Origin of the sequence: Thiorhodococcus fuscus, assembly GCF_042682685.1 — a bacterium.
GTDB lineage: Bacteria > Pseudomonadota > Gammaproteobacteria > Chromatiales > Chromatiaceae > Imhoffiella > Imhoffiella fuscus.
The window spans coordinates 1-57,671 of sequence record NZ_JBHUHX010000013.1 but is presented as its reverse complement, the minus strand read 5'-3'; the positions used below and the strand labels follow the sequence as shown (position 1 = coordinate 57,671).

Annotated in this window: 48 protein-coding genes, 1 pseudogene and 1 riboswitch (1 of these 50 running past the window's edge); of the genes and pseudogenes, 22 read left to right on the top strand and 27 right to left on the bottom strand. The window is 63.0% G+C overall.

Annotated elements, in window-relative coordinates; all coding sequences use genetic code 11:
- The 3 genes from fba to ACFSJC_RS06300 all read left to right on the top strand — a co-directional run.
- Positions 1-630, top strand: partial view of a class II fructose-bisphosphate aldolase gene (fba, locus tag ACFSJC_RS06310; protein ID WP_386024787.1) — the 3' portion only. The gene continues 435 nt to the left of window position 1, outside the view; the window shows 630 of its 1,065 coding nt (coding positions 436-1,065); the start codon falls outside the window, past its left edge; it ends in the stop codon at positions 628-630.
- A 746-nt stretch (positions 631-1,376) separates the two neighbouring features.
- Positions 1,377-4,694, top strand: coding sequence for an EAL domain-containing protein (locus tag ACFSJC_RS06305; RefSeq protein ID WP_386024784.1), 3,318 nt, complete (start codon positions 1,377-1,379; stop codon positions 4,692-4,694).
- 204 nt (positions 4,695-4,898) lie between these two features.
- Complete coding sequence (locus tag ACFSJC_RS06300) at positions 4,899-8,294, top strand: transglutaminase family protein (protein WP_386024781.1); 3,396 nt, start codon at positions 4,899-4,901, stop codon at positions 8,292-8,294.
- Between the two features lie 40 nt (positions 8,295-8,334).
- Here the strand turns inward: ACFSJC_RS06300 and ACFSJC_RS06295 are convergent, their stop codons facing one another.
- The 3 genes from ACFSJC_RS06295 to ACFSJC_RS06285 all read right to left on the bottom strand — a co-directional run bounded on the left by ACFSJC_RS06295 (position 8,335) and on the right by ACFSJC_RS06285 (position 13,667).
- The gene (locus tag ACFSJC_RS06295; protein ID WP_386024778.1) at positions 8,335-9,798 is read right to left on the bottom strand and encodes a protein adenylyltransferase SelO; all 1,464 of its coding nucleotides are present in this window, start codon (positions 9,796-9,798) and stop codon (positions 8,335-8,337) included.
- Between the two features lie 114 nt (positions 9,799-9,912).
- Entirely contained in the window at positions 9,913-12,417 is a 2,505-nt protein-coding gene (locus tag ACFSJC_RS06290; protein WP_386024775.1) for a sensor domain-containing protein, read from the bottom strand.
- Positions 12,414-13,667 (bottom strand): HD-GYP domain-containing protein, encoded by a 1,254-nt coding sequence (locus ACFSJC_RS06285; RefSeq protein ID WP_386024772.1) that lies wholly within the window; start codon positions 13,665-13,667, stop codon positions 12,414-12,416. Before ACFSJC_RS06285 ends, ACFSJC_RS06290 begins: the two co-directional genes overlap by 4 nt.
- A gap of 296 nt (positions 13,668-13,963) precedes the next feature.
- Here ACFSJC_RS06285 and ACFSJC_RS06280 point away from each other — a divergent pair, with 296 nt between their 5' ends.
- From ACFSJC_RS06280 to ACFSJC_RS06270, 3 genes are all read left to right on the top strand, one after another.
- Positions 13,964-14,170: a hypothetical protein gene (locus ACFSJC_RS06280; RefSeq protein WP_386024769.1), complete on the top strand. Its 207-nt coding sequence runs from the start codon at positions 13,964-13,966 to the stop codon at positions 14,168-14,170.
- A gap of 70 nt (positions 14,171-14,240) precedes the next feature.
- Complete coding sequence (locus ACFSJC_RS06275) at positions 14,241-14,471, top strand: hypothetical protein (RefSeq protein WP_386024766.1); 231 nt, start codon at positions 14,241-14,243, stop codon at positions 14,469-14,471.
- A 328-nt stretch (positions 14,472-14,799) separates the two neighbouring features.
- A complete protein-coding gene (locus ACFSJC_RS06270) occupies positions 14,800-14,982 on the top strand; it encodes a hypothetical protein (RefSeq protein WP_386024763.1) in 183 nt (60 codons plus the stop codon).
- A 101-nt stretch (positions 14,983-15,083) separates the two neighbouring features.
- On the opposite strand, the gene ACFSJC_RS06265 is transcribed toward ACFSJC_RS06270, so the two are convergent.
- Complete coding sequence (locus ACFSJC_RS06265; RefSeq protein WP_386024760.1) at positions 15,084-15,662, bottom strand: DUF3501 family protein; 579 nt, start codon at positions 15,660-15,662, stop codon at positions 15,084-15,086.
- Between the two features lie 105 nt (positions 15,663-15,767).
- Complete coding sequence (locus tag ACFSJC_RS06260; RefSeq protein ID WP_386024757.1) at positions 15,768-16,313, bottom strand: glutathione peroxidase; 546 nt, start codon at positions 16,311-16,313, stop codon at positions 15,768-15,770.
- A gap of 155 nt (positions 16,314-16,468) precedes the next feature.
- Here ACFSJC_RS06260 and ACFSJC_RS06255 point away from each other — a divergent pair, with 155 nt between their 5' ends.
- Complete coding sequence (locus ACFSJC_RS06255) at positions 16,469-17,212, top strand: ferredoxin--NADP reductase (protein ID WP_386024754.1); 744 nt, start codon at positions 16,469-16,471, stop codon at positions 17,210-17,212.
- Between the two features lie 93 nt (positions 17,213-17,305).
- Here the strand turns inward: ACFSJC_RS06255 and ACFSJC_RS06250 are convergent, their stop codons facing one another.
- Positions 17,306-18,646, bottom strand: coding sequence for a DEAD/DEAH box helicase (locus ACFSJC_RS06250; protein ID WP_386024751.1), 1,341 nt, complete (start codon positions 18,644-18,646; stop codon positions 17,306-17,308).
- A 328-nt stretch (positions 18,647-18,974) separates the two neighbouring features.
- Between ACFSJC_RS06250 and ACFSJC_RS06245 the strand changes: the two genes are divergently transcribed.
- Positions 18,975-20,480, top strand: a complete 1,506-nt coding sequence (locus ACFSJC_RS06245; protein ID WP_386024748.1) for a DUF2325 domain-containing protein — start codon at positions 18,975-18,977, stop codon at positions 20,478-20,480.
- Positions 20,481-20,499: 19 nt separating this feature from the next.
- Here the strand turns inward: ACFSJC_RS06245 and ACFSJC_RS06240 are convergent, their stop codons facing one another.
- The 13 genes from ACFSJC_RS06240 to recJ all read right to left on the bottom strand — a co-directional run bounded on the left by ACFSJC_RS06240 (position 20,500) and on the right by recJ (position 34,818).
- Entirely contained in the window at positions 20,500-21,624 is a 1,125-nt protein-coding gene (locus ACFSJC_RS06240; RefSeq protein WP_386024745.1) for a glycosyltransferase family 2 protein, read from the bottom strand.
- Between the two features lie 120 nt (positions 21,625-21,744).
- Positions 21,745-23,436 (bottom strand): PP2C family protein-serine/threonine phosphatase, encoded by a 1,692-nt coding sequence (locus tag ACFSJC_RS06235; RefSeq protein WP_386024742.1) that lies wholly within the window; start codon positions 23,434-23,436, stop codon positions 21,745-21,747.
- 12 nt (positions 23,437-23,448) lie between these two features.
- Entirely contained in the window at positions 23,449-24,147 is a 699-nt protein-coding gene (locus ACFSJC_RS06230; protein ID WP_386024739.1) for a substrate-binding periplasmic protein, read from the bottom strand.
- Positions 24,148-24,235: 88 nt separating this feature from the next.
- Positions 24,236-25,078 (bottom strand): GGDEF domain-containing protein, encoded by an 843-nt coding sequence (locus ACFSJC_RS06225; protein WP_386024736.1) that lies wholly within the window; start codon positions 25,076-25,078, stop codon positions 24,236-24,238.
- Positions 25,068-25,475 carry a DUF1987 domain-containing protein gene (locus ACFSJC_RS06220; protein ID WP_386024733.1) on the bottom strand — a complete coding sequence of 136 codons (408 nt, stop codon included), beginning with the start codon at positions 25,473-25,475 and terminating at the stop codon, positions 25,068-25,070. Before ACFSJC_RS06220 ends, ACFSJC_RS06225 begins: the two co-directional genes overlap by 11 nt.
- A gap of 50 nt (positions 25,476-25,525) precedes the next feature.
- A complete protein-coding gene (locus tag ACFSJC_RS06215; RefSeq protein WP_386024730.1) occupies positions 25,526-26,080 on the bottom strand; it encodes a SiaB family protein kinase in 555 nt (184 codons plus the stop codon).
- Positions 26,081-26,169: 89 nt separating this feature from the next.
- The gene (locus ACFSJC_RS06210) at positions 26,170-26,973 is read right to left on the bottom strand and encodes a phosphatase PAP2 family protein (protein ID WP_386024728.1); all 804 of its coding nucleotides are present in this window, start codon (positions 26,971-26,973) and stop codon (positions 26,170-26,172) included.
- 121 nt (positions 26,974-27,094) lie between these two features.
- Positions 27,095-28,753, bottom strand: coding sequence for an ArnT family glycosyltransferase (locus tag ACFSJC_RS06205; RefSeq protein WP_386024725.1), 1,659 nt, complete (start codon positions 28,751-28,753; stop codon positions 27,095-27,097).
- Positions 28,753-29,775 (bottom strand): glycosyltransferase family 2 protein, encoded by a 1,023-nt coding sequence (locus ACFSJC_RS06200; RefSeq protein ID WP_386024722.1) that lies wholly within the window; start codon positions 29,773-29,775, stop codon positions 28,753-28,755. Before ACFSJC_RS06200 ends, ACFSJC_RS06205 begins: the two co-directional genes overlap by 1 nt.
- A 147-nt stretch (positions 29,776-29,922) precedes the next feature.
- On the bottom strand, positions 29,923-30,831 hold the full coding sequence (locus ACFSJC_RS06195) for a coiled-coil domain-containing 22 family protein (protein ID WP_386024719.1): 909 nt from the start codon (positions 30,829-30,831) through the stop codon (positions 29,923-29,925).
- Positions 30,824-32,284 carry a vWA domain-containing protein gene (locus ACFSJC_RS06190; protein WP_386024718.1) on the bottom strand — a complete coding sequence of 487 codons (1,461 nt, stop codon included), beginning with the start codon at positions 32,282-32,284 and terminating at the stop codon, positions 30,824-30,826. The genes ACFSJC_RS06195 and ACFSJC_RS06190 overlap by 8 nt, the downstream gene beginning before the upstream one ends.
- Before the next feature lie 215 nt (positions 32,285-32,499).
- A complete protein-coding gene (gene yjgA / locus ACFSJC_RS06185) occupies positions 32,500-33,057 on the bottom strand; it encodes a ribosome biogenesis factor YjgA (RefSeq protein WP_386024715.1) in 558 nt (185 codons plus the stop codon).
- 36 nt (positions 33,058-33,093) lie between these two features.
- Entirely contained in the window at positions 33,094-34,818 is a 1,725-nt protein-coding gene (gene recJ / locus ACFSJC_RS06180) for a single-stranded-DNA-specific exonuclease RecJ (protein ID WP_386024712.1), read from the bottom strand.
- A gap of 259 nt (positions 34,819-35,077) precedes the next feature.
- On the opposite strand from recJ, the gene ACFSJC_RS06175 reads away from it, so the two are divergent.
- The 7 genes from ACFSJC_RS06175 (at position 35,078) to ACFSJC_RS06145 (ending at position 42,777) form a co-directional block, all read left to right on the top strand.
- A complete protein-coding gene (locus ACFSJC_RS06175; protein WP_007041732.1) occupies positions 35,078-35,365 on the top strand; it encodes a co-chaperone GroES in 288 nt (95 codons plus the stop codon).
- A gap of 73 nt (positions 35,366-35,438) precedes the next feature.
- The gene (gene groL / locus ACFSJC_RS06170; protein WP_386024708.1) at positions 35,439-37,067 is read left to right on the top strand and encodes a chaperonin GroEL; all 1,629 of its coding nucleotides are present in this window, start codon (positions 35,439-35,441) and stop codon (positions 37,065-37,067) included.
- Between the two features lie 153 nt (positions 37,068-37,220).
- Positions 37,221-37,446, top strand: a riboswitch (cobalamin riboswitch).
- A gap of 192 nt (positions 37,447-37,638) precedes the next feature.
- Positions 37,639-39,519: a TonB-dependent vitamin B12 receptor gene (gene btuB / locus ACFSJC_RS06165; protein ID WP_386024705.1), complete on the top strand. Its 1,881-nt coding sequence runs from the start codon at positions 37,639-37,641 to the stop codon at positions 39,517-39,519.
- A gap of 348 nt (positions 39,520-39,867) precedes the next feature.
- Positions 39,868-40,920: a nicotinate-nucleotide--dimethylbenzimidazole phosphoribosyltransferase gene (gene cobT, locus ACFSJC_RS06160; RefSeq protein ID WP_386024702.1), complete on the top strand. Its 1,053-nt coding sequence runs from the start codon at positions 39,868-39,870 to the stop codon at positions 40,918-40,920.
- A 4-nt stretch (positions 40,921-40,924) separates the two neighbouring features.
- Complete coding sequence (locus ACFSJC_RS06155) at positions 40,925-41,509, top strand: histidine phosphatase family protein (RefSeq protein WP_386024699.1); 585 nt, start codon at positions 40,925-40,927, stop codon at positions 41,507-41,509.
- The gene (locus ACFSJC_RS06150; RefSeq protein ID WP_386024696.1) at positions 41,506-42,258 is read left to right on the top strand and encodes an adenosylcobinamide-GDP ribazoletransferase; all 753 of its coding nucleotides are present in this window, start codon (positions 41,506-41,508) and stop codon (positions 42,256-42,258) included. Before ACFSJC_RS06155 ends, ACFSJC_RS06150 begins: the two co-directional genes overlap by 4 nt.
- Before the next feature lie 279 nt (positions 42,259-42,537).
- Positions 42,538-42,777, top strand: coding sequence for a WGR domain-containing protein (locus ACFSJC_RS06145; RefSeq protein WP_007041719.1), 240 nt, complete (start codon positions 42,538-42,540; stop codon positions 42,775-42,777).
- Here ACFSJC_RS06145 and ACFSJC_RS06140 read toward each other — a convergent pair.
- Complete coding sequence (locus ACFSJC_RS06140) at positions 42,750-45,107, bottom strand: DNA internalization-related competence protein ComEC/Rec2 (protein ID WP_386024693.1); 2,358 nt, start codon at positions 45,105-45,107, stop codon at positions 42,750-42,752. The genes ACFSJC_RS06145 and ACFSJC_RS06140 overlap by 28 nt on opposite strands.
- 153 nt (positions 45,108-45,260) lie before the next feature.
- Here ACFSJC_RS06140 and ACFSJC_RS06135 point away from each other — a divergent pair, with 153 nt between their 5' ends.
- On the top strand, positions 45,261-45,815 hold the full coding sequence (locus ACFSJC_RS06135; RefSeq protein ID WP_386024690.1) for a DUF2062 domain-containing protein: 555 nt from the start codon (positions 45,261-45,263) through the stop codon (positions 45,813-45,815).
- Here ACFSJC_RS06135 and lolD read toward each other — a convergent pair.
- From lolD to ACFSJC_RS06115, 4 genes are all read right to left on the bottom strand, one after another.
- Positions 45,758-46,459, bottom strand: a complete 702-nt coding sequence (gene lolD, locus ACFSJC_RS06130; RefSeq protein WP_386024687.1) for a lipoprotein-releasing ABC transporter ATP-binding protein LolD — start codon at positions 46,457-46,459, stop codon at positions 45,758-45,760. The genes ACFSJC_RS06135 and lolD overlap by 58 nt on opposite strands.
- Positions 46,452-47,699, bottom strand: coding sequence for a lipoprotein-releasing ABC transporter permease subunit (locus ACFSJC_RS06125; RefSeq protein WP_386024684.1), 1,248 nt, complete (start codon positions 47,697-47,699; stop codon positions 46,452-46,454). The genes lolD and ACFSJC_RS06125 overlap by 8 nt, the downstream gene beginning before the upstream one ends.
- A gap of 108 nt (positions 47,700-47,807) precedes the next feature.
- Entirely contained in the window at positions 47,808-48,203 is a 396-nt protein-coding gene (locus ACFSJC_RS06120; protein WP_465324900.1) for a GFA family protein, read from the bottom strand.
- Positions 48,204-48,269: 66 nt separating this feature from the next.
- Positions 48,270-49,571, bottom strand: coding sequence for a threonine/serine exporter family protein (locus ACFSJC_RS06115; RefSeq protein WP_386024681.1), 1,302 nt, complete (start codon positions 49,569-49,571; stop codon positions 48,270-48,272).
- A gap of 229 nt (positions 49,572-49,800) precedes the next feature.
- On the opposite strand from ACFSJC_RS06115, the gene budA reads away from it, so the two are divergent.
- From budA to ACFSJC_RS06100, 3 genes are all read left to right on the top strand, one after another.
- Positions 49,801-50,586 carry an acetolactate decarboxylase gene (gene budA, locus ACFSJC_RS06110; RefSeq protein WP_386024678.1) on the top strand — a complete coding sequence of 262 codons (786 nt, stop codon included), beginning with the start codon at positions 49,801-49,803 and terminating at the stop codon, positions 50,584-50,586.
- A gap of 230 nt (positions 50,587-50,816) precedes the next feature.
- On the top strand, positions 50,817-52,178 hold the full coding sequence (locus ACFSJC_RS06105; RefSeq protein ID WP_386024676.1) for a TrpB-like pyridoxal phosphate-dependent enzyme: 1,362 nt from the start codon (positions 50,817-50,819) through the stop codon (positions 52,176-52,178).
- 58 nt (positions 52,179-52,236) lie between these two features.
- Positions 52,237-53,130 carry a LysM peptidoglycan-binding domain-containing protein gene (locus ACFSJC_RS06100; protein ID WP_386024673.1) on the top strand — a complete coding sequence of 298 codons (894 nt, stop codon included), beginning with the start codon at positions 52,237-52,239 and terminating at the stop codon, positions 53,128-53,130.
- 133 nt (positions 53,131-53,263) lie between these two features.
- Here the strand turns inward: ACFSJC_RS06100 and ACFSJC_RS06095 are convergent, their stop codons facing one another.
- Complete coding sequence (locus ACFSJC_RS06095; RefSeq protein WP_386024671.1) at positions 53,264-53,722, bottom strand: hypothetical protein; 459 nt, start codon at positions 53,720-53,722, stop codon at positions 53,264-53,266.
- A gap of 230 nt (positions 53,723-53,952) precedes the next feature.
- On the opposite strand from ACFSJC_RS06095, the gene ACFSJC_RS06090 reads away from it, so the two are divergent.
- The 3 genes and pseudogenes from ACFSJC_RS06090 to ACFSJC_RS06080 all read left to right on the top strand — a co-directional run.
- Positions 53,953-55,644 carry a methyl-accepting chemotaxis protein gene (locus ACFSJC_RS06090; protein WP_386024670.1) on the top strand — a complete coding sequence of 564 codons (1,692 nt, stop codon included), beginning with the start codon at positions 53,953-53,955 and terminating at the stop codon, positions 55,642-55,644.
- A 269-nt stretch (positions 55,645-55,913) separates the two neighbouring features.
- Complete coding sequence (locus tag ACFSJC_RS06085) at positions 55,914-56,228, top strand: EthD family reductase (RefSeq protein WP_386024667.1); 315 nt, start codon at positions 55,914-55,916, stop codon at positions 56,226-56,228.
- An 80-nt stretch (positions 56,229-56,308) separates the two neighbouring features.
- Positions 56,309-56,542 (top strand): annotated as a pseudogene (locus tag ACFSJC_RS06080) (DDE-type integrase/transposase/recombinase); the annotation flags it as partial.
- On the opposite strand, the gene ACFSJC_RS06075 reads toward ACFSJC_RS06080, so the two are convergent.
- On the bottom strand, positions 56,542-56,955 hold the full coding sequence (locus ACFSJC_RS06075) for a hypothetical protein (protein ID WP_386024664.1): 414 nt from the start codon (positions 56,953-56,955) through the stop codon (positions 56,542-56,544). The pseudogene ACFSJC_RS06080 and the gene ACFSJC_RS06075 overlap by 1 nt on opposite strands.
- A 74-nt stretch (positions 56,956-57,029) precedes the next feature.
- Complete coding sequence (locus ACFSJC_RS06070; RefSeq protein WP_386024663.1) at positions 57,030-57,419, bottom strand: YybH family protein; 390 nt, start codon at positions 57,417-57,419, stop codon at positions 57,030-57,032.
- Between the last annotated feature and the right edge of the window lie 252 nt (positions 57,420-57,671).

Below are 57,671 nucleotides of genomic sequence, written 5' to 3'. Positions count from 1 at the left end.
CTGGGCTCGCTCGAAACCGGCCAGGCCGGTGAAGAGGATGGCATCGGCGCCGAGGGCACGCTGAACCACAGCCAGCTCCTGACCGACCCCGAAGAGGCCGCCGACTTCGTCAAGAAGACCGGCGTCGACGCCCTGGCCATCGCCATCGGCACCTCGCACGGCGCCTACAAGTTCACCCGTCCGCCGACAGGCGACATCCTGGCCATCGAGCGCATCAAGGAAATCCATACCCGCATCCCCAACACCCATCTGGTGATGCACGGCTCCTCCTCGGTCCCGCAGGAGTGGCTCAAGATCATCGACGAGTTCGGCGGCGACATGGGCGAGACCTATGGCGTGCCGGTCGAGGAGATCGCCGAGGGTATCAAGCATGGCGTGCGCAAGGTCAACATCGACACCGACCTGCGCATGGCCTCCACTGGCGCGATCCGCAAGCATCTGGCCGAGAACCGCAAGAACTTCGACCCGCGCAAATACTTCACTGCGGCCACCAAGGCCATGAAGGACATCTGCGTCGCCCGTTACGAGGCCTTCGGCACCGCCGGCAACGCGAGCAAGATCAATGCGCTTTCCCTGGAGACCATGACCCACCGCTACGCCAAGGGTGAACTGGATCCGCAGGTAAACTGATCCGACAGACGCCCTCCGGGGGCTAAATCGAACAAAGGGGCGCTGCGGCGCCCCTTTTTTATTGGCTTATCCGACACGCCGAACGCGCACCGGAGACCCATATTGAAAGATCCGAAGCGAGGCCGTTCGTCACACGACCCTTCGACGACAATGGCGTCGACTTTGATATGCCATTCCACGACCGCATCTTTGAGAGCTTTACAACGTCCGCACGCCTCGCCGAGAACGATGCGTGGGCAGAAATCGGTCTGATGATCGTGCGCAGGGCGATACAGCGAATCAGTAGACGTATTTGAGCCAAAGACATACCAGACACGGGTGCAACCGTCCCTTCCATCTGGAGTTGCCGCAATGAATCCTGGCGACCGACAGCGGACAGCCGCATCCCTATGCGCCCGCAGCATGATGCGCAATCCGGTCGAAAACGCGCACAACGGCCCGGCAACGCAGGAATGGATCCCGCAGTGGGAGCCCCAAAAGCCGCAACCACTTATGATGCTCTTGGACCTCAGGCGACTCTGCGTAGACGGACGCGAAGCCCTGCGTCGACGGCACGAGAACCCCACCATTCAATCGCATCCGGTCGCGACCCTGACCACCGCTGAGGAAGACCAAAACAAAGCGGAATACCGCATCTACATTCCTTTCTACACATCAAGCCGGTCAAGCATGAGACGTTCGTCGAGGTCACGCCCCAGATCGATCTCTACCGGTGCCTGCTGAACCATCCGCCGAGTTGAACCCCCATGCGCGTCCTGCACATCGAAGACAACCTGGCCGACCTCGACCTGACCCGTCGTTGGCTGGAGCAAACCGCCCCCGATATCCAGTTGGAGCAGGTCCCGACCCGAGCCGCAGCCGTCGAGCGACTCTCGAACGGATCGCATTGGGATCTGGCCCTGATCGATCTGCGTCTTCCGGACGGATCCGGCATGGATCTACTGGCCTGGATTCGGGAGCGGAAACAGGGAATCGCGGTGGTGATGATCACCGGATCGGGCGACCAGGATGCCGCGATCTCCGCCCTGCGAGCCGGCGCGGACGACTATCTCGTCAAGGGCGTAACCGCTTTGGAGCGACTACCGACGACGCTACGCGATGCCAGACAGCGTTTCGACGCCGCACATGCCTCGCGTTCAGGCCCCATTCGCGTGCTCTACGCCGAACATCCCGGCATCGACACCGATCTCACGCTCCGACATCTAGCCCGCTTCGCCCCCCATATTCATCTGACTCCAGTCGCAAACGCCGAAGAGGCATTGGCGCGACTGCCGCTCGATCCCGACAGCAAACCCGATTTCGACGCACTGATCCTCGACTACCATCCGCCCAGACTCGATGCGCTGGACACCCTCAAGATCCTGCGTTCCGAGCGCCGCCTGGACATCCCCGTGGTCCTGGTCACCGGACAGGGCAGCGAGGAGATCGCAGCCCGCGCCATCCATCTCGGCGCCAATGACTATGTATCCAAGCATCCCGGCTATCTCCACAAGCTTCCGGCAACCCTGGAGAAGGTGCTCAACGAGACGCAGCTGGTCCGTGAGCGCGCCAATTTGCGCTCCGCCGCGCGTCGGCTCGATATGGCATTGGCCGCCAGCCCGGTCGTGCTCTACGCCCGCCGCCTCGATCGTCCGGGCCTGCCGCTGACCTGGGTGAGCGATAACGTCCAACGGTTCGGATACGACACCGAACAGGCACTGGATCAGGACTGGTGGACCACCCATCTGCACCCGGACGACCGCGACTCGGCCCATGCCGCACTCGAAACACTCCTGGAAACGGGAAGCCTAGTGCAGGACTATCGCCTACTGGATAGCCAGGGCCGAATCCGCTGGATCCACGACGAACTGCGCCTCCCCGATCCGGGTGAACGTCAGAACGGCGAGGCGACCGGAGCCTGGAGCGATGTCACCGAATCCAAGCAGGCCGAGCTGCTGCGCAACGCGCGTCTCACGGTGCTGAACGCGCTCATCGAGGATCAGCCCCTCGTCGACATTCTGGACAGAATCGCAACCCAACTGGAGGACCTCTATCGGGACACACAGGTCTCGATACGGGTACTGGAAGACAGACTGCTTCCATGCAGCCAGGACGACGACCCGGAACAGGCCCGGTTCAAGGTCGAGCCCGACCACGACGATCCGGCGCTGATCGAGCTGGATACCAGCGACGGCGCGGCCGGGTATCCGAGCAGCGCACCCGTGCCCGGCTGGTCGATTCCCTTTCAAGACGCCAGCGGAGCCCCGATCGGCAACTTCAGCGTGAGATATGCCGAGCCGCGCATGCCAGCACCGGGCGAATGCAATCTGATCCTTGAGTTCGGCTGTCTCGCCCAGCTCGCGGTGACCCGAATCAAGGCCGAAACTCAGCTGCGACTGGCTGCGACCGTCTTCGAATGCGCCCGCGAAGGGGTCATCATCACCGATCTCGACAGCAATATCATCGCGGTCAATCCAGCCTACACGGACATCACCGGCTACAGCGCCGAAGAGGTGCGCGGCCAAACGCCGCGCATCCTGCGCTCCGGACGCCAGGATGACTCCTTCTATCAGACCCTATGGGCCAACATCACCAACAGCGGACATTGGCAGGGCGAAGTCTGGAACCGGCGCAAGAGCGGCGAGCTCTATCCGCAATTGCTCAGCATCAGCGCCGTCTACGACCCCCAGGGCACCCCCACGCACTATGTCGGCGTCATGACCGACATCAGTCAGATCAAACGCTCGGAGGAGCGACTCGAGCATCTGGTACATTTCGACCCGCTGACCAATCTACCCAATCGGCGCCTGGTGCTCTCGCGGCTGCATCACGCCATCGAGCAAACCGAACGCAGTCGCCGTCGCGTCGCCGTCCTCTTCCTCGATCTGGACCGATTCAAGAACGTCAACGACAGCCTGGGGCATCCGGTCGGCGATGAATTGCTGCAGGCACTGACACAGCGCCTGCGCAAACACCTGAGGGAAGAGGACACGCTTGGCCGGCTGGGTGGCGACGAGTTTCTGATATTGCTCGAAAGCCTCGAACGCCCGGAGGATGCAGGCAAGGTCGCGCGCGTTCTTCTGCAACTGCTGCAGGAGCCCTTCGAGCTGCCGAGCGGCCCGGTGCTCTACATCGGCGCCAGCATCGGGATCAGCATTTTCCCCGACGACGGCAAATCGGTCACCGAACTCGTCAAGCACGCCGACGTTGCCATGTATCAGGCCAAGGAACAGGGGCGCAACACCTACCGTTTCTATACCTCGACCCTGACCATCGCCGCCAACGAGCGTCTGGAGCTGGACGCGAGATTGAGGCGCGCCCTGACCAACGAGGAATTCGTCCTTCACTACCAGCCGCAGTTCGACAACCTGACCGGGATGCTGATCGGATGCGAGGCGCTGGTGCGCTGGCACTCGCCCGAGGATGGACTCATTGCCCCCGATCGCTTCATCCCTCTCGCCGAGGAGACGGGTCTCATCGTGCAACTCGGCGACTGGGTGCTGCAGACCGCCTGCGCGCAGCACAAACTCTGGCTCGACAATGGACTGCCGGACATCATGATCGCCGTAAACCTGTCGGCGAGACAGCTCCAGCAACAGGATTTCGCCAAGCGGGTCGCCGCCATACTCGACGCGACAGGCCTGCCGGCCGAGCGGCTCACGCTGGAACTGACCGAAAGCATGATCATGCTCCCAGGCGAGCAGGCCATCGAACTGCTACGCGAACTCAAGGCGCTGGGACTCAAGCTCTCGATCGACGATTTCGGCACCGGCTATTCGTCACTGGCCTATCTCAAGCGTCTACCGATCGACGAGCTCAAAATCGATCAAGGCTTCGTCCGCGATATCCCACAGGACCGCAACGACATGGAGATCGCGGCCACCATCATCGCCATGGCCCGCAACCTCAACCTCAAGGTCATCGCCGAGGGCGTCGAGACGAAACAGCAGATGGAATTCCTCACCCTACAGGGATGCCACGGCTGCCAGGGATACCTGCTTGGCCATCCGCTGACACCGGAGGCATTCATCGAGCGACTCCTGCATGCCCCAGACAGGTTGCGACCGGAGATCGCTCGTCTGTGAAGCGCGACCATTGCGCCGACCGCCCTCGATCCAGTCCCGACTCCATGCATGGAGGTCCGTCACGCATGGAGACAAGACAATGTCACCCATTTGTGGGATCTTAGACCCATCGGATCGAGACCCTTGCCAATCTGACATCGGCCTCGGCCTCTGGCGCACCCATCGCCGTCTTCCCCATCTCTCAGCCTTTGGAAGTCCTCCCCGATGTCCATTCTGGTTGCTCTAAACCATAAGACCGAATACCGCTTCGATCGCTCAGTCGGCCTCTCGCCACACGTGGTGCGACTGCGCCCGGCGCCGCACTGTCGCACCCCCATCCGGTCCTACACGCTCAAGATCGAACCCGAAACGTACTTCGTCAATTGGCAGCAGGATGCATTCGGCAACTACCTGGCACGCCTGACCTTTCCCGAGAAGACCCGCAAGCTCTCGATCGAGGTCGATGTGATCGCCGAGATGATCACCATCAACCCCTTCGATTTCTTCCTGGAAGACTACGCCCACGATTATCCATTCGAGTACGAGCCGCATCTGCGCAAAGAGCTGCTGCCTTACCTGGAGATCAGCGAAGACGGCCCGCTGCTGACCGAATGGCTGGCGAGCGTCGATCGCAAGCCCCGCCCGACGGTCGATTTCCTGGTCGAGATCAACCAGCGACTGCAGCAGAACATCGGCTACGTCATCCGCATGGAACCGGGCGTTCAGACCTGCGAACAGACGCTCGGCACCCGTCGCGGCTCCTGCCGCGACAGCGGCTGGCTGCTGGTGCAGATCCTGCGCCATCTGGGGCTGGCCGCGCGCTTCGTCTCCGGCTATCTGGTCCAACTCACGGCGGACGTCAAATCGCTCGACGGCCCATCCGGTCCCGAGCGCGATTTCACCGACCTGCATGCCTGGGCCGAGGTCTATGTACCGGGCGCCGGCTGGATCGGGCTCGACCCCACCTCCGGGCTCTTCGCAGGCGAGGGGCATATTCCGCTCGCCTGCACGCCCGCGCCGCGTAGCGCCGCCCCCATTGCCGGGGCGACAGACCGCTGCGAGGTCGAGTTCTATTTCCACAATCGCATCGAACGTATCCACGAAGACCCGCGGGTCACCAAGCCCTACACCGCCGAGCAGTGGGAGGCGATCGAGGCGCTCGGGCACCAGGTCGACGCCGAACTGGAGGCCAACGACGTGCGCCTGACCATGGGCGGCGAACCGACCTTCGTCTCCATCGACGACATGGACGGCGCCGAGTGGAACACGGCCGCGCTCGGCCCAACCAAGAAGATCCTCGCCGAGGACCTGCTGATCCGGCTCAAGAAGCGGTTCGCGCCCGGCGGGCTGCTGCACCTTGGCCAGGGCAAGTGGTATCCGGGCGAACAGCTGCCGCGCTGGGCGCTCACCTGTTACTGGCGCAAGGACGATCAGCCCGTGTGGCGCGATCCAAGCCTGCTCGGCCAGGAGAACACCAGCTACGGACACGGCCCCGCCGAAGCCGAGGCATTCATCCGCACGCTCGCCCGCCATCTGGGCGTCGATCCGGATCATGCCTCCAAGGCGCACGAGGACGTCTGGTATTACATGTGGAAGGAGGCGCGGTTGCCGGCCAACGTCGACCCGCTGGACAACAAGCTCAAGGACCCCAACGAACGCAAACGGCTCTCCCGCCTGTTCGACCAGGGACTCAACAAGGTCACGGGCTACGTGCTGCCCTTGCGTTGGTGGGGATTCGGAACCGAAGGGGGCTGGCGCAGCGGCCGCTGGACCTTCCGCGAGGGCAACCTCTTCCTCATCCCAGGCGACTCGCCGATGGGTTTCCGTTTGCCCTTGGACGCCCTGCCCTATGTCCCGGACAGCGAGCTCGATCCCGTCCCCGAACGCAATCCCTTCGAACCGACCGAGCCTCTACGCTCGCCCTTCGACGAGGTCACGCGCCGCTACAGCCGTCTGGTCGAACCGACCCAGACACCCCAGAACCTGCGCGAACAGGGCGCGAATCCGCGCGACCTGGCCGCGCGCTACGGCCGACTCACGTCGGCCGACACCTCGCACCAGCCCTTGCAGACCCAGGTCGCGTTGCGCGCCGACCTGCATCCGGATCTGATCCGCACCGCCCTCTGCGTCGAGCCGCGCGAGGGCCGACTCTACTGCTTCCTGCCCCCGCTGACCCATCTGGAGCACTGGCTGGATCTCGCCATGTGCATCGAGGACACGGCGGCAGAGCTCGGCATGCCCATCATCATCGAGGGCTACGAACCGCCGCGCGATCCACGTCTGCAAAAGCTTGCGGTCACACCGGATCCCGGCGTCATCGAGGTCAACATCCATCCGGCCGAGAGCTGGGACCAGACGGTGCGCGATACCCACATCATCTACGAAGAGGCACGACTCGCCCGGCTCGGCACCGAGAAGTTCATGCTCGACGGACGCCACACCGGCACCGGCGGCGGCAACCATGTCACCCTCGGCGGCCCGACCCCGGCAGACAGCCCGCTGTTGCGCAAGCCGGACCTGGTGCAGAGCCTGATCTCCTATTGGCAGCACCACCCGAGCCTGTCCTATCTCTTCTCGGGACTCTTCATCGGCCCGACCAGTCAGGCCCCAAGGGTCGACGAGGCGCGCGACGACCGACTCTACGAGCTCGACATCGCCTTCCAGCAGATGCCGCCCGGCGAGGTGCCGCAACCCTGGGTCGTCGACCGCATCCTGCGCAACCTGCTGACCGACGTCACCGGCAACACCCACCGCACCGAGTTCTGTATCGACAAGCTCTACTCGCCGGACAGCGCCTCCGGGCGTCAGGGACTGGTGGAGTTCCGTGGCTTCGAGATGCCGCCACATCCGCGCATGAGCCTGGCCCAGGTCCTGCTGCTGCGCACCCTGGTCGCCCGTTTCTGGAAGGAACCCTATCGACGCAAGCCCATCCGCTGGGGCACCGAGCTGCACGACCGTTTCCTGCTGCCGCACTTCGCACGCCAGGATTTCGAGGACGTCATCTGCGACATGCGCCGCGCCGGTTATCCGATCGAGACCGAGTGGTTCGATCCCTTCTTCGAGTTCCGCTTCCCGCATTACGGGGACCTGGTCACCGAAAACGGGATCAACATGGAGCTGCGCGCCGCCATCGAACCCTGGCACGTCCTGGGCGAAGAGGTAACGGCCCAGGGCACCTCTCGCTTCGTCGACAGCTCGGTCGAACGCATGCAGGTGAAGGTGAACGGCATGGTCAGCGACCGGCACGTCCTGGTCTGCAACGGTCGCCGCGTCCCGCTGCGCCCGACGGGGAAACGGGCCGAATTCGTCGCAGGCGTACGTTTCAAGGCATGGAGCCCGCCGTCCGGACTGCATCCGACCATCCCGAGCCACAACCCGCTCACCTTCGAGATCGTCGATCTCTGGAACCGCAGAAGCCTTGGCGGCTGCACCTACTACGTCGCCCACCCGGGCGGGCGCAGCTACGACACCTTCCCGGTCAACGCCTATGAGGCCGAAGGTCGGCGCATTGCCCGTTTCAGTCAGATGGGCCATACGCCGGGCGCGATCGACCCACCACCGGAGGAACCGGCCGGCGAGCATCCCTACACGCTGGATCTGAGATACCGGCCGGGGTGCTGACCGACGACCGGGGCGGCCGAGCCGTCCCGGTCAACCGGCCTCAGGTCCCGCAGAAGGTCTGCCGTACCACCTGATGCGGCTCGGGAGGCGCGCCATAGCACTGCGTCTCGGGCCGTTCCTCCCAGGGATTGGCGAGCACCGCCGACAGACGCTCGAATGGATCGAAATCGCCCTCGACCGCCGCGTCGAGGGCCTCCTCCACACGATGGTTGCGTGGAATCACCAGCGGGTTCGCACGACGCATCCGATCCAGACGCTCGCTGGAATCCGCCTCCTCACGTCCCAGTCGATCACGCCACCGCCCGGCCCATTCCGAAAGCGGATCGCCCGTGCCCGAGCCAAACGGAGCCGCCGCTTCACCCGTCTCGACCATCAGGGTCAATGCACTGAAGCTGTTGGTGAAATCGGCACCGGTCTCGGCCATGCCATCGAGCAGGCCCGTGATGAGCGGGCCATCCGCATCCTCTGATTCGAGCAGGCCGAGCTTGGCCCGAAAGACGTCCAGATAGGCGTGCTCGAAACGCTCGGAAAAGCCGTCGATCGCGCCCTGAGCCAGACTCAGAGCGTGCTCCTGATCCTCATCGAGCAGCGGCAAGAGGGTCTGAGCCAGACGGGATAGATTCCATTGGGCGATACGCGGCTGATTGGCGTAGGCGTAGCGCCCTCCCCGGTCGATCGAGCTGTAGACGGTGCCCGGATGGTAATCGTCCATGAAGGCGCAAGGGCCATAGTCGATGGTCTCACCCGCGATCGAAAGGTTGTCGGTATTCATGACCCCGTGGATGAAGCCGACACCGAGCCAGCGCGCCACCAGATCGGCCTGACGCCCGATCACCTCCGTCAATAGCGCCAGATAGGGTCGATCGGTCGTCCGCGCCTCCGGATAGTGACGCTCGATGACGTAATCGGCGAGATGGCGCAAGGCATCCAGATCCCCACGCGCGGCGAAATACTCGAAGGTGCCGATACGTACATGGCTACGTGACACGCGGGTCAAAACCGCGCCAGGCATACGTGCCTCGCGGTAAACGGGCTCGCCCGTGGTCACCGCCGCCAGCGCGCGGGTCGTCGGGATACCCAGCACATGCATGGCCTCGCTGATCAGATATTCCCTCAGTACCGGTCCCAGCCAGGCGCGCCCATCACCCGCGCGCGAAAAGGGCGTGCGCCCCGCACCCTTGAGCTGAAGATCGAAACGCTCGCCGGACGGCGCAAGGATCTCGCCGAGCAGGATCGCCCGGCCGTCACCGAGCTGCGGTACGAAGTTGCCGAACTGATGCCCCGCATAGGCCATGGCCAACGGATCCGCGCCCGACGGAACCGCGTTACCGGCGAACACGGCAACGCCTTCCGGCGCGCTCAGCGCATCCGGGTCGAGCCCCAAAGCGCGCGCCAGGGGCACGTTCAGCTTGATCAGCTCGGGCTGAACCACCGGACTGGGCGGAAGTCGGGCATAGAAGCGCTCGGGTAGACGCGCGTAGCTGTTGTCGAAGACGAAGGTCATGCGGAGTTCCTCTTGATGCTCTCCGCACGATGGTGGGGGCGCCAATCGCTCCACCAAGCGAAACCGGTGGTCGATTAGGACCTTAAGAGGTCATCTCTACGGGGGTAGATCGGCTCAAGGCTCGACGATACGCGGCAAGGGATCGCGCGTATCGGACAGCCCCAAGGCGCCGACCAACTGTACGAAGGAGTCAGGATCGACGGGGGGCGAGCACAGATAGCCCTGGAATTCGTCGCAGCCGGCGTCCAGCAGGAAACGCCGCTGGGTGTCGTTCTCGACCCCCTCGGCGATCACCTTCAGATTGAGCGAGTGGGCGAGATTGATGATGGCCGTCGAGATCGCGGCATCGCTTTCATCATCAGGGATGTCCTGGACGAAGGAGCGATCGATCTTGAGCTTGTGGATCGGAAAGCGCTTGAGATAAGCGAGACTCGAATAGCCGGTTCCGAAATCGTCGATCGCCAGCCGGATGCCCAGATCGACCAGGGCATCCAGCCGAATCAGCGTCTCATCGACATTCTGAATGAGGATCGACTCGGTCAGCTCCAATTCGAGCCGACTCGCTGGCAGCCGGCTCGATGTCAGCCATTGAGCCAGGGATTCGACGAAATTCATCTGGTGGAACTGAGCCGCAGAGACGTTCACGGACATGGTCAAATCGACCCCCTGAGCCTGCCACAACTCGCCTTGGCGGATCGCCTCGCGCAGCACCCAACCGCCGAGCGCCACGATGAAACCGGTCTCCTCGGCGATCGAAATAAAATCGCTCGGCGCCATCACGCCCAGATTCGGGTCGGTCCAGCGCACCAACGCCTCGGCGCCGACCAAGCGCCCGCTGTAGAGGTCGACCTGGGGTTGATAGAAGAGACGAAAGCGCTGCTCCACGAGCGCCTCGCGCATGGCGTGGTCGATCTTCATCCGGGACAGAAGACCCACGTTCATCTGGCTCTGATAGAAGCGAAAGTCGCCGCGCCCTCGTTCCTTGACGTGGTACATGGCGCTGTCGGCGTTCTTGATCAGGTCGTCGAAGGTGTCGCCGTCCTGAGGGTAGAGCGCGATACCGATACTCAGGGCAAGCGAGAACTTCATGCCGTCGATCTCGAACGGCCTGGACATCACCTCCATCAGCCGCCGCGCGGTCTGTTCCGCGCCGAAGACATCGGTCTGATGCAGGAGCAGCACGAACTCATCGCCTCCGAGTCGAGCCGTCGTGTCCACCTGGCGCAAACAGCCCTTGATCCGACGCGCAACCTCGATCAGCACGCGATCGCCGAAGAGATGGCCGAGCGAGTCGTTGATTTGCTTGAAGCGATCGAGGTCTAGAAAGAGCACCGCGAAGCCACTCTTCCCGCGCCGAGCCATCTTGATCGCAAACTCGATGCGCTCGGTCAGCCGTACCCGATTGGGCAGCCCGGTCAGGGCATCCGAATAGGCGAGTTCCTCAATGCGCTCTCGCGCCGCGACCGCCTCGGAGAGATCCTTGACAAAGACGACGAACTGAAAGGGACGGCCATCGACATCCAAGACCCGAACCAGCGACACGAGACAGGGGAACCCCGCGCCATCGTGTCTGTGCTGCTGGATCTCCCCTTCCCACAGTCCGTCACGATCGAGTGTGTCGAGGATCGAGCGCTCGGGCTGGTCGTCGCTTCCCAGCCTCAGAAAGCGCATCAGCGACTGACCGACAATTTCACCGGCATGCAATCCCGTCATCCGCTCGCAGGCAGGATTGACGGTCAGAATGCCGAGATCGAGATCGGTCACGAAGATGGCGTCCAGACTGGCCTCGAAGACCCGAGCGGCGAGCTTGAGGCTCTTTTCATCGACCAGGCGTCGGGTGATGTTGCGGAAGGAATAGACGCGGCCGATCGGATGGCCGCGCGCGTACTGAGGCAGGGTCACCCGCTCCAGCACCTGCCCGTTGCGCAACATGATCAGATCGGTGGACTCCAACAGGGGGTTGCTTTCGATCGCCTCGACGCGAGCCATGTATTCTGTGGGATTCGACACCGCATCCCGCATCCAGCGATAGACTCCCGCATCGTTGCGCTCGGTCAAGAGTCCTTCCGGAAGCTCCCATGCCTCGGCGAATCGCTGGTTGAAGCCCCGAATCTTACCGTCGAGATCCGCGACCAGAATGCCATCGGCACTCGACTCCAGCGTCGCCCGCAGTTCGGCGACCAGCTTCTCCAACTCGCTCTCGACGGCACGGCGCTCATCCAGATCGGAGACGCTCACGACGAAGAAGGTGTTGCCATGGATACAGTCGATGCGGCTCACCCGACGCAGCACCGCGACCAGGGAATCGTCGACGCGCCGCAGCCAGGTCTCGGACAGCAAGCCGGTCTCCCGCCCGCTCGCGACCCCCTCCCAGAACAAGAGGTCCTCCGGCACCGAGGCCAATTCCATCGCAGAGACGCCGAGCAGCAAGGCGTGATCGACGCCGAACAGCTCCTCAGCAGCGCGGTTTATGGCGACCAGGCACAGATCGCGTGCATCGACGATCCAGACCGCCTCGTTCAATCCGTCGAGCAGCGTCTGCCATGTCGAGAGACAACTCGAACCACAAGGATGCGGGTCCAGACGCCCATGATGTTGGTCATTGTGAACAGGCGTCATCGATCGCCCCGAGAAGAGGAGGTATCGCGGGCACGTTCGAAGAAATAACACATGCGCTGACGCGGCGAGAGATAGTCGAACACGGCGCGGGGCAATTGCGACGGCTTCAGACTCTGACGGATGCCCAAATCGGGCGCATCCTCGAGATCGAGCACCCGCGCCTCATCGGATGGCACCCGGGGATCGTGAACCACCACCAGAGGCTTCAAAGGCCGATCCGAATTCACCGAGACCACCAAGGCGTGACGACCGTCGGTGAGCAGGACGACCGAACCGGGCGGATAGACCCCCATCATGCGGATGAACATCTCCAGCACGGCCGCATCGAACTTGCATCGGCTTTGGGCGAACATCAGCGAAAGAGCGTTGTGCGGAGTCACGGCCATCACCGGATTGGCCGGATTGCAGACCTGATCGTAATGGTTGACCAACACCAGGATCCGCGACGCATAGGTCAGTTGCTCGCCGCTCAAGCGCTTGGGGAAACCGGAGCCGTCCGAATACTCATGATGCTGAGCGATCATGGCCAAGATCTCGCGACTCAAACCCATGCGGATTCCCAGCTCCAGCCCATTGACGACATGCTGTTGGAACAGGTTGCGCTCGGCGGCGGTGAACCCAGGTTCACGCCAACGCAACCGCTCGGGCAGCGAAATCTTGCCGATATCGTGCAACAGGGCGCCCAAGCCAAGATCGCGGAGTGCGTCCGCATCCAACCCGAGCCGTTTGCCGAGTAGCAAGGAGATTACCGTCACATTGATCGCGTGCAAGGCCGACTTCTCGCCCGCCCCTTCGGACAGCAGCCGAATGAAGGAGTCGCCTTGATCCGTGAGCCGCCCCACCAGACCGCCGACCATCGCCTCCGCCTGCTCCCGAGCCTGATTCGGTCGGGTCCCGACCGACTTGAGGATATCGCGAAAACATCGCGTCGCATCGGAGAAATCGCGCTCGCAACGCTCCAGATCGCGACGCTGGGCATCGAGTCGCTGCTGACGCACGGCGGCCGCCGAGATGTCCCCGACCGCAGGACCGTCGTCATCCGTCGTGGCAGGCTGCGGCAGATCGCTTTGCTCCGGCGACCAGCGCAGACGTTTGACCCCCAGTCCGCGAATGGTCTCTATCTGAGTCTCGGAGAGAATCTTGAAGTTGTTGAGGGCGAATGGGTGTCCCATCCACCCCAGATCCAGATAGATATACATGCCGACACGGAGTTCGCCGACATCGATGAATTGGGCCTGCGCGTCACTCATTACTCGAAATACCCGACATTCGTGACCAACTGTAGATTGGTGCCATGCATACGTCTAACTGCAGGAGAGGAGATCGTTACGTCGCGGAATGCGCCCCTGAACAGATCCTTCGGGAGCGACAATGCGAGAGATAGCCTGGCCCCATAAACGAGACGAAAAACGCGCCACACAACCTCAAGCGGCCCTCACACCCCAAACCAATCGCAAATCCGACGTCAATCCCAACGCTCAGAAACGGTCGAGGATGAACGCTTAACCTACGTAGGTCCAGAGCGCAGATCAAAGAGACAGACTCTATGATCGATCGACTCTGGCACACCTCGGTCGATCCTGTGTGGGCCATCGATCTCGCCGACGCTTCATCAGAGAGGGAGTGCCACCAAATACGCGCGCACAGCGCGATCCTTGCGCAGTTTGCCGAAAAGAATCGTGCAGCCGACGAAAATCTTGGGCCAGAAAGGCGGAATCCCATGAAGAGACGCCATCAATTGCGCGGAACGTGACGTACATAGCGAACCGCAACCCCACCGACGCGTTAATTTTATGCCTCGTTTCAACCGGTAGAGATACAGCATGTCGCCGAAAATGGGTGTGCTTCACCTCAGTAATGAAACCATCATCCAACTGCAAGCCCTCTCACTCCCTGGCGAGTCACTGGACAGCGTCATCCAGCGCGCCGTGCTCGCGCTCCAGACCCTGGAGGGAACCTGCAGACAGGAGGCCATGGTGCAACGCATGAATGAACTCGAATCGCGCATCCAGCAGATCGAGCATCGACAAGGAATCTGTCAAGAGCAGGAATAAGCCGATTGCCGCGAAAGAAGGTTCCTGTCATCGGATACGGTGAGGGCGAACTCCATCGGGTCATGAAAGATGCAGTTCGCATGCTGACCGCATCCTGTAGGGTGATGTTTCTCGATATCGCCGCAAACGATTGCCGGAGACCTTCACCCAAATGACGCAGGATCGATGTTTTCCTTCTTGAAGAAGGGCTGGCGGGAGCATAGCAAGATAGCAAGAAGCAATGCGACCGCCCCCAGTACCGAAGACGAATGCGAGCCTACGGCCTAGCGTTCCCCCTGAAGCAGAGCAACGACCGATCAGAGCGACAACCCGAACAAGGAGAATCCCGATGGCACAACGCCCCCCTCTCTCGCCCATACAGCAAGCCAAGAAACGCATGGCAGACGCCAAGCGCCGGGAAGATCAGATATTGGCCGGAATCAAACCCGGAGCCGGGACGAATCAGCCCCAGCTCTCCGAGGAGGACGCCAAGCGCATCGCCGCAGCCCTGACTCAAATCCTGAAGGATTAAAAACGCTTACGCGGATGGATATCCTGACCGCAGCCGGGACGGCGGACTTGAAAGCCATCGGGATTTTCAGCGACAGGTGTCGCAGGCGGCCAGCAGACGCCTCAAACCAGATCGCCGACGAGCGAGTCGCGCACCGCATGCGGCAGATCCACCCGATAGGTGCAACTTGGATGGTCGGCGCCGGCAGCCACCCCCGCCCCGGCCTTGGCTGCATCGACCATGGACTGCGTCAGCTCGAAGCGCAGAAAATGCACCGCAGAGGTCTTGACGCTGTCCCGGCGCTTCATGTCTTCGTCGGCGATCGCGTAGACCCTGTCGCAGCCGGCGACCCGCACCCAGACCTTGTCCTCGACCCCGCGTAGCTGAACGAGTGCCTCGCGCCGCTCGTTCGGGTCCTGGTACGCGATCATGAGCGTCGCCTTCCAGTTTCCACCATCCGGGATCAGCGGATTGTAGGCATCCAACTCGTCCTGGATGCCCGCAGCCTCGAAGATCCGCTCGACCCTCAACATTTCCTGAATCTGATACAGCATGGTCAGACGGTCTTCGAAATAGAGCGTCGCATGGGGGCCAAGCGGTACCTGGCGCCTCTTCTTGTGAGCCATCACCTTGACGCGAAACTCGCCGCGAATCTGGGCGTATTCTTCGAGGCTGTAGAGATCGTCTCGTGTCAGATACATGCGCGTCTCCCTATTTGCATGTCCCGACGCCAGGCCCGTATCGATACGGGTGACATACCGTAGACCGGTCGCAACAGGTTATGCGGCGTAACGGGGGACACGCAATCAGAGCAGCTTCTCGATCGCCTTGACGACCTTGCTGCTCTCGGGTTTGGTGATACTGGTGAAATGATCGACGAAGTTGCCCTCGCGGTCGATCAGATACTTGTAGAAATTCCATTTCGGATAGGGTGCGCCAGCGGCGGCGAGACGCTCGAACAGGGGCGCAGCCTTGCCGCGCTTCACTCTGACCTTCTCGAACATGGGGAACTCGACCGAGTAGGTCAGCCGACAAAATTTCTGGATATCCTGCTCCGTCCCAGGTTCCTGACCGGCGAAGTCGTTGGACGGAAATCCGAGCACAACCAAGCCGCGCTCGCCGTAGGTGCGATAGAGCCGCTCCAGCCCGTCGTACTGAGGGGTGAATCCGCACTTGCTGGCCGTGTTCACGACCAGGATGACCTTGCCCAGATAGGCATCGCACAGGTTCACCAGCTCGTCGCCAGCAAGACGCCGCACCTCCAGATCGAGCAGCGGCGGACAACCCTTGTCATCGGCAGCTGCCGTGGTCGACATGGCGGCCAAGCCGAGTATCAAAAGGGTGTTTTTCATGACGGCCTCCACAATTTCCCGATATCGCATCAAGGTTTCTTTAGGTGAAGCAAGCGGATCGGGATTGCAATGGCCAGACACGGACCGATCATTTTGTGTGAGATCCGCCAGTCGCGCGCGGATTCCAAAGACATCCATCAGAGGTAGGACAGGATATGAACGATTGGGTAAAGGCGACGGTCGTCGGCAAGCATCAATGGGCCGAGGGGCTTTTCAGCCTCCAGTTCGAGGCGCCGGTCGCGGACCATGTCGCCGGACAGTACATCAAGGTCGCACTGGACATCGAGGGAGAGCGGATCGGCCGCCCCTATTCCCTGGTCAACGCGCCTGGAGAGCATCCACTGGAGATCTATTTCAACGAGATTCCGAGCGGCCCCCTGACCCCACCGCTCTCGGCACTGAACCCAGGCGACAGTCTGTGGCTGACCTCGACGGCCAGCGGCATCTTCACGCTGGAGACGGTCGAACCCGCCAAAACGCTCTGGCTGCTGGCCACCGGCACCGCGCTCGGGGTCTATCTGTCGATCCTGCGCACGGAGGATCCCTGGAAACGCTTCGAGCACGTGGTCTTGGTTCATGGCGTGCGCCAGACGAGCGACCTCGCCTACGGCGAAACTCTGGACGCGATTGCCAAACAACATGAGGGGCGCTTCACCTTCATCCCGCTGGTGAGCCGAGAGGCCTGTGAGCTGAATCTATGTGGCCGTATCACCGACCGGCTCAACGACGGCCAGCTGGAAGCCCGGTTCGGAGAACCGATCGACCCGGCAACCAGTCACGTCATGCTGTGCGGAAATTCGGCGATGATCAAGGACGCCAAACAGATCTTGGAGGCACGCGGCCTGGCGCGCCACCGTCGTCATGAGCCCGGCCAGTACACCACCGAGCAATATCACTAGCACCCGAAGCGCTCGATCGAATCGGACGCCGAGCCCGTGCTCGGCGCCGCCTTACCTTACCGGATTGCCCGGCAAGCGCCGACGCAGGTCGGACTAACGCACCGGGCGACGATTGCCGTTGCTATTCCCGCCCCGCTGACGGGCATGACGCGGCGTCTGAGCAGCGGTATCCCCCGAGGGAGCATTACGACGCGCGGACGGAGAACGGGCATGATGGGCGCGGCTCTGCCCTGGCTCACCGCCGGAGCGCCGCTGGTTTCCCCTCTCCTGACGATTCGCACTGTCGCGAGGCGCGGGCGAACCGACCTCGAAGCCATCGACGGCAATCTTTTCGATCTTCCGACCGAGCAGACGCTCGATACCCGCCAGCAGGCCATATTCGTCAGGTCCAACCAGGGACACGGCGGCACCCTCTGAACCCGCGCGTCCGGTCCGACCGATCCGATGGACATAGTCCTCGGACACGTTCGGCAGCTCGTAGTTGACGACGTTCGGCAAGCGGTCGATGTCCAGTCCACGCGCGGCGATATCGGTCGCCACCAGCGTGCGCACGGCACCGCTCTTGAAATCCGCGAGCGCACGGGTCCGAGCGCCCTGGCTCTTGTTGCCATGGATCGCGGCCGCCGTGATGCCGTCCGTGATCAACTGCTGTGCGAGCCGATTGGCACCATGCTTGGTGCGCGTGAAGACCAGCACCTGCTGCAAGCCACCGGAATGGATCAGATGCGACAGCAAGGCGCGCTTCTGATCCTTGGCCACGGGATGCACCAGCTGCGACACCGTTTCGGCGGCCGTGTTGCGTCGCGCAACCTCGATCCGAGCGGGATTGCTCAGCAACCCGTTGGCGAGCTGTTCGATCTCGCGCGAATAGGTCGCCGAGAAGAGCAGGTTCTGACGCTGCTTCGGGAGCGACTTGAGAATGCGGCGGATGTCGTGGATGAAGCCCATATCCAGCATCCGGTCGGCTTCGTCCAGAACCAGGATTTCGATACCACCGAGATCCACATTGCCCTGGCCCTGATGATCGAGCAAGCGCCCCGGGGTCGCGACGAGGATATCGACGCCACGACGCAACTTCTCGACCTGCGGTCCCATCCCCACACCGCCGAAGATCTGGAGCGAGCGCAGCGGCAGATTCTGCCCGTAGAGACGCACGCTTTCGCCAACCTGTGCCGCGAGCTCGCGGGTCGGAGTCAGAACCAGTGCGCGAGGGCGACGCTGGCGTCCATTCGACTGCGCCGCGCTCAGCAGGTGCAACATGGGCAAGGTGAAGGCGGCGGTTTTTCCGGTACCGGTCTGGGCGCCGGCGAGCACGTCTCGGCCCGAGAGAACGGAGGGGATGGCCTGAAGTTGGATGGGGGTGGGATGGGTATAACCCTGCGTGTCAACGGCACGCAGCAGTTCGGCCGAGAGGCCGAGCTCAGCAAAGGACATAGAAACTCCTGGGTCGGCCTACCCAGAGGTTCCCTGGGCCGGTCTAGGCGCTGTGATTGGTAGCGTGACGGGTGAGCCTTGCTTGGAGGGAAATCAACCGACGGACGGATTGCGCCGACCGGATGGCGCATTAGTAATCGCACACCATACGCCAAAAGCTCACGAATGCAAAGCGAAAGCTGACGGCCATCGCCAACCGGATTGACAGAGATCGAACGACGACATAGCATCCAAATAGCAACAATTCCTATTTGCATCCAAGGCGCGAACAAACGGTGAACCACCCCGAATCGCGCCTCGACCTTCCGATTTCCACGGAGCCGCCGGCATGCTGCAACGCTTCTTTCTCGAAGTCACCCAATCCCCGGACAGTCGATCACCGGAACGCATAGCGCTCTACGACTACGACGATCGCCGCCTGCTCAACGAAATCGACGGAGAGGCGTGGCGCAAAGTACTCGAACATCTGGATACCTCCGAAGAAGGGGTCCTGCATACGACGACGTTGGATGGTGCCAACGACCTTCGGACGCGTGACAGGAACACCCAACCGGCGGCCAACCCCGATGCCGACACCAGCGGTCTCGCGGAGCCGGCCGGCGCGATCGAACTCTACCGCCCGCCCGAGGAGGCGCTGGATCCGGTCAAGGCCGCACGCCGCAAGCTCTGGGAGATCCCCCATAAATACCACTGTCCCATCATCGGGACCTGCCTCACGGTCGAAGAGCTGCGTCGAATCGGAAAACGTTTCGTCTGGAGCACGAAGGAGCGACTGAGCGACTACGAGATCCACGTTGGGTTCGTGTCGGCCGCCGAGGAGCGCAACGGACTCTCGCTGGCAACGCAGAAACTGCTCGACAAGAAATACGCCAGCGCGGTACGCCGCTACGGCAAGGCCAAGGATCAGGAGGCCATCCTCGCCCTCTGGTCCGAATCCCTCGCCTGCGGCGAGGTTACGAGCGGACTCTGGGCCCTGATGACCCACGCCAAGACGGATGCGGCGACCATGGTCCTCGCTTACGAGGACATCCACATGCTCTCCCACCAGATCGGAGCCGGACAGCGGGCCGACCTGAAACGGCTCAGCGAGACCCGCATCGAGTTGAGCCGGGTCCGTCACGAATTCGAAACCTTTCAACGACGCACAGCGCAGCAGACCGAACAGCGCGAACGCACCATCAGCGATCTGGAGCGCGCGCTGAGCGACCGTCAGGATGACTGTACCCGACTCGAACAGGAGAACGAACGGCTTCAGAGACACTTGGCAGCAAGCGGGACCTCGGACCTGATCGCACGCACCGCAGCGCTCTCCGACGCACACGCACTAGCGCAATCGCGACTAGAGGAGGCCCTAAGCACATCCAACGCCCTGCGCCAGAAACTGAACGACGCCGAAAAACGCGCCGCCGGGCTCGAGATCCAGCTTGCGGAGCGCGAGGCCGAACGCGAATCGCTCGAACGACTGCTCGCACTGAACCTCGACCACCAGTGCGAGGCATGCCCCAACGACAGTTGCGCCTGTCGTGCCGACCTAGCTGGCCAACTGGTGCTCTGCGTCGGCGGACGCAAACCCCTGGTCGAGCAATACCGTCAGCTGGTAAACAGCTGCAACGGCCGGTTCGAGCACCACGACGGCGGACTAGAGGATAGCCACCGCAGACTGGAGACCATGCTCGCCTCGGCCGACGCCATCGTCTGCGCCGCCGACTACGTCAGCCACAACGCCTATTACCGCACCAAACGGTTCTGCAAGCGGCTGGACAAACCCCACGTCCTGCTCGGCAACTCGGGGCTCTCGTCCTTCGCCCGCGCCTTGGAGCAGGTCGCGAATTAGGGCCGGCGGGCGACTGGCCTCAGCTCGCCGAGCGAACCGAAATCGCGCGCCCCTTCCAGCGCACGCTGTTGCGGACCAGGGTGAGATAGAGCGAGCGCAGGAAGACGCCGAAGAAGAAGAACAGCGAGATCGGATAGGCGATGGCGGTCACCAGAGCGAAATTGCCGAGCGGTCGCAGCAGCCACCAGATCTGGGCGGCATAGGCGGCATAGCCGATCAGCCCGGCGATTCCCCAGCTCGACAGACCATCGACGGGCAGGCCACGCAACGCATCGAAGGCGGCGACGCCGCCCGAGATCCAAGCGGTCATCATCGCCAGCATCGCCAGATCGGTGTCGATGGCGCCGCGCGCGAAATTTTTGGTCCAGCCCTCGACGAGATCCGGAAGACCACCCGGATACATGCGAAAAGCGATGGTGCCGCGACCGATGAAATTATGGGTCGCGACACCGCGCCGCCCCATCTCGCGCGCCAGCGCCACGTCGTCGACGATCTCGGCCCGGACCAAACCGTGCCCGCCGGTGCGGAAATAGTCCTCGCGCGAACAGACCATGCAGGGACCGAAGCTACCGTTCGAGCGTATCCGCTCGCCCGCCAGGGTGAAGGAGCGGATGCTCCCCATCATGATGATGAAGAAGAGCGCCGAGAGCTGCTCATAGGGACGTTTCATGCGGTGATAGGGCTGCACCGAGACCAGTCCGCCATGCCGGGCATGGGTGGCGACGATCCGACGCAATCCGCCGGGCTCCAACTCGGTGTCGGCATCGAGGAACACCAGCAGATCGCCGCTCGCGCGCCGCGCACCCAGCCAGCAGGCATGCGGCTTGCCTAGCCAGCCGGGCTCAAGCTCGGTGACACCGATGACCTCGGCTCCAGCCGCACGCGCCACATCACCGGTTCCATCGGTCGAGTTGTCATCGACGACGATCAGCTCGAAATCCAGACCGTCCTGCCTCGCCAAGGAGTCGAGCAGCGGAGGAATGCGCTCGCGTTCGTTACGCGCTGGGACGATCACCGACACGCGCGTTCCGCACAGGGCGTCCGGGGCCGGCGGACAAACGCGCATTCGACCGAGGAAGACGAAAGCCAGGCTCCAGGGCAGGAGCAACCACAAGAGTTCGGGCAGCATGATCGAAGGACTCATGTATGACGTCGGATGATCGGCTCGCCGGGCGGCCGAGCATCGAGCGGGGAGATGCACACGTGGGCGCAGTATGCGGATCGCCCGTCGAGAAGGCAAACCTTGCGGACTCTGCCGAAAACGTCAGAGCGGTCGCACGCCGATGAGAGTCATGTCGTCGCGGCGGGCTTCGGATCCACGATACTCGGCGAGCATCCGGCACAGCCCGCTCGCCTGCGCTTCCAGACTGAGTTCTGCGTGCGAGTCCAGCCATTCGGCGACCCGTCTGCGCCCCAGAAGTCGGCGCGGTGCCCCGCCCATCTGATCGGTGATGCCATCGGTCATCAGATAGTAGGTCGCGCCCGGACGGACCTGGATCTCATGCTCGACGATCCGATCCGGCGCAGATAGGCTCTGATAGCCCAGATGGCCACGCGAACCACGAATCACGCCAACCGGCTCGCCCGGCTCAAGCATCAGCAGCGGAATACCGCCGGCGCTCGCGAAGCGCAGACGGCGGCGCCCGACATCCCACAGCAGGATGGCCGCATCCAGACCGTCGTCAGACTCGGAGTTCGGATCCTGCTGACGCAGACGGCGGCGGACATCGCGATCCAGTGCCTGGAGGATGGCCCCCGGCTCGGCCAAACGGTCGTCGCGCAGCAGACGCTCCAGCACCGCAGCCACCACCAGGGTGATGAAGGCGCCCGGAACCCCGTGACCGGTGCAATCCGCCAACAAAATGAGACAGCGATCGCCGCAACGCTCGATCCAATACCAGTCCCCGCCGACCTGATGCAGCGGCTCCCAATGGACATGGATCTCGCGAACCGCATCGCCTAAAACGGCCGGATCCGGAAGCATCGAGGTCTGGATGCGACGGGCGTACTGATGACTCTCCAGAAGCCGGTGATTGGCCTGAGCCAAACATTGATGGGTCCGATCCAGTTCGGAGAATGCGCCTTCGATCTCGGCTTTCTGTCGCTCCAAGTCGCCGAGCGCCCGCTCCAATTCCGCTGTTCGTCCAATCACACGCTGTTCCAGTTGCTGATTGAGCGCGGTCAACGCGCGCTGGGCCTCATCGCGTTGATCGAGTCCTCGTTGCGAGGAATGGAGCAAAACCTTGAGGTGCTCGCTCAGGAGACCCAGCTCGTCGTCGGCATGGGTGCGCAGATCGGGCGGAGACCAACGGCCAGGGCGTTCGGGATCCACCTCCGAAATCCCCCGCGCCAGCCGCAGCAAGGGCCGGGTGATCATAAAATAGAAGATCGCGACCACCAGAGCCGAGATGAAGAGCGAACGCGCCAGACCGAAGACGGCCTCCCGAGTGATTCGGCGCAGAAAGCGCTCGGACAGAACCTCCGGTGACAATTCCACCTGCAGCTCGCCCACCCGAGTGGTCGAGCCGCCGGGAACCCGGTAGTACAGCGGCAGACGATACCGGGTCACCCCCTCGAACAGCCAGGCCCAACGCTCCGCGCCCACCCCCGGATCCCCGCTCCGGCGTTGCTGGGCCAAGATCATGCCGAAGTCGTCGCTCAACCGAACGTCGCGGATAGCATCGAAGACGAACAGCCCCCGCACCAACTGGCGACCCAGCTCGGGATTGAGCTGATAGGCCGCCTCGGCAGCGGATCCCTCGACCAGCGCCAGCAGCCTGCGCATATTCCCCGCCGTCTCGTCGCGCATCGCGCGCCAATCGACGAAGAGCTGGAGCGCCCCGACCAACAACCCAAGCAGGAGCGCTGCCATCAGAGTGACACCGGCCTGCTTGAAGGTCAGACCGGACCTAAAGGCGACCTGCCGCACACTGGACTGAGATGCCGTCGGCTTCATGCGATGGCCCGACTAATCGGAGGATACCGGCGGATCGAGCAGCCCAGCGCGACGTTTGAGCCGCGAAACCTCCTCGGCATTATCCAGGAGCCAGCGGTCGAAACGCGCCAGGATCTCGGCATGATGCCGACTGGAGAGCCTGTATTGACCGGTGAAGTGCGGCAGATTGGGATCGTAGACGAGCGCCTCGGCGTTGCCCAGGATGCGCGCGGACTGGGCCTTGGCCACCGCGATGTTGGCATAGGCCCCATCCAATCGGCCGGCCAGCACCTGCCGAAAGAGCGCGGAGAAGTCGGCGTTCTCCATCAGCGTGACGTGCCCCGCCCCAATGCGGCCCGCCCAAGCGACGGGGGTAAAGCCGATGACCGCGCCCAAGGTCCGAATCTCGCTGATCGGATCGCCGACCCGCGCGGGAGTGACGAGCGTCCCGTCCAGATAGCTCACGATGGGACGGCTGTAGCGGATGTCATGGCCGACGCGCAGTTCGGAGCGCCAGCTTGGATCGTCAGGGTATTTGAAGTCGATGCGATCCCGAAGCAGACTCGCCAAGAGACGCGATGGCGGCATCGGCAGATAGTCGAATTGGATGCCCGCATCTTCGGCGAAGGCATCCAACAGATCGCGCCCGAATCCCTCGAAGCGACCGGACAAGCCGTTCTGGAAGGGCCGATAGTCGATGTTCTCGACCCCGACCAGATATCTGACAGGCACCTTCTCAGCCGCCTCTTCGGCCCCGGCGAAACAGCATCCAATCAGACACGCCGACACGCCGACGAGACGGACCACTCCCATGCGAATCCTAGCGCGCCGGAGCGGGACTGTAGGTAACGACACGGTCACGCCCCGCGCTCTTGGCCTCGTAGAGCGCCTGGTCGGCGCGGGAAATCGCCCGCTCAAGCGGTTCCTCGCCACCCACCTCGGCCAAGCCGATGCTGACCGTCATACGCAGGTGCGTCTCCTTCCAAGGCGAGCGAAACGCGCGCGTCTGCTCGCACAGACGCTCCGCGACGGCTTCGGCCGTGCCGAGATCGGTCTCGGGCAGCAACGCCAGGAACTCCTCTCCGCCGAACCGTCCGGCAATGTCGCTCTTGCGCAGACTCGAGCGCAACAGCTGGCCGAAGTCCTGCAACAGCTGATCGCCGGCCGCGTGACCGAACTGGTCGTTGATGCGCTTGAAATGATCCAGATCCATCATGAAGACCACGAATCCCTTGCCGTGACGCATGAGGCGGCGCTGCTCGTACTCGGCCAACTCCAGCACGTAACGACGGGTGTGGACGCCGGTCAGCGCATCGATCGAGGCGATGCGCCGCAATTCATGCTCAAGACGCTCGCGCCTCTTGATCTCTTTGCGCAGGGCATCGTTGAGCTGTTTGAGATCCTCGGCCTGGGCGCTGAGGATGCGATTCGCCTGGTGCAGTTCGAGTTGCATGCGATCACTGATGCGGACCAGACGCACCGTCTCGCGGTAACCGATCCGGTAGGCATCGGCAAGGGTTTTGACCCCGTCGGACACCATATCGAGCTGCTCGATCATCCCCTCGGCTCGGCGGATGACGGCCTCTTCCTGGGCATAGAGCGAGAATACCTCGTCGTCGGCCCGCGAATCCTCGCTATCGTGCTGGAGAGGATCAAGAGACATCGGTATCGAGCACACGGAGATTGAAGCGCGCGTATTCCATGTCCTCACCGAAGTCCTCTCCGAATTCCTGCATGGTCTCGTCGTCCGCTTCGTAATTCCAGCAGATCTCAACCGGGACACCGCCCCGCGCGGTCTCTTCGAGCATCTGGAAGAGGTTCATCAACGCCTTGGCGCTGCTGCTGTTGAAATAGGACAGGCGCAGGTCGACCGAAATCGGAGCGGACCGTGTCTCGTCCGACACGTCAGCCAGAAAGCCCTCCAGGCTTTTGAACATAGGCCCGAAGAAGGACGCGGCATCCTCTGGGTAGGATTCGCCCTCGATTCGCAATCGCCGATTGGCGAAATCGAAGTCGATCAGTGGCGAACGCTCGGTTTGGGGACGGGAAAATATATCCATCGGTTCGGGGCAAATACTGATGATCCTAATTGGACGACCTCGGGGATGACCTAGATGAATGCCTTCAGACAGAAGAAGTCATGCTCACCGGGAAACGGGGTCAAACCGAACTCGATCGGGCGGCTCGAACGTCGGGCGATCTCGATCAGCCCGATGCTGGCCCCACGGCTCTCCGCCTCGGCCGGCTCGCGCAGCTTCTCCCGATAGTAGGACTTGATGGAATCCCGATCCATCGCCGCGAGTTCGGAGAGACGGCGCATCAGGTCCGCCCCCTCCTCGCGCAGCACCCGGTTGCCGCACGCGACGAAGAAATGGCCCTGCTCGCGCCCGACGATAATCATGCCCGAACTCAGCTCGCTCGGAGATCCTCGCTCGTCCTCCAGACGCTCGGCCGAATAGCGGATGATGTTCTGCGCCTGCTCGACGAAGATCGAGAAGACCCGCTTGGTGACGTTGGCGTCGGTTGCGTCGAGCCGCATCTTTTGCTTGAGCGCTTCGCCCAGCGAGAAAAGGATGCCTTCGGAGACATAACCGACGAAGGAGAAGATCACGCCTTGCGCGACCATCCGCTGATAGGAGTCGAGGTACTCTTCGGCCAGAGACATGCTATCGGCTCTCCAAAAGGATTCGATTTCCGCAAACGGACGAGACCAGCGAGCCATGGATGCAACCGCTGCGCCCGCCCAAACGCGGATCAGACGTCGCGATCCAGTGTGTGAAGGGACCGCCAAGGCAGTAGGAGGTACTGGATCATCACACTGAGGAAGGCGACCAGACCTAGGGTCCTCAACATCGGCGCCGCGTTCGGATACTGACCTGGATCGTACAGCAAACTCAGTGCGAGAACCGCCAGCAGCGTCACAACTGCAAGATGCAGCACAACATTTTCTGCCGGCCCAGGCCAATGCTGGGCGATGCGGCACCCCAGCCAGGCCGCAAGCGCACCGCCCATGAGTCCGGCCGCCACGTCCACCGGCCAATGGACACCGACCGCAACCCGACTGAAGCCGACTGCGACCACGAACAGCGTCGCCAACAAACGCCAGGGCCAGGTGCGTGCATGCCAGATCAACACCGAGAAGAAGACCGCCGCCGCCACGCTGTGCCCCGAAGGAAAGCTGGCGCGAGAATGAACGGGACCGATCAGATGGAAAACGCCCTCTTCCAACATCGCCGGCGGACGCGGGAGATCCAACAGGTCCTTGAGCCCACGACTGTAGAGGGCCGCGATCAGGGCCGACACCAGCAACGACCAAAAGAGCCGCGGATAACGAAGAGAGAAGAGCAGCGCGAGCGCCGCAAGCACGCGCTCGTTGCCGAAGCTGGTCAGAGACTCCCAGACCCAGTCCGGGTAGCCCGCCGCGATGGCGTTGAGCCTGATGAAACCACCGTGATAGCCACAGATCAGAACGATCGTCATGGCAACCAGCGCCGAGACCATCGCCCAACGGATCAGCCAATCGCTCGCGCCCGATCGCGGCTCGGACGTGCGCGACATACCAATCCTCAGCCGCCGGGACCATTCGGCGGACAGACGCCGCGCCATTCCACCCATCACACTCGCCCCCAAGACACGGGCACTATCAGCACTGCCCGCCACCTCTTCAACCAAGCCAACCTCATTGAATCGCCTCCATCATGACCAAGGCCACGGGTCCCCGGCGATAGACGAGCGTCTGATTCAGGCCAGGTAGATCGCGAGCCAGTCGATCGAGCTTGTCGACCCGCAGGAAGACCAGATCGCCGGCCTCCGGTGTCCGGCTGGGTGTTACCGCATCCCGATAGACGCTGAAGCTCGGCATCGAGGTGCGATAGACGACGGTCGGCATATCGAGCGTCTTGGCAACCAGTCCTGCCTCCTTGACGGGGACCTGCATGACATCGAACACCCTGGGCACCAGCACGCCGAAGACCACCAAGGTCTGGATCGCCCCAGCCAACACCAGACGCGCCCAGAGCGCCGGACGCGACCAGCCCCACAGCAGCAACAGGGCGACCAGCCCGGCCAGCACGGCAACGCCATACTGGAAATCGAGGGCGAAACGCCCGCTCCCGATCATCGCGACCTGATGCGCCTTAAGCGTGATATCGAATCTGGCCGCGACATAGACGAACGCCTCCAGCAGCCAGGGAAGCGCCACCATGAGCGCAAACAGCAGCATGGGCGGCACGAAGGCCAGCCAGCGGTTGGTCAGCCGCTCGCGGTATCGGGCCATGAGGATGAAGAGCGGGGTGCAGCCGTAGAGCAGGTAGTGCGGCAGCTGGGTCCCGGAAAAGGAGAAGAACAGGAGAACGACCAGGAACCAGATCCAGAGGAAGCGATCGAGCGGATCGGACCAGGCGTTGCGCAGATCCTTCAGCAGGCTCAGAAACCAACCCGAGAAGGGCAGCAGGATGATCGGCAGCATCACCAGATAGTAGCCGGGGAAACCGCTGTGACCCTGCATAGCCGAGTCGAATCGCCCCAGGTTGTGCTGCAAGAAAAAGCTGCGGAAGAAACCGTCGCCATCATCGAGATAGATGGCCAAATACCAGGGCACAGCCACCGCCAGAAAGACGAGCCAGCCGAGCGGCGAAAAGACGGCGCGCAACCAGCGCCTGAGACCGCCATTGGGGTGCCCCATCTCGGACAGGAAGAAGAGAAAGCTCACGACCAGCGGGAAGAAGACCGCCACCGGCCCCTTGGTCAGGAAGCCGAGCCCCATCCAGAGATAGGCGCGCAGCACGAAGCCCCGGTTGGTCTTGGGATCCGGATCCAGGAAATAGCGATAGATCTCGAAGAAGGCCAGTGCGATGAAGAGGTTCAGCACCGCGTCGGCGACTGCGGCCTTGGCGATCAGCGAGACCTGGAGCGAGAGCGCCATCGCCAATCCCGCCACGGTCGCGGTCCGGGCATCCAGACAGCGTCGCACGAAGAACCAGAGCCCGGCGATCCAGAGCGTCGCGGCGATGGCCGAGGGCAGTCGCAGCGCAAATTCGTCGAATCCGAACAGCTCGGCGCTCGCCGCCTGTAGCCAGTAGATGAGCACCGGCTTGTCGTAGCGCGGCTCGCCGTCCTTGTGCGGCGTGATGTAATCGCCGCTGGTCAGCATCTCGCGGGTCGCCTCGGTGAAGGCACCCTCGTCCAGGTCGTAAAGCGGGACGGCTCCGAGCTGCCAGAAGAAGCTCAGTGCCACCACCAGAATCAGCAGCCAGGGCGAGGTCATGAGCCGCTGGAAGCGCCCAGCCGCGATACCCGAGGCGGCGACGTTCTTGAGCGAGTCGGTTGCCGAATCCATCACGCACCCTCGCTCCAGCCCGCCGCGTCCGGATCGGACTGCCAGCGGATCCGATGATGCGTGCGCTCGCCCGAGGCGTAGAAGGTGCGGGTCAGCAGCTCGGAGAGCACGCCCGTGGTCAGAAACTGAACCGAGGTAACCAGGAGGAGAATGGCGACGAACAACAGCGGCCGATCGCCGATGTTCTCGCCCAGCACGAACTTGACCACCAGCAGGTGCGTCATCATGAGCCCGCCGAGCAGCCCGAAGAGGATCCCGATCGAGCCGAAGAAGTGTCCGGGACGCGATCCGAAACGCAGGAAGAAGAAGGCGGCGATCAGGTCCAGCACCACCCGGAAGGTGCGCGAGATGCCGTACTTGGAGACGCCGAACTGGCGCGCCTGGTGGGCGACCTCGGTCTCGCCGATACGCTGCGGCGCGGTCACGCCGGCCACCCAGACCGGGATGAAGCGGTGCATCTCGCCGAGCAGGGTCACCTCCTTGATGACCTCGGCGCGGTAGACCTTGAGGCTGCAGCCGTAGTCGTGCAGGGCCACGCCGGTCACCTTGCCGATCAGCTTGTTGGCGATGCGCGAAGGGATCTTGCGCATCACCAGATCGTCCTGGCGCCGGCGCCGCCAGCCCTGCAGCAGATCCAGGTCGCGCTCCAGGAGTTCGTCGACCATGCGCGGGATGTCGGCCGGGTCGTTCTGCAGATCGCCGTCGAGGGTCGCGATCAGCTCGCCGCGCGCGGCGTCGAACCCGGCCTGCATGGCCGCCGTCTGACCGAAGTTGCGCCGCAGCCGAATCACGCGCAGATGCGGCCCGGTGCGCTCGGCGACCTCGCTTAGACGCTCCCCGGTGCCGTCGCGGCTACCGTCGTCGACGCAGATCAGTTCCCAAGGCCCCCGATACTCGGCGAGACCCTGACGCACCCGTGCCACCATAGGCTCGACATTGTCGATCTCCTGGTACATGGGAATGACGACCGAAAGCGATGGCCGCCCATCGGCGGCGGAGTGGGTGACTGCAGATGTGGTCATCGAGGCGTGATCCTGATATCGAGGCCGAGCTGGCCCGTGCAGGCGCAAACTATACGGGCAATCTGGAAAATTCAACTGAGTTCGGCCGATCCCGAGCGGGCGATTGCCGGAAAATCTGACAGGGGCGAACCCTCAGTACCTGCTGGATCAGCGCGTGGAACGATACAGTTTGGAGTACTCGAGGCGCAGACTGCTATAGGAGCGGTTCATCCGCTGGATCTGCACCAACAGCTGCCGCTTCTGTTCCGCCAAACTGTCGCGCTCAAGCAGAATTTCCTGCACCAATTTACGATACTCCTGATTGGTCGACTTCAGGCTGAGGATTCGCGTCGCGAGGCGCTCCAATTCCAGACCCAGCGTATTCTGATGCTGATCCGACTCGGCCAACAGATTCATCAAGTCGGCATTCTGTCGTTCGATCGAATCCAGATACTGATTCAGGGGCGCACCCAGATCGGATTTCTTGGCCGACTTCAGCTGTAGACGCAGCTCCCTGTTCGCACTATCCAGCTGCCGGCACTTCTCCGTCAGCGTTCCAATGTCGCCGCGATTCGCGCTGAATGACGACTGACTCGTCTCATACTGCGCCAAGAGATCGTCGATACCGGAATCCAGCCTGTTGAGCCCGAGATACTCGCGAAGATCCGGCGCCGCAACAGGGGTCCCCTTTTCTCCAGACACGCGATACCCGGCGTCATCGGTCGGAGGAATCGCCTCTTCCTGCTTTCTGCCCCACTCATAGAACACATGATGGAGATCGTCCAACACCAGGTTCCACGCCAACGCGTCGGCGATGTCTCGCGTCTCGAAAGGCTTTGCCAATGATTCGAGAAAGGCCACACGAGCGTCGCCGTGCGCCGCCCCCTCGGCCCGTCCGCCACCGAGCTCGGCGATTTCCTTCGAGATACGCTGCGCAATCATTTTGCAGGTTCGGGTCAGCTCCACCTGTCGCCGATAGAGCCGCCACCATTTGAAGCCGAGCACGACGGCCGCGATCAACGTTGCCGCACAGAACTCGACAAGTGCGTAGATCAAGAAATAATCCTGTTCAGTCATCGTCCCGAACTCCGACATCCAGGTCGGATTCATCGCGATCCCCCGAACTGCGGCGACGCCACCACCAGACTCCGAGGACCAGCGCGAGGACGAGCAGGACGAGCGCATTCACGACCAATAGGTTCATGGCAGCGGATCGTTGCGCCAGCGCCGACGGGAGCGACTCTGACCCGTGCGCCGACAGCCTGTCGACATCCGCTGAAACGACGTCCGATGCGGGAGCCGAGGCGACGACCTGAACCTGATAGTTCTTCGTACGCTGAAACCCTCGGCCTCGGGCCGTTACCTCGACGCGCGCATAGCCGGTCGAAGCAAACAGCAAGGTGCCTCTATAGCGATGACCGTCCTCGCCCATCGAAACGGATTCGAACGAAACCGGAGGCTGCTTCAAGGTCGACGCATCGTAGATCCTGGCTTCCAAACGCGCCCCTGTGAGCAGAGCCGGATCGCTGCCTGGAGCCCGATTCGTCAGCAGCGCCGTCACCGTCACCCTCGTACCGCCCTGAACGCGTAGCGGGATATCCGCATCCACATCCAGATCGCTCTCGATGTAGGCCGTCTTGTCCGTGCTCGTGGTCGTGAGTTTCCAGGCACCCGCTTCAGGGTTCTGAATTCGGATATGGTCGAAATCATCGAAGCTCTGCCACTCCACGCCAGGGCGATGGTCGCCGGCCTTGAGCTCCCGATTGCTGGGATCGGTCAAACGCATCTGACCGTCGCTCGGACCACGTTTGACCAGAAGTTCGAGCCCCTGGACGTTCGCGTCGACCACAATCTCATCGCCGACGATCGGCATCGTCAGCGGGATATCCACCTGTTCGAACAGCTGCACGAATGCGGCATAGAGGTCCTCGGACCTCTCGGTGCGGAAGGACTGACCGCCGGTTGCCTCGGCGAGCTGATCGAGAAAACCCAGGTCCGCCTCGGACGAGAATGCAATGCCGAAAATGCGAATCCGCGCAGCGCGATAGAGCGGGATGATCTCGTCGAAGATGGCTTGGCGTGCCGCCTGGGGCGCCTGTTTGTTGCCCAGATTGAGTTGCCCATCGGTGAACAGCACCAGGAATCGATCGACTCCGGCCTTCGCGGGTTGGCGTGCATAGGTCTCGTAACCGAGACGCAAGGCCGCACCGAAATCGGTGCGCGTTCCATCCATCTTCACCGTACGCAGGAAGGCGTCGAGATCGTCCCGGATACGACCTCCCGGCATATTCTTGCCTGACACCCGCAATTCAGCCGTATTGGCAAAGGTGAGCACGCCAAACCGATCGTCGGGCTTGAGCAGGGAGCTGAAAACCTCGATCCCCTTGAGGCTGTTCCGCTCGGGATCGTTGCTGGCCATGCTGAGCGAACGATCCAGCGCCAGCATCACCTCGACAGCGGCGGACGCATTCGGTGCTCCCAGAATCAGGAACAGGATGAGAACGAAGAACGTCGCCGGCCAACCCATCATTTAGGACAGCCTCTCAAGTTGAGGTGGTTTCGAGACTATTCGCGTGAATGCGATAAGCAGGCGCCCTTTACACAATGCGGGGAAAGGGCGACTGAAATGCAGTATACATGCACTCAGTCTCCCGCCCGAAAGCGAACCGAAAACCACATGCATGAAACCTGTTGCCGCACGGCACATGGAGATATCGGGCGCTCATGGGCAATGAATGAAAGGCGTCAGTCCTCGGCCTCTTCAATCGTCTCGCGAAGGAAACGGAACAGCTTGCGCGGCGCGTCCGGCTTGCCGCGCTCGGCGTCGCGCTGGGCGTTGCGCACCAAGGTCCGAAGTTGCTGCCGATCGACCGTCGGACACTCCTCGACGAAGGCGTTCACCGCGCTATCGCCCTCGGCGATCATGCGCTCGCGCCAGCGCTCGAGCGCATGATGACGCGCATTGGCCTCGCGCTCGCGAGCCTCGGCGCCGTCCATGAGCGCCTGTACCGCCTCCATGTCCTCGCGCACCAGGAGGTTGGCGATCCGCTTCCAATGGCGGCCGAGCGCGCGATGGTCCTTGATGCGCGGCGTCTCGTCGAGCGCAACCCAGGTGTCCTCGCTGAGATTCAGACGCTCCAACGCCGAGCGCGGCATGCTCGCCATCCGCTCCGCCAAGGACTGAAGCGCCAACTTCTCGCGTTTGAGCTGACTCTTGCTCGGACCTCGAGCCTCTTCCTCGTAGTCGTCGTCCTGATCGTTGAGATCGTCGTCGTATTGGTTCTCCATCGAAACCCTTTGCATTGTTAGCGTTCTTTGCGGTTCAAGTGAGGCGCGCGCTCAGGAATCCAGCTGTAGGTATTCCATGACCAACTGCGGTGAGCGGACGCCACGGTACTGGTTGACGTCCAGCCGATAGGCCAAGCGAATATGGCCCCGGGCCTGTTCGAGCTGATCGCCGAAATGAAATCCGATCGCGTCGAGCGGATCGCCATCGGGCGGCGCGAGACGCAGCTTCAGGTGACGCTCGCCGACGATGCGCGCCTCCCGCACCTCGAAGGTGCCGTCGAACCTGGGCTCCGGGAAACCCTTGCCCCAGGGACCGGCGAGACGCAGTGCCTCGGCCGTTTCCAGGGTCAGCAGGCGCGCCGGAAGCTCGCCGTCCGATAGGATCTCGGGCTGCGGCGGGACGTCGCCGAGCTGTTCGCGCACCACCTCCACGAAGGACGCGCGGAAGGCGTCGAGCAGACCGAGCCGAATGGTCAGACCGGCCGCCATGGCATGGCCACCGAAGCGCTCGATGAGTCCCGGGTGACAGCGATCGACGCGATCGATGGCATCGCGAATGTGCAGACCTTCGATCGAGCGCGCCGAACCGCGCAGCCATCCGTCGCCCGCGTCGGCGAAGGCGATCACCGGGCGATGATAGCGTTCGCGGATGCGGGCCGCGACAATCCCCGACACCCCCTGATGCCAGTCCTCGCCGAACAAACAAAGCGCCGGCGGCAGTGCTTCGCCGTCGAGGCTCAGACGGTCCAGCAGACACTCGGCCTGATCCTTCATCTCGCCCTCGATCTCGCGACGCCGTCGGTTGAGCTCATCGAGCACCTGAGCGCTGGACAAGGCCCGCTCAGGATCGTCCGTCAGCAGACACTCCACGCCCAGGGACATCTCCTCCAAACGCCCCGCCGCGTTGAGACGGGGTGCGACGAAGAATCCGAGATCGGCGGCCGTGGCCCGAGTTGGGTCGCGTCCGGCCACCTGGAGCAGCGCCGAGACCCCGGCGCTGCAGCGCCCGGCCCGAATGCGCCGCAACCCCTGCTCGACCAGGATGCGATTGTTGCGGTCCAGTGTCACCACGTCGGCCACGGTACCGAGCGCCACCAGATCGAGCAGTTCGGCCAGATTGGGCTCGGGCCGCCCCGCCCCGAACCAGCCGATATCGCGTAAATGACGACGCGTGGCGGCAAGCAGATAGAAGACCACCCCGCCCCCCGCCAGGTGCTTGCTCGGAAAGACGCAGCCGACCTGATTCGGATTGACGATGGCGGCGGCCTCGGGCAGCGCCTGACCGGGCAGGTGATGATCGGTGACCAGGACAGGGATGCCGAGCTCGGCCGCGCGCCGCACCCCGGAGACGCTGGAGATGCCGTTGTCGACCGTCAGCATCAGATCCGGGCTCAGGCGCGCGGCCGCCTCGGCCACCGCTGGGCTCAGGCCATAGCCGTTGGCGAAACGGCTCGGTACCAGATAGGAGACCTTGGCCGCGCCGAGCATGCGCAGACCGCGCACCGCCACCGCGCTGCCGGTAGCACCGTCGGCATCGTAGTCGCCAACGATCAGGATGTGGCCACCCTCGCGAATCGTATCGGCAAGCAGGTCGACGGCGCGCTCCAGCCCGAGCAGGCTATCCACTGGCTCCAGATCGCCGAGACCGAGCCGCGCCGCCTCGGTCGGGTCGGTCAGACCACGATTGGCATACAGCACCGACAGAAAGGCCTCGGGGGTCCGAATCTGGGCAAAGAGGTCTTGATCGCAAAGGCGTCGAATTCGGATGGGGATCACTGCGACTCGGTCTTAAGGACATTGGTGGTCTAGGGACGCCGGCCTGAGTCGTCTTTCGGGTCAGACGCGCTGGCCAGCCGATGCAGTGTATGGCCTATCCCCCGTTCGAACCAAACGCAGTCGTCCAATCGAGCCTAACGAACATCTTGACAAGGATCCGTTTCTCACTACAGTGTTAGCACTCGCTAAGCGAGAGTGCTAACAAACCCATACCAACCTGACTCACGACACTGAGATTCCCCGAGGGAGATCGTCATACATGAACCTCCGTCCTTTGCATGACCGCGTCGTCATTCGTCGCAGCGAAGAAGAACGCACCTCCGCTGGAGGCATCCTGATCCCCGATTCGGCCACCGAGAAGCCGATCCAGGGCGAAGTGGTCGCCGTCGGCAACGGCAAGATCCTGACCAATGGCGACGTGCGGCCGCTCGACGTCAAGGTCGGCGACAAAATCCTCTTCGGCAAGTATTCCGGAACCGAGGTCAAGGTCGCGGATGAGAAGCTGCTGGTGATGCGCGAAGACGACATCATGGGCGTGATCGAGTAACGGCTGACGCCGACTCTCCGCCAGCACCCCGAACCAACCGATTTAGACCTCCCTTTACCGAGGCTCAGCCCACATGGCCGCTAAACAAATCTTTTTCAACGAAGCCTCCCGCGTCCGCATGTTGCGTGGCGTCGATCTCCTCGCCAACGCCGTCAAGGTCACCCTGGGTCCCAAGGGCCGCAACGTCGTGATCGAGAAGTCCTGGGGCGCACCCACCATCACCAAGGACGGCGTCTCGGTCGCCAAGGCGATCGAACTGAAGGACAAGTTCGAGAACATGGGCGCCCAGATGGTCAAAGAGGTCGCCTCCAAGACCTCCGACATCGCCGGCGACGGCACCACCACCGCGACCGTTCTGGCTCAGGCCATGGTCCGTGAGGGACTCAAGTCGGTCGCCGCCGGCATGAACCCGATGGATATCAAGCGCGGCATGGATCTGGCCGTCGAGGCCGCCATCGCTGAGCTCAAGGCGCTCTCGCGTCCCTGCTCCACCAACAAGGAAATCGCCCAGGTCGGCACCATCTCCGCCAACTCGGACGACTCGATCGGCAACATCATCGCCGAGGCGATGGAGAAGGTCGGCAAGGAAGGCGTCATCACCGTCGAGGAAGGCAAATCGCTCGCCAACGAGCTCGACCTGGTCGAGGGCATGCAGTTCGACCGCGGCTATCTCTCGCCCTACTTCGTCAACAACCAGCAGGGCCAGAAGGCCGAGCTGGAGGATCCCTACATCCTCCTGCACGACAAGAAGATCTCCAACATCCGCGATCTGCTGCCCGTGCTCGAAGGCGTGGCCAAGGCCGGCAAGCCGCTGCTGATCATTGCCGAGGACATCGACGGCGAGGCCCTGGCCACCCTGGTGGTCAACAACCTGCGCGGCATCCTCAAGGTCTGCGCCGTCAAGGCACCCGGATTCGGCGACCGCCGCAAGGCCATGCTCGAAGACATCGCCATCCTCACCGGCGGCACCGTCATCTCCGAGGAAGTGGGTCTGTCGCTCGACAAGGCGACCCTGAACGATCTGGGACAGGCCAAGACGGTCCAGGTCGGCAAGGACGACACCACCATCATCGACGGTGCCGGCTCGCACGACCAGATCAAGTCGCGCTGCGAGCTGATCCGCGCGCAGGTCGAGGACACCAGCTCCGACTACGACCGCGAAAAGCTCCAAGAGCGTCTGGCCAAGCTGGCCGGCGGCGTGGCCGTGATCAAGGTCGGCGCCGCGACCGAGATCGAGATGAAGGAGAAGAAGGCTCGCGTCGAGGACGCCCTGCACGCCACCCGCGCAGCCGTCGAGGAAGGCATCGTCCCCGGTGGCGGTGTCGCCCTGGTCCGAGCCCTCACCGCGATCAAGGGTCTCAAGGGCGCCAACGACGACCAGAGCGTCGGCGTCGGCATCGCCCTGCGCGCGATGGAAGAGCCGCTACGTCAGATCGTCACCAACGCGGGCGAGGAGTCCTCGGTCATCCTGAGCAAGGTTGCCGAGGGTAGCGGCAACTTCGGCTACAACGCCGGCACCAGCGAGTTCGGCGACATGATGGAGATGGGCGTCATCGACCCGACCAAGGTGACCCGTTACGCCCTGCAGAACGCCTGCTCCGTGGCCGGTCTAATGATCACCACCGAGGCCATGGTCGCCGACGAGCCCCAGAAGGCGTCGGCCCCGGCCATGCCCGGCGGCATGGGCGATATGGACTACTGATCCATCCATGGTATCGAGCCCCATCCGGGGCTCCGCACGCAAAATCCCGGTCAGGCATATGGCCGGGATGTATTGCGTCTGCCCTTCCGACCGGCGCGGACGTATCCTCCACGCGACGCTGGTCATTGACCTACCACTCAAAAAAACCGTTAATAGCCCGCTCGATCTTCAGGTGCCCCCTGCGCTCTTTCGCCCAGAGGGTTGAACGGGAAGCCGGTGCGTCATCCATAACGGATAGACAAACCCGGCACTGCCCCCGCAACGGTAAACGAATCGAAGACGCGATCTGATGCCACTGTGACATGTCATGGGAAGGTGTCGCGTCTGGGCGTCAAGCCCAATCGTGAGTCCGGAGACCGGCCAGGAGATCCGGGCCAATCGACCGCACTCGGACCTTAACTCGGTCCCTCCGTGTCGTCCACGGCCCATCCACCGGGGTCGCGAGGGGCGTCCACCCGGGATGCCCGACGCTCCACGCACGCGCTCCCGTCTTCGCCCAACCCGCTCGCCGACCCCTCCTTGATTTGACCCCTGCGGGTGTGCAGAGGTCATCGCTGGAGACCCTCCCGACATGAAGCACCCATTGACGCTGGCCCCGCTGGCCATCGCACTGGCAGGCAACGCGCTTGCCGACGCCCCGACCACTCTCGATCCCGTGATCGTCACGGCGACACGCACCCCGACTCCGGAAACTGCAACGCTCGCCGCAGTCACCGTCATCGACCGCGCCGAGATCGAGCGCCGCCAAGCGCGCTCCGTCCCCGACCTGCTGCGCGGGGTCCCCGGCGTGACGATGTCCCAGAACGGCGGTGCCGGACACGTGGCCTCCGTCTCGCTGCGTGGAACCAACTCCGACCATGTCCTGGTCCTGGTCGACGGCGTCCGAATCGGCTCGGCCACGCTGGGCACCTCGCCGCTCCAGGACATCCCGATCGAGCAGATCGAACGCATCGAGGTGGTTCGCGGACCGCGTTCGAGCCTCTATGGCTCGGAGGCGATCGGCGGTGTCATCCAGATCTTCACCCGACACGGCGGCGGTCCACTGACACCGCGCGCCAGCATCGGCGGCGGCAGCTTCGGCACCCTATCGGCGTCGGCTGGACTTTCGGGAGGCGGCGAGCGGGCCTGGTTCGATCTGGGCATCAACGCCGAGCGCACCGACGGCATCAATGCCTGCGACGGACGTCCCTCCCCCTATGCCGGATGCGGCGTATTCCAAAACGACCGCGACGGATACCACACGCTGGGCGTCAACGTGCGCGCGGGCTACCGCTTCAGCGACCGGGCATCGCTCGACCTGCACCTGCTGAACTCGCACAACCGCACCGAGTTCGATGGATCGATGTATGGAGGCAATGTCTCGCGCTCCTGGCAGCAGGTCCTGGGTGGCGAGTTCAAGCTGCGGCCGCTGACGCCCTGGACGCTGACCCTATCGGCCGGTCACAGCTGGGACAGCTATCGCGCCTATTACGACGACGCCTCCGAGGGGATCGACGATCGCTTCCTCGACGGTTTCAAAACCGAACGCGACAGCGTGGCCCTGCAGAACGACCTGCGTATCGCACTGGGCCAGGTACTCACACTGGGAGCGGACTACGCCAAGGACAGCGTGTCCGGCACCGTCGACTACACCAAGGATTCACGCGACAACCTGGGTATCTTCGGCCAATACCAGGGCGAATTCGGCCCCACCACGCTGACCTTCAGCCTGCGTCAGGACGACGACGAGCAGTTCGGCACGCACGCCACCGGCAACGCCGCGCTCGGCTATCTGTTCGAGAACGGCATCCAGGTCTCGGCCTCCTACGGAACCGCATTCAAGGCGCCATCCTTCAACGACCTCTACTATCCCAACTACGGCAACCCGGACCTGGATCCAGAGCAGTCGCACAGTCTCGAACTGGGACTCCAGGGCAATCTGCCGCTCGGCTGGGCGACGCTGGGGCGCTGGGAGCTGAATCTCTTCCGCACCGAGATCGACGACCTCATCGCCTACGACGCGCCTACCCAATCGGCCGCCAATATCGAGAGCGCTCGCATCCTGGGCATCGAGGCATCGGCGCAGGCACGCATCCTCGACTGGGACCTGAACTCGGCGCTGACCCTCATGGATCCAGAGAACCGTTCCGACAATGCCAGCGACGGCAACCTGCTGCCACGTCGGGCAGAACAGACCTTCCAGCTCGATCTGGACCGCCAATTCGAACGCTGGTCGATCGGCACCACCCTCTTCGTCTCGGGACGCCGGTTCGACGACCTGGCCAACAGCGAGCGGCTCGACAGCTACAGCCTGGTGGATTTTCGCGCCGAGTACGCGATCAACACCGCCTTGCGGCTCCAAGCCAGATTGGAAAACGCCTTCGACGAGGACTATGAAACGGCATACCTTTACAATCGCCCCGGGCGGGCCTTCTATCTGACGCTACACTACGAGCCCCAGCGCCTCGAATGAACACCCGGCAGTAACGCCGAGAATCGCGCCCGAGCCTCTCCACCGATCGCGCGGGCGCGCCCAACGACCTCGCTTCCTAGCGACTGGGATGGGCAAGGGGCGAGGTGCCTGACGGACCAGGCCAACCGGCGATCGAGCACGGCCAGCGCACCGCCAGCCGATGTGGTCGCCTTTGCCGGCAGGTCCCGCCCGCGCAAGCCGGCGAACTGCCTCACCGAACGAATCGACGAATCAAGTCATGCATAACAAAAAATCACGTCTGACCCAGAAGACGACACCACTGATGCCCATGGCCACGCTCACGCGGGTTTACCCGAACGAAACCCACTCAACGGAGGTGACCCGCTGATGGAAGGATTGCTCTGGATCAACGACCCCATCCTCCCGATCGACACCATGGCGGCCGATGCGGCACGCCGGCGCCAAGACCAGCTGACCAAGCCGCGCGGTTCGCTCGGCCGGCTCGAAGAGATGGCGATCAAACTCGCCGGCATGCAGGGAGCCTCGGCCCCCTCGCCGGATCCGGTGCACATCCTCCAATTCATGTCCGATCACGGCGTCGCCGCCGAAGGCATATCGGTCTTCCCGCAAGAAGTGACCATCCAGATGCTGCACAACATCGCACGAGGCGGAGCTGCCGTCTCGGTGATGGCGGAGGCGATCGGTGCACGGATGGAGATCATCGACCTGGGGATCCTGACGGATCCCGGTCCAGTCGAAAACGTGCGCTCCGAGCGGCTCGGTTTCGGGACCGGCAACATCGCCCGCGAACCGGCCATGAGCGAGGAACAGCTGGTGGCCGCCATGAACGCGGGGCGTTCCGGTGTGGAGCGCGCCCTGAGCAACGGTGCCAGACTGCTGATCTGCGGCGAGATGGGCATCGGCAACACCACGCCCGCCACCGCCGTCGCCTGCGCCCTGCTGGACAGGCCGGCCATCGACATGGTCGGACCCGGAACCGGACTCAATGCCGAGGGACTGGAACGCAAACGTCGAGCCGTCGAGTCCGCGCTGGCGTTGCACCTCGCCCCCGGACGCTCGACACTCGACCTGCTCGCCCGTCTCGGCGGCTTCGACATCGTCGCCACCACCGGCGCCTATATCACGGCGGCCCAGCGCGGCCTGCCGATCCTGGTCGACGGCTTCATCATGAGCGCGGCCGCGCTCGCCGCCGTTCGGCTGCAGCCCGAGGTGCGCAACTGGATGCTCTTCTCGCACAGCTCGGCCGAGCCCGGTCACCGCCTCATGATGGAGGCGCTTGAGGCCGACCCCTATCTGAATCTCGGAATGCGCCTGGGAGAGGCCACCGGCGGCGAGGCTCTGGTCCCGCTGCTGCGGCTCGCCTGCGCGCTTCACCAGAAGATGGCGACCTTCGCCGAAGCCGGCATCGCCGAAGTCTGACATCATGAACGAGCGTCTTCTGGATCTGTTGCGCCATGGCGAGGTCCAGGGCGGCGCTCGCTTCCGAGGCGACCAGGACGACCCATTGAGCGATCTCGGCTGGGAGCAGATGCGGCGCGCCACGGAACCGGCCGCCGATTGGTCCGAGATCATCAGCTCGCCCTCCTGTCGCTGCGCCGACTTCGCGCGCCAGCTGGCCGAACAGCTCGGGTTGCCTTTCAGCCTGGAACCGGCGATCGCCGAGCGCGGATTCGGCGCCTGGGAAGGGCTGGCCGCCTATCAGATCCCACCGGACGAGCTTTCGCGTTTCTGGGACGATCCGGTCGGCTATACGCCACCCGACGGCGAGCCCTTCGCCGAGTTTCGCGATCGGGTTCGCCAGGCCCGCCACGACATCCTCGCCCGCTGCGGAGAACACCCCCTGCTCGTGACCCACGGCGGCGTGATCCGCATGCTGGTCGCCGAAACGCTACGGATGCCGGATGAGGCCATCCTGCTGGTCGAGGCACCCTACGCCTGTTTCACCCGGCTGCGAATTCTGGAGGCGCCAGGACGCCCCAGCCTGGTATTTCATCGGGGACAGGAATGAGCCTGCGCCCCTTGTGGATCGCGGGTCGTCTGCTGACCCGCCTACCCTTCCCCGATCCCGGTGAGGCATCGCCGACCGATACCGGCCACTCGGTCCCCTGGTACCCAGTCGTGGGTCTGATACTCGGCATCCTGGTAGCGGCGGCCGGCATAGGGCTAGCTCAGACCGAGCCGGGCGTCGCGGCGGCACTCGTTCTCATCCTCTGGGTCTGGTCGAGCGGCGGCATCCATCTCGACGGACTGGGCGACAGCGCCGATGCCTGGGTCGGCGGACTCGGCAGCCGCGAGCGCACCCTCGCCATCATGAAGGATCCGCGCTGCGGTCCGGCGGCGGTGAGCGCCATCGTCCTGGTCCTGATCGCCAAATGGGCCGGCATCCAGGCCCTGATGACCGACGGACAGCCTTGGCTGCTGCTGTTCATGCCCCTGCTCGGGCGCACCCAACTGTCTCTCCTGCTGCTCACCACGCCCTATGCCCGAGAGCAGGGCATGGCGGGCGATCAATCCCGCCATCTGCAGCGGCGAACCGCCTGGTTCGCAACCCTGACCAGCGCCCTGGCCTGCCTGCTCGCAACTGGCTGGGTCGGCCTGATTCTGCTGATCGTAGCCGTGACGATCTTCGTGCTCGCCCGACGCAGCATGCTGGAGCGCATCGCCGGATTCACCGGAGACACCGCCGGCGCACTGGTCGAGATCACCGAAACCCTGGCCCTCCTGACCTGCGTCCTCGTCACCTTTTCCGCCGATTGAGCCCAAACCGATTGCCACAGTGCCCCCGTCGATGCGAGGGCGTTGTGAACTCTGAATTTCCATCCAAGGGGCGGGTTCCCGTACAATACGCGACCCCGATCGACCTTGATTCATGGCAAGCATCTGACTTTGCTGATAATCTCGGCCTGAAAGCCGACCCATGGGTCGACCTTGAGAGTACCGGCCAAGCATCCGATCGATTCATCCGAGAGCCGCGAACAGGACCGGCAATCAGCTAGAGGGCACCCGCCCCTTCGCGACGACAGGAGAATGGGACCCATGTATCGCTGGATACAGCCCGAAAAAGACCGCTACTATCAAGCTCATCTGATAGAAGACCTCTTCGGTGACTGGACCCTTGTCGCCTGTTGGGGAGTATTGCATTCGCGCCAGAGCCAGATGCGCAAGACAGGCGTGCCCTCCTACGAGGCCGGGCTCGAACAGCTCAAGGCGATCGACAGACGCCGCAGACAGCATGGCTACCATCTGATTCAGGGGGCAGCCGACCTGCCGCACTGAGGCTCGGTATCAAGCGCCTCCACTCTGGGTCGATGGGTCCAGATTCCGCCGGACCGCGACCGCCATCCCCAGGGACCCTCGATCCGCCCGCCCGCATCCAGCCGCAGCTCGATCGCGCCTGACTCCGCCGTATTCAAGCTCGCGATCCCCAGCGCATCCACCCGAGCACAGACCTCGCTCGATGGAAAACCGAACCGGTTGAGATATCCCGAGGAGAAGAACATCCACTCTGGCGCAACCGCTCGCAGAAACGCCTCCGAGCTGGAGGTCGCGCTGCCATGGTGGCCCGCAACCAGGATATCGGCACGCAGCCCATCCCCAAAACGCTCGATCAACTCCTGCTCGACCGCCTTGCTGGCATCCCCGGTCAGGAGGATCGAACGGTCGCCAGCGGTGATCTTGAGCACGCAGGAGGCGTCGTTATCGCGGATCTCTCGATCGTCCGGGTGCAGGAAGCGGAACGACACACCCGACCATTCCCAGCCATCGCCGACACGGCAGCGCGTCGCCCCATCCGCGTCGAGATGGCCCAAGTCGAGCTGGTCCGGCTCGCCACTCTGAATCCGACCGATCGGCATGGCGTCCACCAGGGCGGATGCACCGCCCGAATGGTCACGGTCGGCATGACTGACCACCAGCCGATCGATACGCGCAATCCCCTGGTCGCGCAGGAAGGGAAGAACGATCTGCCGACCGCTGTCGAATCCGCCCGGATAGCTCGGCCCCGTGTCGTAGATCAGGGTTCCGTCGTGCGTGACGACCACGACCGCCAACCCCTGCCCCACATCCAGCACATGGAACCAGAGCGCGCCCGGAGGTGGAACGGGCGGACGCACCAGGGCCACAGGCAACAGCAGCAGAACACCCAGCCAGCGTCCGGGCAGGCCGCGCGGTGCCAATAGGAGCAGCACGGCCACTCCTGCGACCACCCAGACCCAGAACGGACGCGCGGACAGATCGAGTGCGGCCCAGTCGCGAGCCCCGAGCCAGATCAGGGCGTCGAGGCAGCGACCCAACAGCTCGGCGATCAGCGTGAGCGGCAGGGTCGCGCCCGGAATCAGACTCGCAAGGCTCGCGATCAGCACCAACGGCAACAGGAGCCCGAAGAGCGGTACCGCGACCAGATTGACCAGTGGCGCGATCAGCGAGGCGCGGTCGAAGAAGAGAAAAAGCAGAGGCGCCAACCCGATGCCGACCGCCCATTGCGCCCGCCACCAGACACCGGCGCGCGACTGCTGCGGGAGGCGCTGCCCGAGGGCGTGGAGCAGCAGACCGACGGCACCGAAGGAGAGCCAGAACCCGTGGGAGAGCACCGCCGCCGGATCCCAAAGGAGCACGCCCAACAAGGCCAGACTCAGGGCGTGGAATGGCCGCGTGGTGCGTCCCCAATAGAGCGCCCCGAGCAGCACCGCGAGCATGACGAGGGCACGCTGGGTCGAGACGGCGAATCCGGCCAACGCCGCATAACCGACGGCTGCCAGCATGGCGCCAACCACCGCAGCGCGCGGCGCGGCCATGAGCAGCGTCAGTCGGGCACTGCGAGACCAGAGCCAGCGTCCGACCAACAGCAGGCCACCGGCGACCAAACCGACGTGCAGTCCGGAGATGGCGACCAGGTGATTGGTTCCGGTCGCGGTCAACGCCTCCCAGTCGTCCCGCTCCAAGCCGGAGCGGTCGCCGACGACAAGCGCTTGGATCAGCCCGGTCGCCCGCGCCCCGTCCAGCACCCGAGCCAGATGCTCGGACAGTGCCTGACGCCAGCGGGCGAGTCTGAAATGCCCCGCTCCATCGTCCAGACGCTCCGCGCCAGCGCGAACATAGCCGCTCGCCTTCGCCCCCTGCTCGAACAACCAACGCTCGAAATCGAAGCCGCCCGGATTGGCGTAGCCGTGGGGTGGCTTGAGCCGAACGGGAAGACGCCAGCGTTCGCCGGCCCGAAGCGCAGGCGCGTCACGGTACCAGGAAAGACGCACCCGGCCAGCGAACGCCAGGGACGTGCCGTCCCGCGAACACTGGTCCACCTCGAACAGGAAGCGCACCGTGCCGTCGCTCACGACCGGAATCGAGGCGATACGGCCCTCGATCAGCAGCGGCACGCGGCTCAGCGCCAGCGCTTGCGGGAAGGATTGATGCAGCGACTGAACGACATGGATCTGCGCCCACAAGAGCCCGAGCGCGAGGGCCGCAACAGGACGCCATCGAGGAATTTTGCACGCGAGAGAAAGCCCGAGTAGGATCGGCGCCGCAACGGCCCACGTCGGGGGCGGTCCAGGCGCGAAATAGACGATCAGGATCCCGACGGCGAAGGCCAGCGGCCAAATGCAGCTCATCGGCGCCTAGCCGCCACCTGAGTGGACAGGCGCCGCATCAGCGTTCTCGCCCGACGGACGGTCTTCGGACACCGAGATCGATCGACAGATCCGGGCGCGGCTACCCTATACTCGCGCCATCCTGCCGAGATGAAGACCAAGCGGACTTGCTGAGTGAAGAAATGGCTGAAACGGGTCATGCCGACCCCAAAATCGATCCATGAGAATCGATATCTTGGCATCTTCGGTAAGCTGCTGCACGACCCCAACCTCTGGCATCTGAACCGTCATTCGGTCGCCGGCGCCTTCGGGATCGGCATGTTCGTCATGTACCTGCCGCCGTTCGGCCACACCTTCATCGTGGCCGCGATCGCCATCTATCTGCGCGTGAACCTGCCCATCTCCATGGCGCTGGTCTGGATCTCCAATCCAGTGACCATCCCGCCCATGTTCTATGTCGCCTACGTGGTCGGCTGCGGGATACTCGGCATGGAGGCGGAGGGATTCAACGTCCACTTCTGGCTGGACTGGCACAACTGGCTGGCGGTCACCGCGCCCGTGCTGCTTGGCAGCCTCATCTGCGGCACCGTCTGCGGCCTGATGGGATACCTGAGCATCCAGATCCTCTGGCGCTGGAAGCTGATGCGCCAGATCCGGGCGCGCAAGGCGCGCTATCGCTCGATGGCCGAATCGCGCACCAACAGTCCGTCCTCCAAGAACCAGACCTGATCCATTCGCCCAGCCAACTCCAGGTCGTGGGTGACGAGCACCAGACTGGTGCCGATCTCGCGATTGAGTTCCAGCATCAGCTCGTAGACACCGGCCGAGGTATTGCGGTCCAGGTTGCCCGTGGGCTCGTCCGCCAACAGACAGGCCGGATGCGTCACCAGTGCGCGGGCAACCGCCGCGCGCTGGCGCTCGCCGCCCGAGAGCTCGCCGGGCTTGTGAGAACCACGATGGCTGAGACCGACCCGCCGCAGCAGATCCTCGGCCTTCTCCTGTGCCTCCGCCGGCTTGGCCCCGCCGATCAGGAGCGGCATGGCCACGTTCTCCAGCGCGGTGAATTCGGGCAGCAGATGGTGGAACTGATAGACGAACCCCAGATGGCGGTTGCGCAGCCGGCCGATCTGCGATTCTGACAGCGCGCTCACGTCCTGGCCGAGCCATCGCAGACTGCCCGCACTCGGCCGATCCAATCCGCCGATGCAATGCAGCAGGGTGCTCTTGCCCGAACCCGAGGCCCCGAGGATGGCGATGCGCTCGCCCGCGCTCACGGTGAAATCGACGCCCTGCAGCACCTCGACCACCTGAGGTCCCTGGTGGAAGGTCTTGACCAGCCCCTTGGCTTCCAGAACCACTGTCGACTCACTCATAACGCAACGCCTCCGCCGGCTGGGTCCTTGCGGCGCGCCAGGCCGGATAGAGGGTCGCCAGAACCGACATCAAGAAGGCGCCGGCACCGATCGACAGGACATCGGAGAGATGCACGTCGGAGGGAAGCTCGCTGATGTAATAGATGCTTGGATCGAGGAAATGGACGCCGAACAGGCTCTCGATGGCGCCCACCACCGGCTCCACGTTCAGGGCCAGTATCACGCCGGCGACCATCCCGATCAGGGTGCCGATCAACCCGATCGCCGTACCCTGAACCATGAAGATCGCCATGATGCGTCCCGGCGAGATACCGAGCGTGCGCATCACCGCGATGTCGGACTGTTTGTCGGTCACCACCATCACCAGGGTCGAAACGATGTTGAAGGCCGCCACCGCGACGATCAGGAAGAGAATGATCCCCATCATGCGTTTCTCCATCGCCAGCGCGCTGAAGAAGTTGCTGTGCATCTGGGTCCAGTCGACAAGACGATAGACACCGCCCAGGTCGTAGGCGATCTCACGCGCCAGACGCGGCGCCTCCCACATATCGGTCAGCTTGAGCCGCACACCGGACACGGCATCGCCGAGGTTCAGCAGCTTGGCTGCGTCCGAGAGCTGGATGAAGGCCGCGTTGCGGTCGTAGTCGGCCATGCCGACCGCGAAGATGCCGCTGACGGTGAAACGCTTGAGACGCGGCATGATCCCGACCGGGGTCGCGCTCACCTGCGGCGTCACCACGGTGACCTTGTCCCCCGGCCCCACCCCGAGAAAAGCCGCCAGATCGCGGCCCAGAACGATGCGGAACTCGCCGTCGACCAGATCGTCGACCGAACCTCGGGTCATCTCACGGCGCAGATCCGAGACCTGATCCTCGTCGGTCGGCAGGATGCCGCGAATCAGCGCACCGCTGACCTGCGAGCCGTTGACCAGCATCCCCTGCACCTCGACGAAGGGCGCGGCGCCGACCACGTCGCGATGGGCGCGCACCTTCTCCAGGATCTCGCGCCAGTTGGCCATGCCCCCGTAGGGATCGGTCAAGGTGGCATGCGAGGCCATGCTGAGGATGCGTTGCTGGATCTCCTTGTGGAATCCGTTCATGACGGACAGCACCACGATCAGGGCGACGATACCCAGCGTGATCCCGACCATCGAGGTCCCTGAGATGAAGGAGATGAAATGGTTACGGCGCTTCGCTCGCGTGTAGCGCAGGCCGATATAGAGTGGGAGGGGATGGTACATAGGCGCGCGATTTAATCACAAAGCGGGAGGGAGTGCCGAAAATCCTCGCTCATGCCGCCAGTCCCCGCGCAGCGGGTTTCGAGCGGCAGAGCGGGCGTTTACCGGACATCAGGTCTGCCAGGTATCGAATTGCGGCGCCGAGCCGCCGATGTGATCCCACGGCGCCTTCGAACCCACGAAGATATGCGCCTCGATCTGAATCCCAGGATCGCCATTCAGGGTTCCCAGCGTGACCCCATGCACCTGATCCTTGTGCGTTCCGCACAGCGTCGTGCCGCAGGTCTTGCAGAACATCAGCCCCCAGTCGGGCTGAGACGCATACGCTTGCAGATTCTCGGCACCGCGCACCCAAGAAAAGGACCCTGGATCGGCCAATTCAGCATAGGCCGAACCTGCCCCGCTAAAGGCCTTCCGGCAACGCGAGCAGTGACAGGATCGCGCGTGAATGAGCTCGCCATCGATCCGGTATTGCACCGCGCCACAAAAACATTCGCCTTCGATCAACTCAGTATCCCCCGTTCTATCGCACCCAATATGAAGAAAAACGCGCCTTGCGTCCGAGAGGGGCGCTCATCGATCCGGCTTGCCGGGAATCCGGCCCTCGAAGCTCCAGGCGCGATCGGTCAGCATGCGGGCGAGCGCCAGTCCGATGACGATTCCGGCGACGATGAACATGGCCTGATAGGCGTTGTCGATCGCCTCCTGCGACATCCCCTGATTGGCATAGACCAGCGCCTGATAGGCAATCGCGCCCGGAATCATGATGAGCACGGGCGGCACCGACAGCACGATCCTCGGACAGTGCATGCGCGGCGAGATCCAGGCGGCCAGCAGCCCGACCAGCAGACTCGCCGCCGGAGCGGCCAGTTGCAGCGGCCAATGGAGGTCGACCCAATAGAGTCGCAGCGTATTGGCCAGCATCCCGATCCCGGCGGCCGCCAAGGCGATGTGCAGCGGGGTGTTGAACATGACGGCGAACCCCAGGACGCCGCAGAAGCTCGCCGCCATCCGTAGCGTCACCAGCGTCGGATCCGACAGATCCAGCTCCGGCGCCTGCAAGGGGACCAGATGCACCAATTCGGCGACCAGCCAAGCGCTGATGGAGGCCACGCTGACGATCAGGATGGCATAGGTCAGCCGCGCGATCCCGGCGCTGAAATCGAGTCGTGCCAGATCGAGCGCGGCGGTGATGAGCGGAAAGCCCGGAATCAGGAAAAGCACGGCGGATGTATAGCCTGCGGCATGACGCGAGCTGGGCACTCCGAGTGCCATCAATGCGCCCGTGACCGCGAGATAGAGCAGACAGGCGACGATGCCCGCCATCAGGGTGACGCCGAGCTGATTGAGACGACGGCGGGCGAGCGTCGCGCGCAGCCACTGCCCCGCCCCGGCACCGATCGCAACGCCCAGACACTCCAGCCAGCCGCCGTGATTGAGAAAGCAGAAGGCCGCGCAGGCGAGCATGGCGGCCATGGCCGTCAGCACAGGCCCGTAGCGGGTCGAATGGTTGGCGATGGCATCGAGCCGACGATCGAAATCGGCGAGACGCGTCCCCTGCGCGGTACCGAGCGCCAGCGCCTCCATCTCGACGATACGCCCCGCGTTGACGCTGATCGCCGGGATGGTCCCCACCAGCGTATGCGTCCTGGATCCAAGCACGCAGGTCGCCATCACCGTGTTGAGCGTCACCTCGGCATGGACGGCCTCCAAACCGAGCGCGATTCCCACCCGGTTCATCTCTTCCTTCACACGGTATGCACCGGTTCCGGCCGAGGCCATGAGGGTGCCGGCACGCACGACCGCACGGCAGGTCGACTCGAAATCGAACGCCTCGTCGAGCGTCGCAGTGGATTGCGGGATAACAGGATCCATGAGCCTCGTTGGTGGTTAGAATGCATTGACTTCAGCCATCGGAAACGATCGCGATGCACACGACCCGCCAACCACCAGCCGAATAGACGCCGCGCGGCGGGATCATAAAGACCCGATCTCATGCCGCACAAGTCGGGCGTCTGACAACGCATACCGATATAGATTCCACGTCCTTCACACGCACCGCGAGGGTGATCGCTCGACCGCACCCTCAAGAGAGGATCGCACAATGAAGATCTCGACCAGGCTTTCGGCCATGGCGCTCGGCTTCGGCGTCTGTATCCAGGCACAGGCGGGGCACGACACCCTCTATCAGGTCTCGACCATCGACGCCCTGCTCGCCGGCGTCTACGAGCCGGTCGCACAGATCGGCGAGCTCATGCGCCACGGCGACTTCGGACTGGGGACCTTCGAGGCGCTCGACGGCGAGGCCATCCTCTTCGAGGGCCGGATCTACCAGGCCGGCTCGGACGGCGTGGTACGTCAGATGCCGCCCAATGCGGGCACACCCTTCATGACCGTCACCCATTTCGACCAAGACCTCGCGCTCACGCCGCCGACCGAGCAGAGCTACGCCGACTTCCAGTCCTGGCTGGAGGCCGCTCTGCCGAGCCGCAACATCGCCTACGCGATTCGGGTCGTCGGCCAATTCGCCCAGGTCCGCTATCGCAGCGTCCCGCGCCAAAGCCAACCCTACCCTCCGCTATTGGAGGCGTCCAAGTCGCAGACCTTCTTCGAGCAGCAGGACATCCGAGGCACGCTCGTCGGCTTCTGGTGCCCGGCCTTCACCAAGGGCATCAACGTCCCTGGCTTCCATCTCCATTTTCTCTCGGACGACCGGCGGCACGCAGGACATCTGCTGGACTTCACGCTGACGCAGGGACAGGTCGTCCTCGATCTCACCAACGACTGGAGGGTCGAGCTGCCGATGGAACCGTCCTTTCTCGACGCCAACCTGGAAGCGGACCGCAGCGAAGCACTGCATCGGGTCGAGCAGGGCAAATCGGACGAATGAATGAAGAAGACTGGCCTGGCGCAAGTTTCGGCGTGGATGGGATTCAAGGTCAGCCGCAAAACTGGCACACTTGCCGAGCAATAACGCATGACCAGCGGTGATCCGAGAGAGAAGGCGACGACCAAAGGTCGTACGCAATGGCACAGAGCACGTGCCCACTGTAAACGCGCCCAAGGACGTGTTTCATCGACCGCCGGCAGCCCATCCATCACTGAGGCGAATACGTCAGAATGAGCGACCCAGTCAAATATCAGCTCGACGAGCAACAGCTCCCCCGCTTCTGGTACAACATCAACGCCGATCTGCCCGTGCCCATGGACCCCGTCCTGCATCCGGGCACCAAGCAGCCGATCACCCCGGAAGAACTCGGCGTCATCTTCCCCCGTGCCGTCATCGAGCAAGAAGTCAGCACCGAACGCGAGATCGAGATCCCAGAGCCGGTCCGGGAGATCCTCCGCCAGTGGCGCCCCTCCCCGCTCTACCGCGCCCGGCGTCTCGAACAGGCGCTCAAAACCCCGGCCAAGATCTTCTATAAGTACGAGGGCGTCAGCCCGCCGGGAAGCCACAAGGCCAACACCGCCATCGCCCAGGCCTTCTACAACAAAGCGGAAGGCGTCAAGCGCATCACCACCGAGACCGGCGCCGGTCAGTGGGGCTCGTCCCTGGCCATGGCCGGATCCATGTTCGGCCTCGAAATCCTGGTCTACATGGTCAAGGTCAGCTACAACCACAAGCCGTACCGCCGCGCCTTCATGGAGACCTTCGGCGCCCAGTGCATCGCCAGCCCCAGCAACACCACCGAATCGGGCCGCGCCGTGCTCGCCGAGCACCCGGACAGCACCGGCAGCCTCGGCATCGCCATCAGCGAGGCGGTCGAGCTGGCCGTCCAGCGCGACGACACCAAATACGCCCTCGGCAGCGTGCTCAACCATGTCCTGCTGCACCAGACCGTCATCGGACTGGAGGCCCAGAAACAGCTGGAGATGGCCGACGCCTATCCGGACATGATCATCGGCTGCACCGGCGGCGGCAGCAACTTCGCCGGCATCGTCTTCCCCTTCCTCGGCACTCAGCTGCGTGGGGGACGCGCGGTGGAATGCATCGCTGTCGAACCCACCGCCTGCCCGACACTGACCAAGGGACTCTTCGCCTACGACTTCGGCGATACCGCCCACCTCACCCCGCTGTGCAAGATGCACACGCTGGGCTCGACCTTCGTCCCGCCCGGTTTCCACGCCGGCGGTCTGCGCTATCACGGCATGGCGCCGCAGATCAGCCATCTGGCCAAGCTCGGCTATATCGCGCCGCGTTCCTACAATCAGCTCGAATGCTTCGCGGCCGGCATCCAGTTCGCCCAGTCAGAGGGCATCGTCCCCGCGCCTGAGGCCACCCACGCGGTGCGCGCGGCGATCCACGAGGCCGAGAAGTGCCGCGAGTCGGGAGAGTCCAAGACCATCCTCTTCAATCTGAGCGGTCACGGAAACTTCGACATGCAGGCCTATACGGACTATCTGGGCGGCAAGCTGAAGGATCTCGACTACGCCGAAAACGAAGTGGCCATGGCGCTCGCCGGCCTGCCTTCGATCGGCTGAGGCACCGCCCAGGGAACAGAGGATCCTCGAACGCACGCCACGACCAGGAGAGCGCCGGATGCAACCGACACCACGCCTTGCCACTCCGACTCTGGCGCTCATGATCGCCGGGATCCTCGTTCTGACGGCTCCGGCCCTGGTCTTCACGGCCGAGCCCATGTCCCAGGCGGCGAACGAACCGCCGCCTGGGAACCTCGAACAGCTCGACCATTTCCAGCATCAACTCGAAGAACTCAAGCGGCGCGTCCAAGGCATGGAAGGCAAGCTGCGCGAATCGGCCACCGCGCGCAAAGGCGCCGACCAGGCCCGTATGGAGGCCGAGCGGCGACTGGCCGAGAAATCGCAGGAGGTCGAACACCAGAGGAACGAGACGCAACGGCTCCAAGGCGAAATGATCGCATTGGAACGCCAGATCGAGGAGAAGGACGCCGAGATCGCTCGACTGCACATGGACAGGCTCGATCTGCAATCGGAGCGCGACAAACTCAAGGACACGCTCACCGAGCACGAGGCCCAAATCGCCAGACTCGACGATGAGCTGCACACATCGACCAAAGCGCACGCCGAACTCGAATCCCGCTTGGCCGAGCTCCAGAACCAGATCCCCACCTCACAGGGCGGCACCCTCACGCCCGAGGCCGCACGCGAATCGGCCGCCGAGGCATTCGCCGTGCTGCAAGAAGCGCGACAGAACCCCAGCACGCCACCGGATCCGGCCACCAGCGATCGCATCCAAGCGGCCGAAGACGAACTCCAGCGCCGTCAATTCACCCTAGCCGCAGCACTCTCGGCCCAAGGCGTCTACCGAGTGCGGTCGAACGACACCCTCGCCCAGATCAGCAGCCGCTTCTATGGCAGCGGCAACCAGTGGCACACCCTCTTCGAGGCCAACCACCATCTCCTCGAAGACCCGGACCACCTCGCCCCCGGAATGTCATTGGTCATCCCCTGAAAGCGCAAGACCGGGCCGTTTGACGGCATGATCGCCGCCCTGGATTTCGCAAAGTTCCACCCAGGCTACTTAGCCCCGATGAAGCGATAGCGCAATCCGGGAGCACCACCCCGGACACCCACCAACCTTGCCATCAGTCGCAAGGCACGAAGAAAGCGCTCCCCAGCGCCTCCCGGCATTGAGCGGCAAACGCGTCCGCAGCTTCGGCCGTCTCGGCCGCGTCGGCCATCGCCCCCAACTGACGCGCCACACGGCAGGGCTCGGCCCGAACGCACCGCCAGCCCTTGCCGCACGCATGATCCACCAGACGCCCGCAATCGGCCGAGCGCGCCCCTGTCTCGGGTATCTCGGGTGCCTCCGGTCGACTCCAGGCATCCAGCATCCCAGCCTGGGGAACCGCCGTTCCCTCCCTGACGATCACCACCGAGCCGTCGGCGAGCCGATGCACCCCATCCCATAGCGGATGCCGCTGACCATGATCCAACTGCCAGGCACGATGGGTTTGCGAATCCACCTCGACCCGCGTCCCATCTGACAATTGCCCCTGCCAATCAGCCGCCATCGGCAGTGCGGCCCATATCAGCATGGCCATGAAGACCGTATATCGAAAGACGAATGCACGCATGTAAGCCACCGTAATCTGGTCTATCTTTTGCTTCGGCACACAGCTCAGGCGAGCGGGTCCAGAGCGGCAGAAGAACAACGATCAATCCGGCCCCACTCCCTCCCGACACGCTTAAAAACACTGTTTTCGGACCGGTTTCGATCCAGAGGACCGCTCCGCATCGATGTCACGATCGACGTGAAGAGGACGAAGAAAGGATGATGAAAACAAAAACGCTCTCGATCAGATCCAAAATCCTGCTGGTTGCAATCACCCCCATTCTCCTCGTTGTCGGTCTCTTGCTGACCCAGACGATCAGCAGTGAGCGTCAAGCGGGGGTGGAGCGGATCGAGAAGACCCGAGCCCTGCTCATGGCCGAAAAGGCGGCGCAACTGAAGAGCTATGTCGAACTGGCCATCAGCTCCATCAAAAAGATCTACGATGCAGCCGGACCGGAGGACACGGCGGCGCAGGAGCGCGCCAAGACGATTCTGCGCGAACTCAGCTTCGGCACCGACGGCTATATATTCGCCTACAGCTATGACGGCACCAACCAGGTGCTCGGCCCCAAACCGGAGCTTGAAGGCAAAAATCTCATCGCACTGCAAGACAAGGACGGAAAGCCGTTGATTCGATCGATGATCGAACAGGGCCGAGCGGGCGGTGGAACCTATATGTACAAATGGGACAAGCCCTCGACGAACGGCCTGGTGGATAAGCTGAGTTACGTCGGCCCCTTGGATAAATGGCAGTGGATCGTCGGCACCGGTATCTATATCGACGACATCGACGAGACGGTCGCGCGAATCGAGAAACAAGTCGATCAGTCCATCACCGCACGCATCATCAAAACGACATCGTTAGCTGCGCTGCTGATCGTACTCGCCCTGGCGGCGAGTATCTGGCTTTCGACTCGAATCACCCGCCCCTTGACTCACACCTCGGCCGCACTGCTCGAAATCGCCGACGGCGATCGCGACCTGACCCGACGCCTCAAGGAGGAGACCACAGACGAAGTCGGCAAGCTGTCGTCCGGGTTCAACCATTTCGTCGCCGAGATCCATCGCATCATCCAAAGCGTCGATACGGTCACGAAACGCCTGGCGGCCGCAGCCGAACAGATGCGGTACAACGCCGATCAAGCAAATACAGCGGCACAGAAACAGCGGCAGGGAACCGATCAGATCGCGGTCGCCATCAATCAGATGACCGCGACCGTCCAGGAGGTGGCGCACAATGCCTCGGAGGCGGCTCAAGCTGCGGAGTCCGCCGAGACCAAGGTCCAAGAGGGCATCTCGACTGTCGACGGCACCATCTCCTGCATCGGCGAGCTGGCGCGGCTCTCGGACGATGCGGCCGACATGGCGCGGACACTCTCGACGGAGAGCACGCACATCGGCTCGGTGCTAGACGTAATTCGCGGTATCGCCGAGCAGACCAATCTGCTCGCCCTGAACGCAGCGATCGAAGCCGCCCGCGCTGGCGAGCAGGGTCGCGGATTCGCCGTCGTCGCCGACGAGGTGCGCACGCTTGCGAGCCGCACGCAGCAATCCACCCTGGAGATCCAAGACATGACCCAGCGACTGCAGTCCGGGACCTCGGACACGGTCGAAATGATGACTCGCAGCGCCGAGCAGACCAAGCAGGCCGTCGAAATCGCCGAACGAGCAGGCGACAGTCTGCGCGCCATTTCGGAGGCGGTCGGCACCATCACGACCATGAATACCCAGATCGCGACCGCCGCCGAGGAACAGGGCGCGGTCGCGGAGGAGATCAACCGCAACGTCACGCATATCTCCGACACCGCCGATCACTCCGAGCGCGCAGCGAAGAGCTCGGCCGAGACGGCACGCGAGGTGAGCGAACTGGGCGGCGATCTCAGAGACTTGGTCGGAAACTTCAAGATCTAACGCACCCAGTGCGGCGGATCGATCTCGCAACGGCAGCCGTTCCGCCGAAGCTGAACGCAGAGAAAACGACGCATCGTGGAGTCACGCTGCGCAACAGCGCAAATGGAACATCGGCGGGTCAAGACTGCAACAGCGGCCACGTTCAAACCTCGCCGAAACGGCTCTCGACCGACAGGGACCGCATTGGCCCGTTACCTGCGTATGCAAGCGAGCGTCCTCTCTCAGGACCAAGCACGACATCCAACAGGAACACGACGAGGAAATCGCCAATGATCAAGGTCAGTGTCATGTATCCCAACACACCAGGGGCGCGCTTCGACCACGACTACTACCGCGACACGCACCTCCCCTTGGTGAAGGCGCGCATGGGCGAACACTGCAAATCCTATACGATCGATCGCGGACTGGGCGGCGGCGCCCCTGACGCACCCGCGACCTATGTCGGCATGTGCCACATCTTCTGCGATTCCGTCGAGTCCTTCCAAGCCGGATTCGGCCCGCATGCCGAAGAAATTATGGCCGACATCCCCAACTACACCGACCTGAGCCCAGTGATCCAGATCAGCGAGGTCGTTGTCGGCTGAAGCCGATTCAGACAGTGCGGCCTTGACAAGCCGCACTCTCCCACGTCCTCATCATTCCTGCTCTTCGCGTTTCCTGATGGAATGAAGACCGGCGCACACACCTCTTCGCAGCGCTCGACCGCGCCAGTCGCTGGGTCTACGTCGAGATCCTCGACGACACATCGACGGCCTCGACCTGCGGCTTTCTCGAACGCCTGATCGCCAAGGCTCCGTTCGCCCTCTCCAAGATTATTCTCACCGACAATGGCAAGGAGTTCGCCGACCGTTTCTGCGCCAAGGGCGAGCGGTCGCCGACGGGGCGGCATCGTTTCGATCATGATGCGAGTTTTCCATAGCGTTGAACCAACCAGACAGTTATTGAGTACAAAGAAAACTCAAACAGCCCTCCCAAAAACCATAGAACGGCCAGCATACCGGGGATCGGGTACACAAAATACTGATTCGCATTGACTAGAACACCTGCCAAGACCGAAAAAAACATCCCATGGATCAAGCTTTCAACTAAAGTCCCGCTCCTGCGCCACTTGTTGTAACTGACAACAAAAAGAATTGCCATCCCTATAGTGATAAAGAGAGATAGAAGCATCTTTTCCGACATATCGGGGCGCCGGATACTGGCAATCATTTCATTCTGGTCGGCAATAATAACCATGTGAAACAAGCCATTCCATATCATCGCCACGACAAAAATCAGCACCACTGAAAGCATGCTTCCTTTAATACTCACGATGTTCTCCTATGCGCATAACGCCAAGACTCGCAGAAAAACGACTGAAGGGAGCGAATCCTGTGAGCCGATTATTATGCATTTTTACTTATAATTCCATGGCCGTATGAATTGTCGATAGAACACAGCCAGACGCCGCCATGCGATTTATTGAATACGTATGTAGCCTTACGTTCGGCAGCCGGAAAACCTGGGCCAGATATAACAGTGTTTGCCAGCACCAAAGCTGTATCTCCCGACTCTAGTATCTCCATACCGTTTTGCTCAACTTGCAACCCGTTCTTGAAATATACAGCTATAGCTTCAAAAGCTTTACGGATTTCACTTTTACCCACCGCGTTCCGACCTGGCTCAATAACCAATACTGCATCATCAGTATAGATATCAATGAGCACATCAAAATCCTCATCAACGATAGCTTTGTCTGCCTTTTCAATTTGAAGCCGTATAGGATGTTGATTCATTTTCTCATTCCTAGCTTATGCATAACATCGCAAATGATCCGAGCGCGATTTTGGCGCGTCGACTGGATTTGTTTTGTTATGCGATCAATCACCGTACCGAATTCTAGCTGCCACTCCTGCGGACTGAGAATATACAAATATTACAGCCTGATTAACACCATTTAGTGACCTCCGTCCGACCAGATACTCAACAACCACCAGCTAAAGCTGGTGGGTTGAAGCTACGGACTGAAAGTCCGGATACGGGTCGAT

Coding starts and splice junctions, on each gene's coding strand:
- ACFSJC_RS06305 (WP_386024784.1), top strand. CDS start 1,377: ATGCGCGTCCTGCACATCGAAGACAACCTGGCCGACCTCGACCTGACC.
- ACFSJC_RS06300 (WP_386024781.1), top strand. CDS start 4,899: ATGTCCATTCTGGTTGCTCTAAACCATAAGACCGAATACCGCTTCGAT.
- ACFSJC_RS06295 (WP_386024778.1), bottom strand. CDS start 9,798: ATGACCTTCGTCTTCGACAACAGCTACGCGCGTCTACCCGAGCGCTTC.
- ACFSJC_RS06290 (WP_386024775.1), bottom strand. CDS start 12,417: ATGACGCCTGTTCACAATGACCAACATCATGGGCGTCTGGACCCGCAT.
- ACFSJC_RS06285 (WP_386024772.1), bottom strand. CDS start 13,667: ATGAGTGACGCGCAGGCCCAATTCATCGATGTCGGCGAACTCCGTGTC.
- ACFSJC_RS06280 (WP_386024769.1), top strand. CDS start 13,964: ATGATCGATCGACTCTGGCACACCTCGGTCGATCCTGTGTGGGCCATC.
- ACFSJC_RS06275 (WP_386024766.1), top strand. CDS start 14,241: ATGTCGCCGAAAATGGGTGTGCTTCACCTCAGTAATGAAACCATCATC.
- ACFSJC_RS06270 (WP_386024763.1), top strand. CDS start 14,800: ATGGCACAACGCCCCCCTCTCTCGCCCATACAGCAAGCCAAGAAACGC.
- ACFSJC_RS06265 (WP_386024760.1), bottom strand. CDS start 15,662: ATGTATCTGACACGAGACGATCTCTACAGCCTCGAAGAATACGCCCAG.
- ACFSJC_RS06260 (WP_386024757.1), bottom strand. CDS start 16,313: ATGAAAAACACCCTTTTGATACTCGGCTTGGCCGCCATGTCGACCACG.
- ACFSJC_RS06255 (WP_386024754.1), top strand. CDS start 16,469: ATGAACGATTGGGTAAAGGCGACGGTCGTCGGCAAGCATCAATGGGCC.
- ACFSJC_RS06250 (WP_386024751.1), bottom strand. CDS start 18,646: ATGTCCTTTGCTGAGCTCGGCCTCTCGGCCGAACTGCTGCGTGCCGTT.
- ACFSJC_RS06245 (WP_386024748.1), top strand. CDS start 18,975: ATGCTGCAACGCTTCTTTCTCGAAGTCACCCAATCCCCGGACAGTCGA.
- ACFSJC_RS06240 (WP_386024745.1), bottom strand. CDS start 21,624: ATGAGTCCTTCGATCATGCTGCCCGAACTCTTGTGGTTGCTCCTGCCC.
- ACFSJC_RS06235 (WP_386024742.1), bottom strand. CDS start 23,436: ATGAAGCCGACGGCATCTCAGTCCAGTGTGCGGCAGGTCGCCTTTAGG.
- ACFSJC_RS06225 (WP_386024736.1), bottom strand. CDS start 25,078: ATGTCTCTTGATCCTCTCCAGCACGATAGCGAGGATTCGCGGGCCGAC.
- ACFSJC_RS06220 (WP_386024733.1), bottom strand. CDS start 25,475: ATGGATATATTTTCCCGTCCCCAAACCGAGCGTTCGCCACTGATCGAC.
- ACFSJC_RS06215 (WP_386024730.1), bottom strand. CDS start 26,080: ATGTCTCTGGCCGAAGAGTACCTCGACTCCTATCAGCGGATGGTCGCG.
- ACFSJC_RS06210 (WP_386024728.1), bottom strand. CDS start 26,973: ATGTCGCGCACGTCCGAGCCGCGATCGGGCGCGAGCGATTGGCTGATC.
- ACFSJC_RS06205 (WP_386024725.1), bottom strand. CDS start 28,753: ATGGATTCGGCAACCGACTCGCTCAAGAACGTCGCCGCCTCGGGTATC.
- ACFSJC_RS06200 (WP_386024722.1), bottom strand. CDS start 29,775: ATGACCACATCTGCAGTCACCCACTCCGCCGCCGATGGGCGGCCATCG.
- ACFSJC_RS06195 (WP_386024719.1), bottom strand. CDS start 30,831: ATGACTGAACAGGATTATTTCTTGATCTACGCACTTGTCGAGTTCTGT.
- ACFSJC_RS06190 (WP_386024718.1), bottom strand. CDS start 32,284: ATGATGGGTTGGCCGGCGACGTTCTTCGTTCTCATCCTGTTCCTGATT.
- yjgA (WP_386024715.1), bottom strand. CDS start 33,057: ATGCAAAGGGTTTCGATGGAGAACCAATACGACGACGATCTCAACGAT.
- ACFSJC_RS06175 (WP_007041732.1), top strand. CDS start 35,078: ATGAACCTCCGTCCTTTGCATGACCGCGTCGTCATTCGTCGCAGCGAA.
- groL (WP_386024708.1), top strand. CDS start 35,439: ATGGCCGCTAAACAAATCTTTTTCAACGAAGCCTCCCGCGTCCGCATG.
- btuB (WP_386024705.1), top strand. CDS start 37,639: ATGAAGCACCCATTGACGCTGGCCCCGCTGGCCATCGCACTGGCAGGC.
- cobT (WP_386024702.1), top strand. CDS start 39,868: ATGGAAGGATTGCTCTGGATCAACGACCCCATCCTCCCGATCGACACC.
- ACFSJC_RS06155 (WP_386024699.1), top strand. CDS start 40,925: ATGAACGAGCGTCTTCTGGATCTGTTGCGCCATGGCGAGGTCCAGGGC.
- ACFSJC_RS06150 (WP_386024696.1), top strand. CDS start 41,506: ATGAGCCTGCGCCCCTTGTGGATCGCGGGTCGTCTGCTGACCCGCCTA.
- ACFSJC_RS06145 (WP_007041719.1), top strand. CDS start 42,538: ATGTATCGCTGGATACAGCCCGAAAAAGACCGCTACTATCAAGCTCAT.
- ACFSJC_RS06140 (WP_386024693.1), bottom strand. CDS start 45,107: ATGAGCTGCATTTGGCCGCTGGCCTTCGCCGTCGGGATCCTGATCGTC.
- lolD (WP_386024687.1), bottom strand. CDS start 46,459: ATGAGTGAGTCGACAGTGGTTCTGGAAGCCAAGGGGCTGGTCAAGACC.
- ACFSJC_RS06125 (WP_386024684.1), bottom strand. CDS start 47,699: ATGTACCATCCCCTCCCACTCTATATCGGCCTGCGCTACACGCGAGCG.
- ACFSJC_RS06115 (WP_386024681.1), bottom strand. CDS start 49,571: ATGGATCCTGTTATCCCGCAATCCACTGCGACGCTCGACGAGGCGTTC.
- budA (WP_386024678.1), top strand. CDS start 49,801: ATGAAGATCTCGACCAGGCTTTCGGCCATGGCGCTCGGCTTCGGCGTC.
- ACFSJC_RS06105 (WP_386024676.1), top strand. CDS start 50,817: ATGAGCGACCCAGTCAAATATCAGCTCGACGAGCAACAGCTCCCCCGC.
- ACFSJC_RS06100 (WP_386024673.1), top strand. CDS start 52,237: ATGCAACCGACACCACGCCTTGCCACTCCGACTCTGGCGCTCATGATC.
- ACFSJC_RS06095 (WP_386024671.1), bottom strand. CDS start 53,722: ATGGCCATGCTGATATGGGCCGCACTGCCGATGGCGGCTGATTGGCAG.
- ACFSJC_RS06090 (WP_386024670.1), top strand. CDS start 53,953: ATGATGAAAACAAAAACGCTCTCGATCAGATCCAAAATCCTGCTGGTT.
- ACFSJC_RS06085 (WP_386024667.1), top strand. CDS start 55,914: ATGATCAAGGTCAGTGTCATGTATCCCAACACACCAGGGGCGCGCTTC.
- ACFSJC_RS06070 (WP_386024663.1), bottom strand. CDS start 57,419: ATGAATCAACATCCTATACGGCTTCAAATTGAAAAGGCAGACAAAGCT.